This window comes from Muriventricola aceti (assembly GCF_025567565.1).
GTDB lineage: Bacteria > Bacillota > Clostridia > Oscillospirales > Oscillospiraceae > Lawsonibacter > Lawsonibacter aceti.
In genome coordinates, this window is the sequence record NZ_JAOQKF010000001.1 from 242,565 (window position 1) to 299,975 (window position 57,411).

Annotated in this window: 57 protein-coding genes and 2 pseudogenes (1 of these 59 cut by a window edge); 34 read left to right on the top strand and 25 right to left on the bottom strand. The window is 49.2% G+C overall.

Annotated features, from left to right (window positions below):
• The 4 genes from OCV64_RS01290 to OCV64_RS01305 form a co-directional block, all read right to left on the bottom strand.
• On the bottom strand, positions 1 to 794 hold a 794-nt coding region (locus OCV64_RS01290), incomplete at its 3' end, for a hydroxyacid dehydrogenase (protein ID WP_262669043.1).
• Between the two features lie 11 nt (positions 795 to 805).
• A complete protein-coding gene (locus tag OCV64_RS01295; protein WP_240288744.1) occupies positions 806 to 1,657 on the bottom strand; it encodes a DUF6282 family protein in 852 nt (283 codons plus the stop codon).
• Positions 1,658 to 1,672: 15 nt separating this feature from the next.
• Positions 1,673 to 2,926: an SLC13 family permease gene (locus tag OCV64_RS01300; RefSeq protein ID WP_240288746.1), complete on the bottom strand. Its 1,254-nt coding sequence runs from the start codon at positions 2,924 to 2,926 to the stop codon at positions 1,673 to 1,675.
• Between the two features lie 43 nt (positions 2,927 to 2,969).
• Complete coding sequence (locus OCV64_RS01305; RefSeq protein WP_147572873.1) at positions 2,970 to 3,671, bottom strand: RraA family protein; 702 nt, start codon at positions 3,669 to 3,671, stop codon at positions 2,970 to 2,972.
• Positions 3,672 to 3,801: 130 nt separating this feature from the next.
• Between OCV64_RS01305 and OCV64_RS01310 the strand changes: the two genes are divergently transcribed.
• Positions 3,802 to 4,770, top strand: a complete 969-nt coding sequence (locus tag OCV64_RS01310; RefSeq protein WP_147572874.1) for a LysR family transcriptional regulator — start codon at positions 3,802 to 3,804, stop codon at positions 4,768 to 4,770.
• A 72-nt stretch (positions 4,771 to 4,842) separates the two neighbouring features.
• Here the strand turns inward: OCV64_RS01310 and OCV64_RS01315 are convergent, their stop codons facing one another.
• The 9 genes from OCV64_RS01315 to OCV64_RS01355 form a co-directional block, all read right to left on the bottom strand.
• On the bottom strand, positions 4,843 to 5,448 hold the full coding sequence (locus OCV64_RS01315) for a cytidylate kinase-like family protein (protein WP_186852378.1): 606 nt from the start codon (positions 5,446 to 5,448) through the stop codon (positions 4,843 to 4,845).
• A 543-nt stretch (positions 5,449 to 5,991) separates the two neighbouring features.
• On the bottom strand, positions 5,992 to 7,959 hold the full coding sequence (locus OCV64_RS01320; protein WP_186852379.1) for a TRAP transporter permease: 1,968 nt from the start codon (positions 7,957 to 7,959) through the stop codon (positions 5,992 to 5,994).
• Positions 7,960 to 8,095: 136 nt separating this feature from the next.
• The gene (locus tag OCV64_RS01325) at positions 8,096 to 9,127 is read right to left on the bottom strand and encodes a TAXI family TRAP transporter solute-binding subunit (protein ID WP_240288752.1); all 1,032 of its coding nucleotides are present in this window, start codon (positions 9,125 to 9,127) and stop codon (positions 8,096 to 8,098) included.
• Positions 9,128 to 9,610: 483 nt separating this feature from the next.
• Positions 9,611 to 10,006 (bottom strand): acetyl-CoA hydrolase/transferase C-terminal domain-containing protein, encoded by a 396-nt coding sequence (locus tag OCV64_RS01330; RefSeq protein ID WP_262669158.1) that lies wholly within the window; start codon positions 10,004 to 10,006, stop codon positions 9,611 to 9,613.
• Between the two features lie 59 nt (positions 10,007 to 10,065).
• A complete protein-coding gene (locus OCV64_RS01335) occupies positions 10,066 to 10,281 on the bottom strand; it encodes a hypothetical protein (protein WP_262669161.1) in 216 nt (71 codons plus the stop codon).
• Positions 10,197 to 10,826, bottom strand: a complete 630-nt coding sequence (locus OCV64_RS01340; protein ID WP_243200929.1) for a hypothetical protein — start codon at positions 10,824 to 10,826, stop codon at positions 10,197 to 10,199. The genes OCV64_RS01335 and OCV64_RS01340 overlap by 85 nt, the downstream gene beginning before the upstream one ends.
• Before the next feature lie 91 nt (positions 10,827 to 10,917).
• Complete coding sequence (locus tag OCV64_RS01345) at positions 10,918 to 12,288, bottom strand: aldehyde dehydrogenase family protein (protein WP_147572880.1); 1,371 nt, start codon at positions 12,286 to 12,288, stop codon at positions 10,918 to 10,920.
• 81 nt (positions 12,289 to 12,369) lie between these two features.
• The gene (locus OCV64_RS01350; RefSeq protein WP_262669045.1) at positions 12,370 to 12,843 is read right to left on the bottom strand and encodes an RpiB/LacA/LacB family sugar-phosphate isomerase; all 474 of its coding nucleotides are present in this window, start codon (positions 12,841 to 12,843) and stop codon (positions 12,370 to 12,372) included.
• Between the two features lie 256 nt (positions 12,844 to 13,099).
• A complete protein-coding gene (locus tag OCV64_RS01355; RefSeq protein WP_147572884.1) occupies positions 13,100 to 13,873 on the bottom strand; it encodes a DeoR/GlpR family DNA-binding transcription regulator in 774 nt (257 codons plus the stop codon).
• Positions 13,874 to 14,202: 329 nt separating this feature from the next.
• Between OCV64_RS01355 and OCV64_RS01360 the strand changes: the two genes are divergently transcribed.
• The 18 genes and pseudogenes from OCV64_RS01360 (at position 14,203) to OCV64_RS01450 (ending at position 33,687) form a co-directional block, all read left to right on the top strand.
• Positions 14,203 to 15,036, top strand: coding sequence for a transketolase (locus OCV64_RS01360; protein WP_262669046.1), 834 nt, complete (start codon positions 14,203 to 14,205; stop codon positions 15,034 to 15,036).
• A gap of 43 nt (positions 15,037 to 15,079) precedes the next feature.
• Positions 15,080 to 16,051, top strand: a complete 972-nt coding sequence (locus OCV64_RS01365; protein ID WP_186852383.1) for a transketolase family protein — start codon at positions 15,080 to 15,082, stop codon at positions 16,049 to 16,051.
• A 21-nt stretch (positions 16,052 to 16,072) separates the two neighbouring features.
• The gene (locus OCV64_RS01370; RefSeq protein WP_186852384.1) at positions 16,073 to 16,555 is read left to right on the top strand and encodes an RpiB/LacA/LacB family sugar-phosphate isomerase; all 483 of its coding nucleotides are present in this window, start codon (positions 16,073 to 16,075) and stop codon (positions 16,553 to 16,555) included.
• Positions 16,556 to 16,596: 41 nt separating this feature from the next.
• Entirely contained in the window at positions 16,597 to 17,646 is a 1,050-nt protein-coding gene (locus tag OCV64_RS01375) for a TRAP transporter substrate-binding protein (protein ID WP_186852385.1), read from the top strand.
• An 88-nt stretch (positions 17,647 to 17,734) separates the two neighbouring features.
• On the top strand, positions 17,735 to 18,277 hold the full coding sequence (locus OCV64_RS01380) for a TRAP transporter small permease (RefSeq protein WP_186852386.1): 543 nt from the start codon (positions 17,735 to 17,737) through the stop codon (positions 18,275 to 18,277).
• Between the two features lie 72 nt (positions 18,278 to 18,349).
• Positions 18,350 to 19,572 (top strand): annotated as a pseudogene (locus tag OCV64_RS01390) (TRAP transporter large permease).
• A 24-nt stretch (positions 19,573 to 19,596) separates the two neighbouring features.
• Positions 19,597 to 20,631 (top strand): NAD(P)-dependent alcohol dehydrogenase, encoded by a 1,035-nt coding sequence (locus OCV64_RS01395; RefSeq protein WP_186852388.1) that lies wholly within the window; start codon positions 19,597 to 19,599, stop codon positions 20,629 to 20,631.
• Between the two features lie 98 nt (positions 20,632 to 20,729).
• A complete protein-coding gene (locus OCV64_RS01400; RefSeq protein ID WP_262669051.1) occupies positions 20,730 to 21,656 on the top strand; it encodes a shikimate dehydrogenase family protein in 927 nt (308 codons plus the stop codon).
• Positions 21,653 to 22,465, top strand: a complete 813-nt coding sequence (locus OCV64_RS01405; protein WP_262669052.1) for a sugar phosphate isomerase/epimerase family protein — start codon at positions 21,653 to 21,655, stop codon at positions 22,463 to 22,465. The genes OCV64_RS01400 and OCV64_RS01405 overlap by 4 nt, the downstream gene beginning before the upstream one ends.
• A 16-nt stretch (positions 22,466 to 22,481) precedes the next feature.
• On the top strand, positions 22,482 to 23,549 hold the full coding sequence (locus OCV64_RS01410; protein ID WP_262669053.1) for a zinc-dependent alcohol dehydrogenase: 1,068 nt from the start codon (positions 22,482 to 22,484) through the stop codon (positions 23,547 to 23,549).
• Between the two features lie 17 nt (positions 23,550 to 23,566).
• Positions 23,567 to 24,001 (top strand): D-ribose pyranase, encoded by a 435-nt coding sequence (gene rbsD / locus OCV64_RS01415; RefSeq protein ID WP_147572906.1) that lies wholly within the window; start codon positions 23,567 to 23,569, stop codon positions 23,999 to 24,001.
• A gap of 2,104 nt (positions 24,002 to 26,105) precedes the next feature.
• Positions 26,106 to 28,334, top strand: coding sequence for a BglG family transcription antiterminator (locus OCV64_RS01420; protein ID WP_262669054.1), 2,229 nt, complete (start codon positions 26,106 to 26,108; stop codon positions 28,332 to 28,334).
• A complete protein-coding gene (locus OCV64_RS01425) occupies positions 28,321 to 28,803 on the top strand; it encodes a PTS sugar transporter subunit IIA (RefSeq protein WP_147572910.1) in 483 nt (160 codons plus the stop codon). The genes OCV64_RS01420 and OCV64_RS01425 overlap by 14 nt, the downstream gene beginning before the upstream one ends.
• 22 nt (positions 28,804 to 28,825) lie before the next feature.
• A complete protein-coding gene (locus OCV64_RS01430) occupies positions 28,826 to 29,134 on the top strand; it encodes a PTS sugar transporter subunit IIB (RefSeq protein ID WP_262669057.1) in 309 nt (102 codons plus the stop codon).
• A 63-nt stretch (positions 29,135 to 29,197) separates the two neighbouring features.
• Positions 29,198 to 30,463, top strand: a complete 1,266-nt coding sequence (locus tag OCV64_RS01435) for a PTS galactitol transporter subunit IIC (RefSeq protein WP_262669059.1) — start codon at positions 29,198 to 29,200, stop codon at positions 30,461 to 30,463.
• 96 nt (positions 30,464 to 30,559) lie between these two features.
• A complete protein-coding gene (locus OCV64_RS01440; protein WP_262669062.1) occupies positions 30,560 to 31,432 on the top strand; it encodes a Cof-type HAD-IIB family hydrolase in 873 nt (290 codons plus the stop codon).
• 236 nt (positions 31,433 to 31,668) lie between these two features.
• A complete protein-coding gene (gene ptsP, locus OCV64_RS01445; RefSeq protein WP_262669063.1) occupies positions 31,669 to 33,396 on the top strand; it encodes a phosphoenolpyruvate--protein phosphotransferase in 1,728 nt (575 codons plus the stop codon).
• A gap of 15 nt (positions 33,397 to 33,411) precedes the next feature.
• Positions 33,412 to 33,687, top strand: a complete 276-nt coding sequence (locus tag OCV64_RS01450) for an HPr family phosphocarrier protein (protein ID WP_147572919.1) — start codon at positions 33,412 to 33,414, stop codon at positions 33,685 to 33,687.
• Between the two features lie 1,156 nt (positions 33,688 to 34,843).
• On the opposite strand, the gene cas2e is transcribed toward OCV64_RS01450, so the two are convergent.
• From cas2e to OCV64_RS01470, 4 genes are all read right to left on the bottom strand, one after another.
• On the bottom strand, positions 34,844 to 35,188 hold the full coding sequence (gene cas2e / locus OCV64_RS01455) for a type I-E CRISPR-associated endoribonuclease Cas2e (protein WP_186852398.1): 345 nt from the start codon (positions 35,186 to 35,188) through the stop codon (positions 34,844 to 34,846).
• A complete protein-coding gene (cas1e, locus tag OCV64_RS01460) occupies positions 35,185 to 36,117 on the bottom strand; it encodes a type I-E CRISPR-associated endonuclease Cas1e (protein ID WP_262669066.1) in 933 nt (310 codons plus the stop codon). Before cas1e ends, cas2e begins: the two co-directional genes overlap by 4 nt.
• Before the next feature lie 363 nt (positions 36,118 to 36,480).
• The gene (locus OCV64_RS01465) at positions 36,481 to 36,762 is read right to left on the bottom strand and encodes a hypothetical protein (protein ID WP_186852400.1); all 282 of its coding nucleotides are present in this window, start codon (positions 36,760 to 36,762) and stop codon (positions 36,481 to 36,483) included.
• Positions 36,763 to 37,786: 1,024 nt separating this feature from the next.
• Positions 37,787 to 38,743 carry a LysR family transcriptional regulator gene (locus OCV64_RS01470; RefSeq protein WP_186852401.1) on the bottom strand — a complete coding sequence of 319 codons (957 nt, stop codon included), beginning with the start codon at positions 38,741 to 38,743 and terminating at the stop codon, positions 37,787 to 37,789.
• 342 nt (positions 38,744 to 39,085) lie between these two features.
• Between OCV64_RS01470 and OCV64_RS01475 the strand changes: the two genes are divergently transcribed.
• From OCV64_RS01475 to OCV64_RS01530, 12 genes are all read left to right on the top strand, one after another.
• Positions 39,086 to 39,478, top strand: coding sequence for a Rossmann-fold NAD(P)-binding domain-containing protein (locus tag OCV64_RS01475; protein WP_262669069.1), 393 nt, complete (start codon positions 39,086 to 39,088; stop codon positions 39,476 to 39,478).
• Between the two features lie 17 nt (positions 39,479 to 39,495).
• Complete coding sequence (locus OCV64_RS01480) at positions 39,496 to 40,053, top strand: 2-hydroxyacid dehydrogenase (RefSeq protein ID WP_186852403.1); 558 nt, start codon at positions 39,496 to 39,498, stop codon at positions 40,051 to 40,053.
• A gap of 118 nt (positions 40,054 to 40,171) precedes the next feature.
• Entirely contained in the window at positions 40,172 to 40,777 is a 606-nt protein-coding gene (locus OCV64_RS01485) for an RraA family protein (RefSeq protein ID WP_317246384.1), read from the top strand.
• 28 nt (positions 40,778 to 40,805) lie between these two features.
• Positions 40,806 to 41,378: an HD domain-containing protein gene (locus tag OCV64_RS01490; protein WP_262669072.1), complete on the top strand. Its 573-nt coding sequence runs from the start codon at positions 40,806 to 40,808 to the stop codon at positions 41,376 to 41,378.
• Positions 41,378 to 42,424, top strand: a complete 1,047-nt coding sequence (locus OCV64_RS01495) for an Ldh family oxidoreductase (RefSeq protein ID WP_262669074.1) — start codon at positions 41,378 to 41,380, stop codon at positions 42,422 to 42,424. The genes OCV64_RS01490 and OCV64_RS01495 overlap by 1 nt, the downstream gene beginning before the upstream one ends.
• Positions 42,425 to 42,435: 11 nt before the next feature.
• Positions 42,436 to 43,572, top strand: coding sequence for an amidohydrolase family protein (locus tag OCV64_RS01500; RefSeq protein WP_262669075.1), 1,137 nt, complete (start codon positions 42,436 to 42,438; stop codon positions 43,570 to 43,572).
• A 183-nt stretch (positions 43,573 to 43,755) separates the two neighbouring features.
• Positions 43,756 to 44,670 carry a TRAP transporter substrate-binding protein gene (locus tag OCV64_RS01505; RefSeq protein WP_262669077.1) on the top strand — a complete coding sequence of 305 codons (915 nt, stop codon included), beginning with the start codon at positions 43,756 to 43,758 and terminating at the stop codon, positions 44,668 to 44,670.
• Between the two features lie 122 nt (positions 44,671 to 44,792).
• Positions 44,793 to 45,290 (top strand): TRAP transporter small permease, encoded by a 498-nt coding sequence (locus tag OCV64_RS01510; protein WP_262669078.1) that lies wholly within the window; start codon positions 44,793 to 44,795, stop codon positions 45,288 to 45,290.
• On the top strand, positions 45,287 to 46,567 hold the full coding sequence (locus tag OCV64_RS01515; RefSeq protein ID WP_262669080.1) for a TRAP transporter large permease: 1,281 nt from the start codon (positions 45,287 to 45,289) through the stop codon (positions 46,565 to 46,567). The genes OCV64_RS01510 and OCV64_RS01515 overlap by 4 nt, the downstream gene beginning before the upstream one ends.
• Before the next feature lie 750 nt (positions 46,568 to 47,317).
• Complete coding sequence (locus OCV64_RS01520; RefSeq protein ID WP_186852410.1) at positions 47,318 to 47,533, top strand: hypothetical protein; 216 nt, start codon at positions 47,318 to 47,320, stop codon at positions 47,531 to 47,533.
• 1 nt (position 47,534) lies between these two features.
• On the top strand, positions 47,535 to 48,200 hold the full coding sequence (locus tag OCV64_RS01525; RefSeq protein ID WP_207721907.1) for a biotin-independent malonate decarboxylase subunit beta: 666 nt from the start codon (positions 47,535 to 47,537) through the stop codon (positions 48,198 to 48,200).
• 156 nt (positions 48,201 to 48,356) lie between these two features.
• Positions 48,357 to 48,494: a hypothetical protein gene (locus OCV64_RS01530; RefSeq protein ID WP_262669082.1), complete on the top strand. Its 138-nt coding sequence runs from the start codon at positions 48,357 to 48,359 to the stop codon at positions 48,492 to 48,494.
• A 493-nt stretch (positions 48,495 to 48,987) separates the two neighbouring features.
• On the opposite strand, the pseudogene OCV64_RS16105 reads toward OCV64_RS01530, so the two are convergent.
• The 8 genes and pseudogenes from OCV64_RS16105 to OCV64_RS01555 all read right to left on the bottom strand — a co-directional run bounded on the left by OCV64_RS16105 (position 48,988) and on the right by OCV64_RS01555 (position 55,005).
• Positions 48,988 to 49,554: pseudogene (locus OCV64_RS16105) on the bottom strand (ISL3 family transposase).
• Positions 49,541 to 49,723 carry a helix-turn-helix domain-containing protein gene (locus OCV64_RS16110; RefSeq protein ID WP_394803812.1) on the bottom strand — a complete coding sequence of 61 codons (183 nt, stop codon included), beginning with the start codon at positions 49,721 to 49,723 and terminating at the stop codon, positions 49,541 to 49,543. The pseudogene OCV64_RS16105 and the gene OCV64_RS16110 overlap by 14 nt, the downstream one beginning before the upstream one ends.
• Positions 49,701 to 49,901 carry a transposase family protein gene (locus OCV64_RS16115; protein WP_394803813.1) on the bottom strand — a complete coding sequence of 67 codons (201 nt, stop codon included), beginning with the start codon at positions 49,899 to 49,901 and terminating at the stop codon, positions 49,701 to 49,703. The genes OCV64_RS16110 and OCV64_RS16115 overlap by 23 nt, the downstream gene beginning before the upstream one ends.
• Before the next feature lie 156 nt (positions 49,902 to 50,057).
• A complete protein-coding gene (locus OCV64_RS01535; RefSeq protein ID WP_262669084.1) occupies positions 50,058 to 50,396 on the bottom strand; it encodes a hypothetical protein in 339 nt (112 codons plus the stop codon).
• A gap of 46 nt (positions 50,397 to 50,442) precedes the next feature.
• Positions 50,443 to 51,585, bottom strand: a complete 1,143-nt coding sequence (locus OCV64_RS01540; protein WP_186852416.1) for an amidohydrolase family protein — start codon at positions 51,583 to 51,585, stop codon at positions 50,443 to 50,445.
• A gap of 10 nt (positions 51,586 to 51,595) precedes the next feature.
• Entirely contained in the window at positions 51,596 to 52,996 is a 1,401-nt protein-coding gene (locus OCV64_RS01545; RefSeq protein ID WP_262669087.1) for a sodium/glutamate symporter, read from the bottom strand.
• 30 nt (positions 52,997 to 53,026) lie between these two features.
• On the bottom strand, positions 53,027 to 53,989 hold the full coding sequence (locus tag OCV64_RS01550) for a 2-hydroxyacid dehydrogenase (RefSeq protein WP_262669089.1): 963 nt from the start codon (positions 53,987 to 53,989) through the stop codon (positions 53,027 to 53,029).
• Positions 53,990 to 54,003: 14 nt separating this feature from the next.
• Entirely contained in the window at positions 54,004 to 55,005 is a 1,002-nt protein-coding gene (locus tag OCV64_RS01555; protein WP_262669090.1) for a beta/alpha barrel domain-containing protein, read from the bottom strand.
• A gap of 166 nt (positions 55,006 to 55,171) precedes the next feature.
• Here OCV64_RS01555 and OCV64_RS01560 point away from each other — a divergent pair, with 166 nt between their 5' ends.
• The 3 genes from OCV64_RS01560 to OCV64_RS01570 form a co-directional block, all read left to right on the top strand.
• Positions 55,172 to 56,131 carry a LysR family transcriptional regulator gene (locus OCV64_RS01560; protein ID WP_262669091.1) on the top strand — a complete coding sequence of 320 codons (960 nt, stop codon included), beginning with the start codon at positions 55,172 to 55,174 and terminating at the stop codon, positions 56,129 to 56,131.
• Positions 56,132 to 56,959: 828 nt separating this feature from the next.
• Positions 56,960 to 57,220, top strand: a complete 261-nt coding sequence (locus tag OCV64_RS01565; protein WP_262669093.1) for a hypothetical protein — start codon at positions 56,960 to 56,962, stop codon at positions 57,218 to 57,220.
• A 92-nt stretch (positions 57,221 to 57,312) separates the two neighbouring features.
• Positions 57,313 to 57,411, top strand: partial view of a hypothetical protein gene (locus OCV64_RS01570; RefSeq protein WP_262669094.1) — the 5' portion only. 63 nt of this gene lie beyond the right edge of the window; only the first 99 of its 162 coding nucleotides appear in the window; its start codon is at positions 57,313 to 57,315; its stop codon lies beyond the right edge, outside the window.

The window sequence follows — 57,411 nt, forward strand, 5'->3', positions numbered from 1 at the left end:
TTTAAGTCGAAGGGCTCCTGCTCGACCACATCAAGGCCGGCTCCCGCGATCTTCTTCGCTTCAAGGGCTCGGATCAGCGCCGCCTCGTCTACGATCTTTCCTCGGGAAGTGTTGATGAGAAAGGCGCTCTCCTTCATCAGGTCAAACTCATGGTCACTGATGCTGTGAACAGTGTCCTTGGTAGCGGGTACATGGAGAGACACATAGTCGGCACAGCGGAACACCTCGTCCCGATCCTCTGTTAATTGAATGTAGTCCGGCAGCTCCCGGGCGAAGGGGTCATATGCCACTACCTTCATATCAAAGCCAAGCGCCGCTTTCTTCGCCACCAGTTTTCCGATGTTGCCCGTGCCGATCAAGCCCAAGGTCTTGCCCTCCAGCTCGGTCTTTGGGATTCCCATCTTGGCATAGCGGTAGTCGCTCTCGCAGCGGGCCATCACGGCCTTAAAATTCCGGGAGCAGTAGAGCATATAGAAAATCGCCAGCTCCGCCACCGAGATGGCGTTGGCCCCGCCGGCAGTGGTGACCAGCACCTTATTGCGGCGGGCAGCCTCCAAGTCAACTCCGTCATAGCCCGCCCCATGGCGGGCTATGATCTTCAGTTTGGGGGCGTTGTCCAGTATCTTCGCGGTAATCTTAGCGGTCCGGACAATCATGGCGTCACAGTCAGCCACATCCGCCAGCACATCCTCCTCCGCAAAGCCACGTCCATCCACTACTTCATAGCCGTGGTCACGGAGATAGGCATAGCCTTCGGGTAGAATCGGCTGGGGCAGTAAAACCTTATAACTCATTATTACACTCCTTAGTCTGCGGAGGACATCCCTTCCAGCAAACGCTCAGGCACTTGCCGCATCATGATCCCCAACTCCTTTGCGGTAAATCCCTGGGTCATCAGCACCCGGGCATATTCCTCCATACCCTCGTCAGAATAGAGGGAATTCAGCTGACCAAAATCTGTGGTCAGCAGCACATGTTCACATCCTACCGCCCTGATTTGCCGGGCGATCTCCTCGATAGGTGTCCTGTTGTGGTATGTGGTAAAAAAGCTGTGTTCCACATAGGCTCCCAACGCCACGGCCTCCTGCTGTTGTTGGATCGAATAGCAATCGGCCGGGTTATCCGCATGGGTCAAGACAACGGTGCAGCCTCGCTCTGCCGCAGCCCGGACTAGAGCCATACCCTCATCGGCCCCAATGTGACCAGTCCCCACCACCATTTGGTGTCGTGTGGCCACATCCAGCACTTCCAGCGCCTGGGGCAGGAGATTTCCCTTTTCATCGCAGACCGACAAAAACCGGGACAGGTCTGCACTGGGCTCGTTCCGATGCTGATATTGCTGGTATGACCGGGCCTCCAGGGTGGGAAACCAGACCAGCTTGCCGCCCGCCTGGGCGGAACGCTCCACCGCATCGGGATTTACACCCCCAACAGAACGGTTCAACGTCACGCCGCCCGCAACTCTCAGCTGAGGAAATTGCTCTTGAAGGAGTTTCGCCCGGACGGCAGTATCGAAATAGTGATTCTTGATCGCGCACCCGGCCATCCCCCGATGGACCAGCCGCCGGGCCAGCTCCAGATCTCCGCATTTCCGTTGAACTACATCAGGAGCCGTATGGATATGCAGGTCATATGCGCCCTTTAGGAGGTCTTCCATCGTGCACCTCTTTCTTTAGTAAGGCAGGAAAATCGGAACCAGCGCAACCACCACCACATAGGTGACCAACAGCATAGGCAGACCAATCTTGCAGAAGTCCACAAACTTGTAGTGGGTCCAGCCGACCGTCATCATGTTCTGGGGCGCAGCAAAGGGGGTGGCATAGGAAGCGGCACCCGCCAAAGTGATAGTCATGGCCACAGGATATGGGCTGACACCGATCTGCTCGGCAATGGAGATGCCGATAGGCAGGAACAGCATAATAGAGGGAATGTTGGACATGAACTGGGTCAGGATGGCGGCGGCAAAGAAGATCACAGTCGTAACCATAAAGGGACTGGGATCTTCGCCCAGGATCTTCAAGATTAGTTCCGCCACGGCATCACCCGCGCCGCTGTTCTTGAATCCGGTTGAAATTGCGGTAAGAGAACCAACCAGCAACATGCAGTTCCAGTCAATAGCCCGTATAGCCTCCTGGACAGTCATACACTTGGTACCCACAATGATCAGAGCACCAATCACAGCTGCCACATGCATAGGCATGTTCTTGGGGCTGGCCGCGATCACCACCAGCACGCACAGCAGTGTAATCACAGAAATAGCGGCCTTTCTCTTGTCCAAGGGCTTTTTATCGGTCTTGGCAAACTCAGGAACATAGCCGGTGTCGGGGATCAGCTTGCGCCCTATAAAGGTGAAGTACAGGGTACCCAGGATGCAGATACCGATGCCGAAGGGAGTGATGCTGAAGAATCCGAAGGGAGTAATGCCCAATTCACTCATTACACTGTTGGCCGTGGCGTTGGAGCCGACACCCACCAGGGTCACAAAGCCTCCAAACTGAGCGCCGAACAGCAGGGAGAGCAGAGCCTTGGAGGGACCAACTCCGGCGGCGATGCACATGGCGGTAACCAGGGGAGCCATTGCAGTCATCACACCAATATTGCTGCATACAGAGCTGAGGGCGCAGGACACGATCAATGTGGCAAGAATGATATTCCTTTCACTTTTACCCGTTACACGAACCATCTTTTCACCAATCAAATCGGTGATGCCGGCGTGGAACAGGGACGATCCAATCACCATCATACCAGCCAAAAGAACGATAGTTGTGCTGTTATAGCCGGTAAAGATATCATCAATGGTAATTAGACCAGTGTAGGCGAACGCGATAGACGCGCCAATGGCAGTGACGATGATGGGAATCGGCTCCCAGATAAAGAGGACGACAGTGATTGCCAGAATGATCAGTGCGATCGTAATTGGACTCATGGTTCTCTCTCCTTATGTCGTTGTATTGGCGGGAAATATGTGTTCAGGGCCGGTATACGTCGTCGATGATTTCAAACCCCTTTTCTTCCAGTGTCTTTTCCACCCAGGCCCGGTTTGCGGTACCCTCTCTGGCCGCAATCAGCTTCTTTTCATCCGCGGCCTGGAATTTCTTGGCCTCCTCCAGAATCACGGGAGCGTCTTTTCTGGGGATCACGATCACTCCGTCAGGATCAGCCAGGATAATATCCCCAGGGTTAACACTGACACCGCCGCAGGAGATGGGCACGTTGATCTCGCCGGGACCCTCTTTATAGGGGCCGCCAGGGGTAGTTCCGGTGCAGTAGACCGGGAAATCCCAGTGTCCAATCTCGTCGATGTCACGAATGGGGCCGTCCAGAACGATACCGGCGATTTTTTTGGTATACTTCAGGTAAGCCATCATCACCTCGCCCATCAGAGCTCTGGTATCGTCCTCCTCGTTGGACACCACCAGCACATCCCCCTCCTGACACAGGTTCAGCGCCGCGTGGAGAGCCAGATTGTCCCCCGCCCGGCCCTTGACGGTATAGGCCGGACCCACCATCATCTGGTCCTTTGGCTGACTCACCAGCTTGATACGGGGGTTCATGGCACAGCTGCGGCCCATGACATCGGCGGTGTTGGATGCGGGAATGCTCTTAAACTGCGCCATGATCTCGGGGTCCGGCATCTCGCGCTTGAGGTAGATCCTCTTGCCAACAGACATAATCAATTCCTCCTCTGCTTTCCTTGTTTTTTGCGTTGCGGATTTTGTAGTTTCATAGTAATATAGTGGTATGCAAAAATCAAACGGAGTTTTTTTGAGTTTTTAACAAAAAAATTTTGTGGAGGTATGTATGGATTTGACCAGTCTATATTACTTCTCCGAGTTGGCAAAGGACCTGCATATGACTCGCACCGCCAACCGCCTCTTTATCTCCCAGCAGACGTTAAGCAACCACATCCAACGTCTGGAGGACTACTATGGCGTTCGGCTGCTTCACCGCAAGCCGTCCCTCTCCCTGACTACGGCAGGGGAGTTTGTGCTGGCCTTTGCGGAGGTGATGATGAAGGAACAGACCAATCTGAAGGACATTCTGTCCGATATCGAGCAGCAGGAGCGGGGCGTCCTCCGTTTCGGCGCCAGCGCCTTGCGCTTAAATATGTGTTTGCCCGCTGTCCTGCCCCAGTTCTCTGCCCGCTATCCCAATGTGGACATCCACATTACCGACACCATCACACCCCGTCTGGAGCCGCTGGTATTAGACCGGTCCCTCGACTTTGCTATCACCCTCAATGGGGAGGAGCACCCCAAGTTGGTCACCCACCACCTGATGGACGACCAGGTCTATCTCTGTGTCGCGGACTCCCTGCTTCAGTCCTACTATGGAGAACAGGCCCCGATGCTGAAACGGAAGGCCCTCTCCGGCGCCCATGTGGAGGACTTCTCCAAGCTCCCCTTCTGCATTTTTGACAACCGTATGGGACGCCAGATCAACCAGTGTTTTGAAAGCGCCAATTTGATTCCCCGCGCCTATATCACCAGCACCTATACCCAGGCCGGCATCACCGCCTGTTTCCAGGGACTGGCCGCCTGCTTCTGCTCCCAGGCGAACCTGGTCAGCCAGCGGGACAACATCCCTTCGGATATCAACATTTTTCCCCTGCTTTACCGGAATGAGCCCCTGTCCCAGCGGCTCTCTCTCATCCGCATGAAGGACCGCTATCTGTCCCACTATTCCAAATTCTTTTTGGAGCAGCTTTTCGACTATTTCAGCGACGTGGAGCGCACCCGCATGGAGCGTCTGGGACAGATCTCCGACTGATGTTTCCGTCCGTCTGGCAGCAAAAGCGCCGGCTGGAAAGAGTATCTTTCCGTCCGGCGCTTTTCTATTCTATTATCTGGACCGGACCAGTTCCACGATCATGGAAACACACTTTTCAACGCCAATGACACCGCTGTCCAGAGAGAGGTGGTAGTTCTGGCAGCGCCCCCACTCCCTGCCGGTGAAGTGCTTATAGTTGACCTTTCGCCTTGTGTCCTTGTCGCGCAGCCGCTCCTCCGGCTTCTTCTCGCTCTCACCGTACAGACGGACGATCCGGTCTGCCCGGAAGGCAGGAGCGGCGTGGACAAAGATATGGAAGGCGTCTGGGTTATCCTTCAAAATATAGTCGGCGCAGCGGCCTACGATCACACAGGAACCTTTTTCCACTAGATCCAGAATGACCTGGCGCTGCATACACCATAGGAAGTCGGAGGCGTTCATGCCGCCCATGACATCAGCCCGCCCACTGAAGGCGGCGAAATAGGCCAGAATGGACTTTCCAGGCGCGTACTCCCCCGCATTCTCTACATACTCTGGCGCGAAGCCGGTCTTCTCCGCCACTTGTTTGATGAGTTCCTTGTCGTAGTAGGGGATCTCCAGAGCCTCGGCCACTGATTTTCCGATACTTCTGCCCCCGCTGCCAAACTCCCGGCTAATGGTAATGATTGTCTTGCTCATATTCGTTCCTCCTCATTTAGCTCTCGATAGATTTTTCGGATGACCGGCGCCACAATCAAAAAAGTCAACAGGTTTAACCCCGGCATAGAATTCAGGACTCTATCCAGATCCTAAAAGCATCGGCAGCGGCAGGTAGGAGCACACGCAGAGCACAGCCGCGTTCCCAGTGCCCCGATGAGCCCCCTCGGCGCGTCCCGCTCCTATGCTGATGCTGGAAAAGCAGCCGTCCTGATTATCACTTCCGCCACCTGTGCCACCATGGTGATCGGACAGGCCACCATATTGGCAGCAAAAATCTGCTTTATCATATTATACAACGCCGCGGCCAATAAGGAAATAGTACGTGGTATCGCATATTTTCCCATCAGGACGCCCAGCCCCTCCCGCCTTTTTCAATTCCTCGGGATTTTGGAATTTTTATCTTCAAGCAAGCTGTTCCAAATTTAAACACTTTATGGCAAGTGGGCAAAAAAGGGCTCGGGACTGTCATCAACAGTTCCGAGCCTCTCACATATGTTATAAAGAATTCCTATGTATGTCAGGCTACACAGATTGCTTTATCTTCTTCCATTTTCTCATGTTAATCAAGATCAGGAGAAGCGCAATAGCAAGACCGATCAGGTCTGTCACTGTTCCAGGAATGAACATTAACAGACCACCTACGATAAAGGCTGTCCGTTCCAGGATATTCAGTTTCCACAGCAACCAGCCTTGGAAGGCCGCGGAAATCACAGCCGTACCAACAATGGCTGAAACCGCCACCGAAATAATATCCACCACGTTGCCTTGCATCATCATTGCCTCATTATAGCAGAAGGCGAATGGCACCATGAATCCGGCAAAGCCCAGTTTGCATGCCTCGATTGCCGTTGTCATGGGGCTTGTCTTTGCGATACCAGCGCCAGCATAGGCTGCCAGGGCTACAGGAGGTGTAATGGCAGACAGGCAGGCAAAATAAAACACGAACAGGTGGGCGGTCAGCGCAGGCAGACCTAGCTTGATCAGGGAGGGAGCCAGGATAGAGGCGGCAATGACATAGGCCGCTGTGGTGGGCAGGCCCATGCCCAGGATAACACAAGTGATAGCAGTAAAGAGCAGTGAAGGGAACAGCAAGCCGTGGGCCGCTTGGATCATCATGTCACCGAAGATGACTCCGATACCGGTGAGAGACACCATGCCTACCACAAATCCGGCGCAGGCACAACCGATAACAATGGACATGGAACTAAAGGCAGATTTTGCCATGGCAGGCAAAATGCTTTTTAGGGTGAATCGCTTTTTCTTGTCAAAAAGCATGATAACAGGCACTGCGCAGGTCGCCCACAGGGCGGAGTACAGCGGGGAATACTGGGCCACCAACAGGCAATACAGCAGGATCGCAATAATCAGCAGATAGATCCAGCCGGTCTTCATCACGTCCCGGGATTTGGGCACATCCTTGGGATCCATTAACTTGATGTCCGCCAACTCAGACTGGCTGACAACCGCCACTCCGCAGCCCCAATAGTATAACAGGGCAGGAATGACGGCGGCAATACAGATCGTAATATACTGGTTTTCAGTAAATGCCGCCATTAGGAAGGCACCGGAGCCCATAACTGGAGGAAGTATCTGGCCGCCAGTGGAGGCCACCGCCTCCACACCGCCAGCAAAAGCGGGCTTGTAGCCGCGGGACTTCATCAGCGGAATGGTAAAGGTGCCCGTGCCCACCACGTTGGCTACGGCGGAACCGTTAATGGAGCCCATCAGTCCGGAAGCCACCACTGCAGAGAGGGCAGGGCCGCTCTTGATTTTTCCGGTCAGGGAGATAGCGATGTTATTGATGAAATCGGAACAGCCGGAGGATTCCAGAAATGCGCCAAACATTACAAACATGAAAATGACGGTGGCCGACACACTCATTGTCGTACCAAATAAGCCGTCCAAGTCGGTGGCCAGGAAGGAACAAATACGCTCCAGTGAGTAGCCCCGGTGAGCAATAGCCCAAGGCAGATGGGGCCCAGCCAAGGCGTAGGCCACAAAAATCAGAGCTAACACAGGCATAATGTAGCCCAGCACACGCCGGGCACACTCCAGAACTACCAGACCCAGAACCGCACCAGCAAAGACGGCCATCCATGTTGTCTGGCTCAGGCGTTCGGTCATGTGATGCACCTCATCCTGGGCCATCCACCAAGCCAGCCAAGTGAGGGCGATCAAGGCAATATCCACCACCCGGCAAAATATCCGGAAGCCTTTATTCCCGGCAAACTTGTCCTTGAAGACGTGCTTATAAAGGGGCTGCGTCAGCAACACTAAGGTAAGGGCAAAGCTGAGATGGACACCTCGCTGTGTCACAAAATCAAACAGGCCGAAGAACCCGGTGTAGATATGAAAAATCGTCATGGCGATCGCCACAATGGTAGCAATCTTGATAAATTTGTCCTTTCTCCCATCTTCTACGGCTTTGGCCGCGGCCAGTTCGCTGTCCAACGAGGTTATGTCGATCTCCTTGTACTCTTTTTCTGCCATAAAATTGAATCCTTTCCTTACTACAGATTCACACAGTATCGTGTCCTACATAAAGAGAGGCCGGAGCCGAGGGCTCCTCAGTTCCGGCCGCTAGCGCATTGATATTGAAACTACCAAACCTTGTAGCTCAGGGCGCTCAAATCAGGCCCTGCTCGGCATAATACTTCTCAGCGCCTGGGTGCAGGGGAATAGGCATGTTGGTACACAGGAAGGAGGGATCGGTCATTTCGCTGAGGATAGCGTTGCCGGCCGCCAAATCGGCAGAGTTCTCGTTCATGGTCTTGCACATATCATAGACCAGGCTCTCGTCCAAATCCGCGCTCACGATGACCAGGCACTTCACACCGAAAGTCAAGGTATCATAGTCCTGACCAGTGTAGGTGCCCGCGGGAATGGTGGACTGAATGTATGCCTCGTTTCCAGCCAGAATGTCGTCGATCTCTTCCTGGGTATAGTTCAGGACCACAATGTCCTTAGTGGCAGCCAAGTTGAGCTGTCCGCCAATGGGCAGCCCAGCAAAGCCAAAGGCCGCATCAATGATGCCGTCGCCCACAGAATCGGCACCATCACCCAGCCCAAGGTTCTCCAGGCTGGTATTCTCGGCGCTGATGCCCATAACCTCGAAGGCATCCAAGCAGGAGTTCTCAGTAGCGGAAGCGGCGGGGCCAACAGCAACACGCTTGCCCAGCAGATCATGGACATACTCCAGACCGGACTCCTTCAGCGCTACGCCACTGGAAACAGAGGTGTAAACCGCACCGATAACCCGGACATTCTCCAGTGCGGATGTAAAGGGTTCGACTCCATTGTAACCATTCAGCACCACGTCGGCGGTAGCCACGGCTACATCCACTTCGCCGCTGGCCACATCCTGAACGTTTTGGAAGGATCCAGTAGAGGTTTGGGTATTGCACTTCACACCCTGAACGCTGTTGGTCCATAACTGTGAGAGCGCCGCGCCAGCCGGATATAGGGAACCGCCAGTATCACCAGTTCCAAAAGTCATCATCACATTTCCACGGGAGGGGCTGTTCGAACCGCTTGCGGCACCACTACTGTTGTCCCTGCCGCCCTGAGAGGTGCTGGGCTTTCCGCCGCAGCCAGCCAGCATAGCCAGCATCATCGCCGCAGACAGCAAAATCCCGATCGCTTGTTTTGTTCTTTTCATTTTTTCGCTCCCTTTCTTCGATATTGAACCATTTCATTGGTTCTCAAACCATTTGCTGTGTACGGTCGTACACAGCAAATCCCCCGGGGGATTTGCTTTCCATTTTTTCCCTCATTGGGTGAGTGTATTATATCACGGCTCATCTTTCTGCGCAATATCTCTTCTTTATTTCGCGAAATATTTGTGAGATATTACAATTTTCTGGATTTTTCTTAAACTTTTGTAATTTAGCCTACTTTTGCTCCAACTTTTTCATTTCAAATTCCGCTGTGTTTGATATGCGCTCGGTGAAGCAGGTAGTAAAGTAGTAAAAGTGAGGAGGCAGAACTCTAAAATTTCCGTAACAATCGGGATACAGAACACCTTTCACAGTCAGCAATTCAACCACTTTTTAAATATTTTATCGCTGTAGAGGCGCGCCGGATAGGGAAGCACTGTCCCCATCCGGCACTTTTTTATAAAGGCTTCTCCTCTCCACGCTCTCTACTGGAAGTGCTCTTGAGCGTATTGCGCCCAGCTGTCCCGAAAATCAGGATGGGCTATTGCGATCATAGCCTCTGCCCTCTCTCGAAGCGTTTGTCCAGATATCCTCGCTATCCCATACTCGGTTGCTGCATATTGGACCATCGTCCGGGGCACAGAAACAGCGCTTCCACTGAAAAAGTATGGGACAATATTCGATTTTAGTGTTCCGTCTTTGTATCTATGAACAGCATTTAAGCAGATAAAACCTTTTCCTCCTCTGGAGCGGTAGGCTCCCTCTAAGAAGTCCATCTGTCCTCCAATGCCTGAGAGCCGACGGGTGCCAGCAGATTCTGCATTTTCTTGTCCCATAAGATCCAGTTCTACTCCGCCATTGATACTGATCACATTGCTCATCCGGCCGATGCGCTCCACCTCTTTTCTTGCATTGGTCAGTTTACCTGCCTTCCACAGCTCTAAAAAGGCGTCGCTGATCGTTCCTGTGTGGCAGCCCAGGTCCTTCCGATCTGACCAAGCTGGCAGCTTGACCACAGTAAAGGGCACGCTCCCCACCCCTGGGGCAGCACCGCTCCATCGGGGATTTCCTTCACCACCAGCTTGGCGATCTCAAGGTCCGCTCCACTGGGCTCCCGATAGCTGCGTTGAGGCAGAGATTCATGCTCCCCCTCCACAATATAGTCCGCCTCGCTAACATGTACCCTATGAAATCCATCCCATGTAGCCGGGGAAGTCTCTCGTTTATCTCGAAAACTACCGTCCGCACGCATTTCAAAATGGTCCGCCATGTGTAATTGGAAATGCCCAAACCATAGTATCCCCGGCTGTCTGGCAAAGAAACAGGCACAAAGGCCACATCACAGCGAATATGTCTGTCCCGATACTGATAAGGCAGGGAGCGGAGCATAACTGGTGTAAATTTTACCAATCCCCTAGTCTGAAGTCCCCGCTCATAGTCTTCAATGTGCCAACTATAATACGAAAGCGCCCGTTGCTCCGGGTCGCACTCCACTACCTCAATCCGCGGCCGTATCACCAGCCCTCCGCAGATCTTCACATCAGTCAGTTCCTCTCTGCGTTCTGCTAGCGCCCGGTCCATCAATTCTGAAAATCCCGCTCCAAATCCATAATCAACCCAGTCCCCTGGACGGACTGCCTTTGCCGCTACTTCTGGGGTAGTAAACTTACTTTTTAGACCGCTCCACATTTTTTCTTCCATTTGAAACCCAGGTTCTTTTTTCCAATATGAAAGTCCGGCTTCTTTAAGCCGGACTTTCACATTCAATCTGTCAAACAGGCCCTTGTCTGTATTACTCAGCCCAAATCTCTTTATCCGTCGGGATATACATCTCAGGCACCTTATAAGAAATACGGCTCACGTTCATCAGGTGTGTGTACCACAGATTTTCACTGATGACGTTATTCCCCCATGTACCACAGCCTAGGGTGGTGGTGGGATTTAACCCGTTATCCATAGCTCCGCCCAATGCGGTACCGCCCACCTGGTTGACCGCATAGCGGGACACATTAACTACAAATGAGACTGCCTCGATATGTTCTTGGGTATTGGAGTGAATTACCACGCTGTGCCCCATCCCCTCTTCCGCCAGGTTGGCCCGAGCAATCTCCATAGCATCCTCCCAGGTGTCGTACAGGAAGAGAGCCAGCACGGGAAACAGCTTCTCCTTGGACAGCACCTCATCCCGAGCGTATCCGTGGGTGCAGCACACAATAACTTTGGCATCCTGGGGGACGTCCTTCAGCCCGGCCAGCTCTGCTATCTCCTGCACTGTCGTTCCGGTCCAAGCCTTGTTGAACACACCATCTGGGAAGGCGCTGTCCCGCACCTTGTCCGCCTCCCCCTGGGTCCCGATGTAATAGGCTCCGTTAGCCTTAACTGCCGCAATCATCTCTCCCGCCTTGTCTCGGGGGCAGATGATATTTTGCTCACAGGTACACAGCACTCCGTTGTCAAAAGTACGGCCCGCAATAACCATCTTGGCCACTTCATCATAGTCCACATCCCGGTCCACCAGCACCTGGACGTTGCCCTGGCCCACGCCATACACAGGTTTTCCAGAGGAGTAGGCCGTCTTGACCAGTGCTGGACCGCCGGTACAGACACACAAATCAGCAGACTTCATCAGTCCAGCAGACAGCTCCATGGTAGGCTCCGCAATAATCTGAATCAGATTATTGGGCATCCCCAGTTGGTCTAGTGCCTCGTTCATCAATTCCACTGTTCTTACCCCTACCTTTTTCGCCCGTGGATGGGGACAAATGATCACTGCGTTTCCACACTTCAGGGCGCACATAGAGTTGTGCATGGGATTGATCACTGGGTTGGTGGTGGCAGTGATGCAGCCTACCACGCCAATTGGCTTGGCCACCTTGACGATCCCGTTCTTCTCGTCCCGCTCGATAATACCGCGGCTCTTCTTTCCCTTCATCCGCCACCAGGTGCTTTTGGCCTTGTTCCGGCACTTAGCGATTTTACTATCTACCCTTCCCATTCGGGTCTCCTCCACTGCCAGGTTTGCCAGTTCCTCCGCATGGTCATAGACGGACTTTCCAATAGCCCTCACCGCTTCATCCACTTTTTCCTGGGTATAGGTTTCAAACTCCTTTTGTGCCGTACGGGCCTTTCCAATCAGTTCCTCCAGATATTCCTGTGTATTCATAATAAAATCTCCTTTGATATAAAACTCGATTACTACGTGAAATACAGACGGATTGGTCTCCCTGAACACAGCTTCTTATGTTCATGTCCGGAACTGTTTATCCTCGATGTTACGAACTGCATCCAGAAATGCTTCCAAGCGTTTACCGCGCACTTCATCCGCATCCGCCTTCCATTTTGTGTTCAAAAACGTATCCACGATTTGAATAGCAAGACCAGGCCCAATGATATTGCCGCCCAAAGCCAAACAGTTGCAATTATTAATCTCACGGCAGTTGTAGGCGGCATATATGCTCTCCACCACAGCACAGTAGACACCGCGGTGCTTATTGGCAACAATACTGACTCCCATTCCAGTTCCGCATAGTACAATGCCCACATCCGCTTTGCCACTTTGAATATCAGAAGCTACCACATCCCCGACCGAAGGATACAGGACACGTTCTCCCTCCCTGCTTCCTTTGTCGGTCACGTCATATCCGCAGGTTTCTAAGTGCTTTTTAATTGTTTCTTTTAATTCTGCTCCTCCTGGGTCTGCCGCAATAGTAATTTTCATATTCAGTCACCATCTCTCATATTTTTTATCTTTTATTATCCAAAAGATAATATTTATTTTTATTTTAATATCATTTATTTTTCGTTTATTGTAATCTAGCCTAAAATATTTGTCAATATAAAATAATGGATTTTTTATGAGTTTCTTATTCTCATAAAGAAATAGTATTTTTCAGAACTCTATACAAAGCAAAAAAGTGTTGCGTGAAATCGCCGTCTTCGCGATTTCACGCAACACTTTCTTAATATATTCTCTTTTAACCTTGTTCGGGCAACGCCACAATTACCTGAACACCAATTTCATCTAAATGCCGTTTCAAAATGGGGTCTTCAATTGGCCGGGCTACAATAATTGTGTCTATTTCTTCAAAGGATGCAAATAAAACCATTCCAGTTGATGCAAATTTACTGTTATCAATTACCAATACACGTTTTTTCGCACATTGGATCATCTTTCGCTTTACTCCCGCCTGGAGGGGTGAAATAACTGTCAGCCCGTCACATCCACGAATCCCTGTAGCACCTAAAAATAGGATTGAAGCAGAAATTCGATCTAAGAACAATTCTACATCCGGACCAACTAGAGCCAGGTTATCATACTCAAACAACCCGCCAGTAAGCAAAATATTCTGTTTGGGTGCCTCCAGCGCAGAAACAATCGACAAAGAATTCGTTATCAGAGTAATATCTGACCGTTTTCCAACTTCAATCGCTACTGCGTGCACGGTCGTGCCGGAGTCCAGCATGACAGAATCTCCCGATTGCACCATTTGCGCCGCCACACGAGCCATTGCCTGTTTCTCTTCCGCAAACAAAGTATTTCTAGTCAAGAATCCGGGTACCGCCGGCGTTTTTACAAGATGTACCGCACCATGGGTACGGCTAATACTTCCGCTGTTTTCCAGAAAAGTCAAGTCCCGGCGAATGGTCGCTGGCGTAACGTCAAACTGGTCAATAATTTCATTTACATCACAGTCTTGCTTGGTCTGCAAATAATTGATAATTGTATTGCGTCTTTCTGATGCAGTCAAGGAATCACCAGCTTTCCTCTATTTTTTATAAATTTAAATTTATTATGGTACATTTATTACTTAATGTCAACTATGTTACAGCACTTTTTATATTTTTAAAATTCCGTTTATTTAATTTAAACTTTTTTTCGTCAAAACAACCAATAAAAGAAAAACAAGTTGTATATTTTTAATAAATATTTTACCTCTCACAAAAAATATGTTGACTTTCTTGTTTCAAAAAAATATATTATGATACATAAAAGAACATAATATAACCAGAAATAAAAAATACCGAACGCTCAAATGATTCAAAAAGCAATCTATTAAGGATGGTGTATAACTGAGCTATGATGACACAGGAACAGAAAACAAAGTTAACTGGATTTGCGGCTGAAATTAGAAGCGAGTGTATCAAGATGATCTCCAAAATCGGCGTCGGTCATGTAGGGGGTTGTCTGTCCATCGCAGATGTACTGGCTTGTCTATATGGCGGCGCAATGAAAATTGATCCCCAAAATCCAAAATGGGAGGACCGCGACCGTTTTATTCTTTCCAAAGGCCATGCCGGTCCTGCTATGTATGCAGCCCTTGGTCTAAAGGGATATTTTCCAATGGCTATGTTAGACACTCTGAACCAGCCCCCTACAAATCTTCCCAGTCATACAGATATGAACCGTACCCCTGGTGTAGATATGACTACTGGTTCCTTGGGCCAAGGAATTTCCTCCGCAGTTGGTATTGCACTGGGATGTCATTTAAAAGGGAACAATAACTACACTTATGTAATCATAGGAGATGGCGAGAGTCAAGAGGGTCAGGTCTGGGAGGCTGCCATGTTCGCTGGCGCCAAGCATCTCCACAGGTTAATTGCCTTTGTGGACTACAACAGAAAGCAGATTGATGGCACGGTGGAACAAGTGGGAGGCCCTCCCAATTTTGAGTTAAAATTTAAAGCCAGCAACTGGAATGTTATTGACGTGCCGGACGGGAATAATGTGGAGCAGATCTGGGCCGCAATTGAACTAGCCAAGGCAGAACAGTCCAAACCTTCCGCTATCATTCTACATACAGTAAAGGGCAAAGGCTGGTCCTATGCTGAGACACTGGAGAACAACCATAACTTCAAGGTCAATGCAGAGCAGGCGGCAGAGGCCTGTGCGGAATTTTTCCTTCAAAAATAAAGGGTTCCGGGTAATTCAAGATAAAGAATAAGGTGATTTTGCTATGATTGGAAGCTTAGCCCAAAATAGAAAGGACATTAAAGATCCAGAGATGCGCACTATCTATGCGCAGTCCATTGAAAGGATGATTCTGGAAGGTAAACAAATTGTCGCTCTGGACGCAGACCTTATGCGAGCCATCGGCACTTACGGGCTCTGGAACAAATATCCAGAGCAGATCATTGAGTGTGGCATTGCCGAAGCCAACATGGTAGGTGTCGCTGCCGGCTTGTCAAGCGAGGGCTTTATTCCTTTTGTCCATACTTTTGGATGTTTTTCTGCCCGCCGTGCCTTAGACCAGATTTTTATGAGTTGTGCTTACGCCAAACAAAACGTTAAGATCCTAGGCAGCGATCCCGGTGTAGTCGCCGCCCTCAATGGCGGCACCCATACCCCTAACGAAGATATCGCTGCCCTACGGGCCATTCCAGAGATGACCATCGTAGACATATGCGATACGGTGATGGCCGCCAAGCTATTACCTCAAATCGCTGACACTCACGGCACATTTTTTATTCGATATCCACGTACTAGCATTCCCCGTGTATATGATGAGAGCATGGAGTTTCAGCTCGGCAAATCTGTTCAACTGCGCGACGGAAAAGACCTAACGATTATTGCTTCTGGTATTGAGGTATCCGAGGCACTTGACGCTGCCGAGGTATTAGCCCAGGAGGGCATCGAAGCCCGAGTCATCGATATGTTCACCATCAAGCCCCTAGACACCGATGCGGTGGAGGCCGCAGCCAAGGAAACGGGTGCCATCGTCACTGCTGAAAACCATAATGTGAACGGAGGGCTCGGCTCTGCTGTCGCAGAGTATCTGGTAGAGCACTGTCTGGTACCGATGGAGCGTGTGGCCAATATGGACCGTTTTGGGGATGTGGGAAGCCTGCGCTACCTGATGGATGAGTACGGACTAAGCTTCCGCTTCATTGTAGAAAAAGCAAAACAGGTCCTCAAGCGGAAATATTAAAGGCAAGAGGTGTCATTGGAGATGGATAAAACAATCATTATTGGCGCTGACCGTTTGGCTGTACCGCTAAAGGATGCTCTAAAACATCGACTTGAGGAAGTCCATGGCTATCAAGTTACCGACGTGGGGATGCAGGAGGGCGGCGCCTTTATTTCCTATATTGACACGGCGTGTAAGGCTGCCCGTGAAATCCAGCAGGGGCACTTTAACCGAGGGATCCTCCTGTGTGGCACTGGGGCTGGAATGAGCGTAGTCGCAAACAAGTTTAAGGGCATCTATGCGGTGCTCTGCCATAACACGTATGAGGCACGTATGTGCCAGACAATCAACAACGCTAACATCATGTGCCTGGGTGGCGGAGTTCTTACTCCCGCAATTGCGGAAGAAATGCTGGATCTTTTTCTCGAAACACCCTTTAAGGTCGGTTTTCCCGCAGACCGACATGAATTTTTAGAGTTTGCCCAGCAGGAGATTGCTCGTATTGAGGAAGAGAATTTTAAATGAGCGCAAAAAATAAACCATTATTTTTTAGGAGGGTTTTGACAATGAAAAAACTATTCGCTTTTTCCCTTGCACTGGCAATGGCCATCTCTTTAACTGCCTGTAGCAACGACAGTTCCAGTAGTGGCACCAACGGAGCTGACAGCAGCAACACCGCTGAGAAGAGTGTCACACTTCACATGGGCGGCGGTTTGACTACTACTAGTCCCCAGTATCCGGCTCTACAGGCCTTTGCTGAAGCGGTTGAGGAGGAGTCTGGCGGTACTATTAAGATTTCTCTGGATCTGTCCGGAGCATTGGGGTCCGACCGTGAGATTATCGAGGGTGTTATGAATGGTTCTGTCGAAATGATGCATATGGCTGATATCAGCATTGGCAGCGTTATTACTGAGCTTGGCTTTGTAAATCTGCCCTACCTGTTCCCCACCCGTGAATCCGCAGAAGATCATTATCTTTATGGTGAACTGGGCAATATTTATCGCAGCGTGATGGCTGAAAATGGCATGACCATTCTGGGCCAACTGCTTGAGGGCGACTTCCGTTGGATTTCCAACTCGAAACACGAGATACAGGCTCCCAGTGACCTATCCGGCCTCAAAATCCGTGTAGTAGACTCCCCTATGTATGTTTCTTTCTTCGAGAATCTGGGCTGTAATCCTGTGGCCATGTCTGTTTCCGAAGTGGCCGCTGCCCTCCAGCAAAATGTTATTGATGGTCAGGACAACGGCCCCCTGAACACTTATTTTTACGGGTTCTATGATTTCCAGAGCTATATGACCAAAACAAACCACGCCTATGCCGCCAATATGCTGTGCATTAATACGGATGTCTATGAGTCCTTGTCTGAAAATCAGCAGACGATTTTGAGCGAACAGGCCGAGATTTATACCGCTTTAGCCTATGAGTATCAGGTAGCCGCAATTGATGGCTTCTGTGAGGAGATGGAAAAGGCCGGGATGCATATCGTTGAAACTACCGAGGAACTAAGTACCTTTATGAAGGAAGCATCTACTAAGGTATGGGCTGACGAAAGCATCACTGGAATGTTCAACCAGGATGCTATGGCTTATATTAACGAAAACCTCGCTGGCTAAACTGGAATCGCACCTTTTGGGTTACCGGCCGTGGCAGGTGGGGCAGAGCGTCACCTGTCACGGCAAAACAGAACAAGGAGAGGCATCTATGAATGTACTGCAACTCATCAGCAAGCGGCTCTACCAGGGAGAGCGGGTTATTGCCATAGTTACCTTTATCTCCATGATGCTCATCATGTTTATCCAGGTTTTTTTCCGTTATGTAGTCCAATCCTCTCTGGCCTGGTCCGAAGAAGCTATGCGATATCTTTTTGTCATTACCAGCTACTTTGGTGCGGCCTGTGCTACTTATGAACACAAGCATGTTGTCATCGATTTTCTCGGTACTATTTGTGGAAAGTTCGTCAAGGGCGAGAAGCGGCAGGAGGCAATTTTTTCCGCTGTGGATGTTCTTGTAAGCATAGTGTGTTGTGGATTCTTTATTTATATGAGCAGCGTGATGTTCACCTATTCCCTGGACCTGCAGGCGAAGAATCACCTTTCTACCGCTATGCTTATTCCCCTATGCTATGTCGGCTACGCGGTAGTGGCTGCCATGGTACTATGTGCAGTCCACTACTTTATAGAAATTTTCACCTCCGCAGGTATTTTTTCAAAGGACCTGAAGGAAATGAAGGAGGGAAAGCAGTAAATGCATTGGCTCGTTGTGTTTCTTGGGCTGTTCATGCTGTTTGCCATTTTCCGTATTCCAGTAGCTGTCAGTATGAGCTTAGCTACTCTCATTACCATGGCTGGTGCCGGTGTCAATTTTGGAATTATTGGCACATCTGTTTTTAATAGTCTGAACTCGTTTACCTTCCTGGCCATCCCAGCCTTTATCATCGCCGGTGATATAATGGTATCTCAAACTCTCTGCTCAATTGGGTGGACTCCATGGTGGGCCGCCTGCGGGGCTCCACAGGAGCTACCGCCGTGGTTTGTTCCCTGTTGTTTGGCACTCTGACTGGCTCCTCCCTGGCTACCTGTACCGCTATTGGCACTATGATGATTCCTGAGATGGAAAAGCGGGGCTATTCCCGGCCCTACTCCGGCGCATTGATTGCCGCCTCTGGATTTTTAGGTATCCTGATTCCTCCTAGTATCCCTGGCATTATGTTTGCCATGATGTCTGGCTCCAACCTGATGGCTGTCTGGTGTGTCACCATCGTACCGGGCGTTCTGGTAGGTGCTGGATACATCGTCATCAACTACTTTCGTATGGGGCGGAAAGAGGCCAAATGTACTGAGCCTTTCAATTTTGGCCCCTATGTCAAGAATATTGGAATCAATACCTGGCGGGCCATCCCCGCGATTCTGATGCCTTTGATCATCTTTGTAGGTATCTATGGCGGCATCTTTACTCCCACCGAGGCCGGTGGTGTGGCCGTATTCTATGGGTTGCTGGTCGGCTGGGCATTCCTTCCACTGGCACAAAAACGCTGGCCTGAGAAAAAGTTGCTGACTGTAATCAGCGATTCCTCCGTCTCCACCGCTAGTATTACTTTGATCATCGGCCTGTCCGCAATTACTGGGCGGATGGTCACCCTGACAGGGATCCCACAGGAAGTAACCGATGCTCTGATGTCGGTTACGGACTCCAAATACATATTTCTGCTGCTGGTAAATCTGATGCTGCTGGTAGCCGGTATGTTTATGGAAACCAACAGCGCTATTCTTTTGCTGGGTCCCATTTTGTTGCCTGTGGCTAACGCTTATGGTGTGGAAACCATCCACTTTGCTGCTATCATGCTGCTGAATATGGAAATCGGTATGATTACTCCACCTATGGCTGGCAATCTGTTCGTTTCCGCCCGTTTGGCAAATTGTAGCATTGATAAGCTCTTGAAGGACCTAGCCCCCTTCTTCCTATGGGCGTTGACCGTATTGATGTTCACCACCTATGTGCCTCAGGCCATCACCTGGCTGCCTGCCGCGCTTGGGATCTGAACCACATGGTAAGGAGTCTTTTTGATGGAAAATAGAGAAGCTCTACTGTTGGAACCAGGAAAAATTCAAGTATTCCCCTGCGAAATGCCGGTCATTCAAGACGATGAAGTCTTAGTTAAGATGGAATACTGCGGTGTATGCGGTTCCGATGTGCATTATTTCCGCTTTGGTGGGATTGGTCGCCGTAAGGTCACCTTTCCCTATGTCCTGGGACATGAATGTACCGGCGAGGTGTTAGAGATTGGCTCTAAGGTCACCAATGTGACCGTAGGTGACAAGGTCGTCATGGAGCCAGGTCTGGGCTGTGGACATTGCGAATACTGCATGACCGGGCGGTATAACCTATGCGAGGACATGAAATTCATGGCCACTCCGCCCTATAACGGAGCCTTTAAGAAATACATGGCCTATCCTGCCCGTGGCTGCTTCAAGTTGCCTGAGAGCGTCTCCACCTTGGAGGGTGCCATGATTGAGCCGCTGGCCGTGGGAATGCACGCTGCCCGCCGGGGCGAGGTAGACAACTCTAAGGTAGTCCTAATCACCGGCATGGGCTGCATAGGTCTAATGACTCTGCTGTCCTGTAAAGCAATGAATGCGCAGAAAATCATTGTCACGGATATATTTCAGAACCGATTAGAGAAGGCCCTTGAGTTGGGTGCCGACTACGCCATCAACGTAGCCGAAACTGATATGCTTGAAAAGCTTAAGGAACTGACCGACGAGAAGGGGGCGGACGTCGTCTTTGAAACAGCCGGACGGGCCCAGACAGCTGCGCAGAACGTCTTTGCAGTTCGGAGAGGCGGCGTAATTGTCCAGGTCGGTACCATTGCAGATCCAGTTCCCTACCAATTTAATGAGCTCGGAAAAATCGAGGCAGACATTCGCTCGGTCTTCCGCTATCGCAATATCTTCCCCCTAGCCATTAAGCTAATCGAAAAGGGTGATATCGACCTCAAGGCAGTAGATCCTGATATTTTCGACTTTGAGGATGTAGACAAGGCCTTTGACACGGCTATCAACAGGGGCAACGAAGTCGTCAAGTGTATCCTAAAATTCTGATCTAGAAACTTCGTGTTTCTGGTCAGGAAGGAAGAAGCCTCCTGAGATCTAAACAGGTCCAGGAGGCTTCCCACTATTTGGAAAAGGAGTCAACACAAATGCGAGTCAAATACGATGTAGATACTCAGCTATTGTTTCAAATCGGCGATCCTTTGGACCACGCCTGTGCCTGCACCATCCATAACCGGATGTACGAGTTGGCTAATCTAAATGCAGTGAACTTGAATGTGGTGGTCAAAAAAGGAGAATTACCGGCGTTCATTCAGTCCTGTAAGCAATTGGGTGTTAAGGGGTTTGATATCACTATGCCCCACAAAAGTGACATTATTCCCCTCTGCGACGAAGTAGAGCCATTTAGCCGGGAGTTCAGCTGCGTGAATCATGTAAAGATTCGAGATGGGAAACTGATCGGTGTGGGGCTAGATGGTCTTGGTATGGTCATGGCTATCGAAGACTCCGGCTTTCCTATTTATGGCTCTAAAGTCCTGATGCTGGGCGCTGGAGCGGTCTCCGGTCCTATCGCAGCAGAGTTATGCCAGCGGGGTGCATCCTCTGTGGTCATTCTGAACCGCACTGTATCTAAGGCGGAAAAAATTACCATATCTTTAAAAAAATATTTCCCTACACTTCAGGCTACAGCAATGTCCATGACGCTGGAGAATCTGTGTTCCTGTGCTCCAGAAGCTGACCTAGTAGTTCAGTGTACTAGTTTGGGCATGAGCGGACACCAGGGTGATTATGAAGACTTAACCTTTATAGATCTTCTCCCCAAGGATGCCTGTGTAGCAGACGTTATTTTTAATCCAGAGCGCACCTCCATCTTAGCCCGTGCAGAGGCCAGAGGGCTGCGTGTTCTCAACGGTATGGGCATGCTGGTAAATCAGGAAAAGGCCATGATGAAATTCCATTTTGGTGTGGATTTGGGGCCGGAGTTTGCTCTCGAAGGAGAGGAAACCCTCCTAATGGCTTTGGTGATGCGACAGCTACGTACTCGACGCCTAACACGGAAGGGAGCAAGCAAATGAGCAAAAAATGCGGAATTTGTGAGTGGTCATTTGCCGTAACAGGTCCTTCCGCTATTGAGTACGCTGGGGTAATTGGCTTTGATGGTATCCAGATAGGCGATCTTGGTGGAGCAAGGAACTGTTTTCCACTGAATGATCCCCACATCCAACAGACCTATCTGGAAGCATCAAGTCGCTTCCAGGTCCAACTACAATCCATGCACCTGTTCACGTTAGTTCGGGAAGGTGGGCTCCAGAAACCGGTGGATAGTGAGGCGGGCAAGCATGCGCTATATAGTATCCGTAAGGGATTGGAGGCCTGCCAGGCCATGAATATCCCCGCGTTACTGGTGACCTCCTATGATTCTTGTAGTATTATCAATAGCTATGATATAGAATGTACTGCGAAGCTGCTAAAACAAGCGGCCCATATATCGGAGGACTGTGGCATCCAACTAGTCTACGAAAGCATCCTCCAGGAGCATTATATCAAGGAAATTTTAAACTATGTGGGTTCTGGGATCAAACTGTGCTACGATATTCTGAATCCCATCAAATTTCTGAAAGGCGATCCCGCGGAAGAAATCAGGCATTTTGGGACACAGTGGATCGACCACGTCCATTTAAAAGACTGTCCAAAGGAAATGACTGGCTTTTGCCAGCTTGGCAAGGGCTATGGCCGTTTTAAAGATAGTATTGCCGCACTGCATGAAATTGGATACGACGGCTGGTACATCACGGAAAATTTCTATCACCTTCCCCCCATGGGTAACACCGGGAGTGTGTTCCAGACAGCGAAGCGTGACCTGGATACTATGCGTAAACTCTAACAAGGGGAGGTGTCAAATGGAAACTATAATGAAAGCTCTTGTTAAGACTGAAAAAGGTCCAGGGCACCTCACGCTCATGGAACGCCCTGTCCCTCAAATTGGGGACGATGATCTGTTAGTCCAAGTAAAGGCGGCTGGAATCTGCGGCTCTGACATACGGATGAAGAATCTGGGGAACTCAGAAAATTTGCGGCCTCCTGTGATTCTGGGTCATGAGTTTTCCGGGGTAATCGCCGCAGTGGGCAAACACATCAAAGGCTTTGAGATCGGTCAGAGAGTAGTATCCGACAACAGTGGTGACCTGTGTGGTAAATGCGATATGTGTGCCAAAGGCAATTACTTAATGTGTGCCCACAGAGTAGGTCTAGGTTCCGGCATGGACGGAGGTTTCGCCCCTTACGTCAAAATATCCGGGCACCTGTTATCCGTTAATCCTCAGTCACTTTACACTATTCCAAACAATGTTTCCTTTGCGGAAGCAAGTCTCATGGACCCCATCTGCAATGCCTATAAGGCCGTCGTAGAAGAAAGCAGTTTAATACCAGGTCAGGATATACTGATCTTCGGGTTAGGGACGATTGGCCTCCTTGCGATAAAGATTGCCCATCTGATGGGTGCCGGACGTATTATCGCAGTCAACCGCTCTCGCAATGAAGATCGTATCCAAATTGCCCGAAAGTTCGGTGCTACCCATGTGATTTGCTCTAAGGAGGAGGACGTATTCCAACGGGTGTCTTACATTACAAACGGTGAAATGGTTCCGGTATTGATTGATTGTGCTGGTCAAAATCAGATTCTTGAGGTAGCGCTCGCCCTGCTACAAAAGGGCGGTGAATTTATCAAAGTCGGTTATGATGCTGGGCCAGTAGGCGTTTCTCTAGACCGTTATGTCAATAAGGGAATCCGAATTCAGGGTCATTTTGCTTATGACTATCAAGGCTGGAAAAACTGCCTGAAACTCATGGAACTACGCAAATTAGATGTACGTGATGTTATTACCCATCGGCTCCCTTTGGAGCAGTGGGAGGAGGGGTTTCGCCTAGTGGAAAGTCGTAAGGGCATTAAAGTCATTTTTGAATTTTAAAAAGGAGAGATTCCATTATGAAAAAGTCCGGAATTTTAAATGCGCAGCTTCTCTCCGAGCTGACAAAGCTGCGTCATGGGGATAAACTACTTATCTGTGACGCTGGCTTTCCAATTCCTGTCGGGGGTAATGTAGTGGATATCTCCTTGGTAGGAGGGATCCCTGATCTTCCACAGACATTGAAAGCAGTTCTCAATGAAATGGTTTTTGAGAGCTACGTTATTATGAACACCTTGGCTGAAAAAAACCCAGAATATTATCAGTTGATAACTCAGCTTTTTCAAGCACAAACACATGTTGAGGTACCAATGGAAGAATTTATTATTTTAGCCCAGGATGTAAAGCTATTCATTCGGACAGGAGAATTGCGGTCCGCCTCTAATCTGATGCTTGCCTCAGCCTCCGGAACACCGCAAGCAGTGGCACTATATGATATATCTATAAAAGAGTAGGCTACTTCTTTTATTTTAGGAGTCTATCTCTTTTCCAAATGGCTATTCATATGGCTGATATGCATAAACAGAGCCAAGGAAAGGAAGGCCATTCTTAAAGAGTATCTGCAAGGACAGCCTTGCGGATACTCTTTTATGTTTTAACTTCTGACTTTATCCCGATTAACCGAACAGAATTTTCGTTTTCTTTTCCCCGGTGCTGCAATAAATCCTCATTCGAAGGTCAGTCAAACATAATCCGTGTACTGAAAAAGGAATAATTGTCATCAAATATCTTAAAAGAGCAAAACGATGTCCAATATGGAGACTACAGGGCCGATATCCCGTAAATGGATACCAGCCCTGCGTTTCAACTGACCGAATCGTTTATTTGCGAAAAGACGATCCTACCTAGTATTTTGAATACTACCACAACTTATACTAGTTAGGTGCGATTATTCCGTGCCAAAACTTACAGACTTCTCCATAAAGTTCCTTAAGGCAACTATACGGCAACGGGTCGTTTACAGTACTCTGGCATAAATCCATGCCGTTCTTCAGAACCAGAATTCCATCGCAAAACCATTTTACATGATTTGGATTTTGGGTGCAAGCAATAATTATTTGTTCTCTTTCTACCAATTGGAGGAGGATTTCATAAACCAACAATTGATTCTGAAAATTCAGTGTCGATGTACGACTTATAGCATACATTTCAGCAATCTATAAATGCGCTGGGGGCTGGGAGATTTCAGTCTCCACAATTTGCTTCGAGCAAATTATTTTATCGCAAATACATAACACATTTTCTTTTGTCAAGATTCTATATCCCAGAATCCGACGGTTTTATACTTTATACTGAAACGAGAGAGGGTTCGACTTACTCAAAATCCATTTTTCACTTCTTACGCCCGCTTCTACAGGAAGAGAAAATTTTCAAGCCCTTGATATATGCCGTTTTCTGGCTTTTTAGGTTTGTCAACTTACCATGTCCTGCGTTAATAAAAAAGAGCCGGCGGTGCTTTTGCGTCGTACAAGTGAGCCTTCCGCGCGGGACGAATTCACTTCATCCCAGCATCTTAAAATTCTCAGGTATCCATAAAAATAACCACACTTATCAGTGTGGTTATTTTTATGGAGGGTAGTTGCAAAAAAGATGCAGGGCCGGCTGGACACTCACGCGGCGGGTGCGGGGTAGAGGCGGTAGATTATTGCATATTCAATGACCAAGGTTTACTCTGTCCCCCAGGCGCCAAGTGTAATTAAAAATCAGGGACACTGATAATCTGTAAGCAACAAACAAAGGGCGGTTTATAATCTCCCCACCGATCAAGTACATAGCCATATGGAAATATCATAGCAGTCTTTCTTTGCTAACACATGAACAAAAGCAGATTTAATAGAGAAAAAATCTCCTTAAATCTGCTTACCGCAATCTGTAGATATACAATTATAGCCAATTTTAAGTTACTATTTTTCTACAATGGCGAAGGTGAAGAAATTCGAACTCTTGCGCCGGAGAAGCCGACCTACTGGATTTCGAATCCGCCCCCTTTAACCACTTGGTTATGCCTCCATATATTGAAAATCAATTGTCCGATCAACAAGCGGCATATTCACTTTTCGAAAAACTGTAAGTATTCTGTTAGCGTTTTGCATTATCCCTTGTTGTGCCAATTCTTGGTCTTGCATGGAGTGCTGAATGGGGAACCAAATTTGCGCCCGACAAGCAGGGTGTGAGAAGTAAAAATGAGCGATGTAGAACAGCATATATACGAGGAAAGCCTCTGACATTATCTGGAAATCCCCATACTGGATCTGATGCGGCCGGAGGAAAGCCAGCTGGTCGAACGCTGAGGCCAGATACACGGGGCATATGTGTCCGGATCTAATCAGAGAGCAGCCGTATTCAAAACACCCCTTGGTTCTTCGTTTCCCATACTCGGCGTTATGTCGCCCGCCTTCCGATGTTTTTGTATATATCGCATAATATATTAGTGTAAAAATCGTATTTTATTTACCAAATATTCAATTTTTCATTTTCATTTTTACAGAAAATTTATGATGATTATATTGTAGAAATCTGATTGACTGGATTAGAATAGCATCCATAAGGAGCGATTCCATGGAACTAAATCATACCTGCGTTTCTTTATTGAAGATCCTATACAACTGCCAGGACTATGTCCCTATCAACAAACTGGCCGAACAAATGGGAAAAACGGAGCGTTCTGTCCGATATGACCTAGATCTTTTGGACAAATTTTTTCAACAAAATAGTCTTCCTCCGTTAAGCCGCAGATTTGGTGCTGGCATCTATTTAGAGCATACACCAGGACTAGAAGTTCTATTGCAGGGCTTTCTCTCCACAACCACCCCATATCAGTATAAATATAGCACTCAGGAGCGGTGTCTGTATATTAAGATGGCCCTTCTTACCGGCATTGTGCCCTATATCAGTGTGCCGGAACTGGCGAAAAGGCTGATCGTCTCATATCCAACGGTAATCGGTGATTTGGAAGTTGTAGAGCGGCAACTGGAGGCACAAAGCATCTCTCTGGTCCGGCGTACCCGTGTAGGCCTGCGGGCAGAGGGCGATGAGGAAACTATCCTAGGCGTATGCCTTCAGACGCTCAATGATCACATTTCCCTGGCGGAATTTGATCGATATTTGTACAGCAAGCCTCTGGAACGAAAGATTTCCACTCTGCTGCTAGAGGACCTGTTCCGCAACCTGGACGTGAATCTTTTTCGAGATATTCCGAAGCATGCGGAAAGTATTCTCAACCGAATTTTCAGCGACGAGGCCTTTGGAAAACTGATTTTTTACCTTGCCCTGCTGACCCAGCGGGCCCGTAGCGGAACCATTACTCCGATCCGGATTGCTCATGGAAAAGACACCCTGATGATGACGCAGGAGTATAAGGCGGCGGGGATGATGATGGAACTTCTGTCCCAACAGTATGAGGTCAGCTTTCCAGCCGGAGTGCAGTACTATCTCACCGCTCAGTTGCTGTGCTCCAAAAGCATCGTTAGCGGACAAGGGCGTCTGGGCCGAGATCAGACGCGATCCAGTCGGCTGGATCGTGTGACCGAGGAAGTGGTAGACAACATTCAACGCCTCTATCAAATCGATTTTGGTCCAACCAGGACAGAGTTGGTGGAGCACCTCAAAGCCCATCTCATCCCTACGATCTACCGCATCCGCTACCACCGGTCCATTGTAAATCCCCTTTATGAGGATCTGGTGGCCAAGCACGGGCAATTACTCCGCAATACCGCCGAAGCAGTAAAACCTCTGGAACAGTGCTGTGACGGTCCCATCAGCGACCAGGAGATTTCCTATATTGCCCTGTATTTTTTGGCTGCGATTAACCAGCGAGACCCTCAGGTGATTCGCCCAGCACGGGTCGTCATTGCCTGCGGATCCGGCTATGGCACGGCCCAGGTGGTGGTCTCTCAGATGAAAAGCCTATTCAATGTGGAGATTGCTGACATCCTGTCCGGTCGGGATGTCTGTGAGAAGATCAAACAGGGGTCACTACACTGCGACTATATTATTAGTACAGTGGATCTGCCCCAGCTCCCCAGCGAGCTTTACATTCGGGTAAACCCCATTTTCACGCGGCAGGACTATCGAAACATCCTGCAATTCATCGACGCGCGCCAGGCCAATCACTCCTCAGACCGGTACATGGAATTGACCGAACAGCTTGTGCGGATTGCCCAGGGTCATGGCGCTAACCGGAATATTGAACAGCTTCGGTATGATATTCTCTCTCTCCTGCTCCATGATACACGGATTCAGAAGCCGTTCCCCCAAAAGGACAGTATATGGGATCTGAAAGATCTGCTGTTGCCTGGGCTAATGCGCATAGATGTGCCCTGCCGGAACTGGCAGGAGGCAGTCTATCAGTCTACCCAGGCCTTGGAGCTGGAGGGATATGTGACTGAGGCGTACAAACATGCTATTGTTCGCAACCTGCAGGAGTTCGGGCCTGCTATGGTGATGTTTCCCGGTGTCCTTATCGCCCACGCCTCCCCGGCAGATGGCTGCAGGAAATTGGGCTTTGGGTTTATGAGTCTGCGCAGTCCTGTCTCCTTTGGGAATAAGAGCAACGACCCGGTCAAGCTGGTGTTTACCCTGTCTGTTGTGGACAGCTCCTCTCATATGGAAGCTATGATCCAACTATTCAACATGATTTCGGAAAAGCCGGTGCGGGAGACCCTTTTCCGGGCACGTACCAAACAAGATGTGCTTAGCATCCTTCAAAAAGAAGAGAAAAATGCCGGTGCTCCCATCGGTACAACAGAGGATTTTACGATAGGTGGTGTTGATCTTGGAAAAAGTTAACGGTATGATGCTTCATTCCTCCTGTGTCCAACTGGATGTAAAGGCCCAAGATTGGCAAGATGCTATTCGAAAGGCTTGCCGCCCTTTGATGAACGAGGGGTTTGTCACAGAGGGCTATGACGAGGATGTAATCGCGCGGGAACTGCAGTGGGCCACAGGGCTGCCAACCGAGCCGGTAGGAGTTGCCATTCCTCACTCTCTGACCCCACAGCATGTAATCACGGCGCAGATTGCGGCTTGCCGATTGTCCCAACCGGTAAAATTCGCTCAGAGCGGCGGTACAGCGGATGATGGGAAGGTGGATGTGTCCATTATCTTTGTCCTGGCTCTTAAGGATCCCAAGGAGCAGTTGAGTCTGCTGCAAAAGCTGATGGCTGCCATTTCCAATGAGGAGATGCTGGCTTCTCTGATGGGAACATCGGCTCCCCTGGAATTCAGCAATATATTTAACGGCGCTTCCGCCGAATAAATTCTGGAAAGGAATGATTCTTATGATCAATCGAAAAGTACGCATCCTGGTGGCCTGTGGAGCGGCTATCGCCCAGTCTAGTATGCTGCAGATGATGATCTCCAGCTACCTGGACAAGAAAAAAGTGAGCTATGACATTCAGAAGTGCACATTCTACGAATTACAGAACAAGATCCAGGCCTGGAACCCGGATTTTGTCTACACGGTCGGGCAGCCTCCCTTTCAGATGCGAGAAGGACTACACCATGACGGGATGAGCATCTTCACTGGAGTAGGCAGAGACAAGACTCTTGACGAATTGTATGACATGATCCAAAAGCTGGAGGCCTGATCTAAAGGCATTCAGGGGAGGAAAAAACAAAAAGAGCAGTGAAAGAATGGAGGGAACAGGTCAATGGAAGTCATCCAAAGTTTTATCAATTTTATGCAGAATCTTGGCGCAGCCTGTATGATGCCCATCTTTGTATTCATCATCGGACTTGTGGTTAGGGTTCCCATCAAACAGTTGTTGAAGGCCTCAGTCACAGTGGGCTGCGGGTTCATCGGCACATTTATGGTTATGGATCTGCTGGCCGAGTACATTGGGCCCATTTCCACAGGGCTTGTTGAAAAGTTCAATCTGAGCCTGGATGTCATCGATGTGGGGTGGCCCGTAACCGGTTCCTTTGCCTGGGCCGTGCCCATCGCGCCACTGATCTTTGTCGGCGTGTTTGCACTGAATATCATACTCATTGTCGCCGGCTTCACCCGTACTCTGGATGTGGACATTTGGAACTATTGGGGCTTTATGCTGGCCGGCGCCATGGTGTATTACAGTACCGACAGCGTGATTTTTGGCCTGCTGGCGTCTCTGATCACCGCGGCGGTGACCCTCCGGCTGGCTGACTACGCAGCCCCCATTACCCAGCACATCTATCCGGGCATTAGCTTTCCTCATACCTGCTCGATTTTCTGGATGCCTTATGCCAAATTTATGGATAAACTGTATGACCGGATCCCCGGCTTTAACAAGCTCGATGCCGATCCGGAGCACCTAAAGGAGAAAATCGGCTTCTTTGGAGACCCCATGTTCATCGGGCTGATAGTAGGTGCAGTGCTGTCCGTGCTGGCGGGCCAAGGCCCCTCAGAAATTCTGGCCAGCGCGTTGAATATTGCCGCAGTTCTCCTTCTTCTGCCCAAGATGGTGTCCCTGTTGATGGAGGGCTTGTCTACCATCGCCCAGTACACTCAGACCTGGGCCCAGAACATGAAGTTCCTCAAGGGCAAGGAGCTCTATATCGGAATTGACGGCGGCATCCTTATGGGCCGTCCCAGTGTCATCGTTGTCGGCGTCATTATGATCCCCATTATGCTTGTCCTGGCCGCTACTGTCCCGGGGAATCGGGTGTTGCCTATTGCCGACCTGGCGGTGCTCACCTCTTGGTTCTGCTGGTGCCCCGTGGCCGCCAAGGACAACATTTTCCGCGGAATCGTCAGCGCCATTATCCAGGGGATCGTGATTCTGCTGATTGCCACCGCTATGACCAACATCCATGATATCATGGCCGTCCAGTCCGGCTATGTCTATGCCGAGGGGATTACCCACACCTCCGCGCTGGTCATGGGCCAGGAGCTTCTGCCTGACCTACTATATAAGATCTTCAGCTTCTTTGGCAGCTGAACCAGCTTCACCCTGTACACATTGTCCCCGCCTATACCTCCATGCGGCGGTGTGGGCGGGGGCAAGTCTCATCAATAGAAAAGGAGTCTCCCGTGTATGGATCCAAGTGTGAAACCGGATAAGGTCCCTATAAAAAAGCTGCTGTTTGTCACCGATCTGGATAAGACCCTTTTGGATGACAATGCCCAGGTTCCCCGGGAATGTCTGGAAGCGGCGGCTCAGTTTGTGGAGCAGGGCGGGCTGTTTACCGTAGCCACCGGCCGCCCTACCAGAGGCGCTATGCTGTACCCGGAGCTAGTGGAGCTTGTAAATTTGCCCATCATCACCTACAATGGTGGATGTATTTATGATGTAAAGGCGGGACGGGTCCTATGGCGGCAGTTTCTCCCCGAATCTGTCCGACCTTCTCTGTCGGAAGCTTTGGAGCGTTTTCAACAGGTGGGATTTCTCATCTTTCGGGGGGAGGATGATTTTACATGTGCTGTCCGGGAAAACGCTTATACCAGAGAGATATCCTGGAATCGGGAACAATACCAAGCCCCTCTTCTCCCTATAGCCTCGGTTCCGGTTCCCTGGAACAAAATCGTAGCAGCTGGTCCTAAGGATCAGATCGCGCTCTGTGGGGAATTCCTCAAGGCCAATATCCCAGATCCGGTCACCTTGGTGATCAGTGAAGGACAATTTATCGAGCTCAACGGTCCCCGGGTTGGAAAGGGACTTGCACTGCGCCGTCTGGCAGAAATGTTCCATCTCTCCCAGGATAAAGTCGTAGCCATTGGGGACAGCATGAACGATATGGGTATGCTCCAATGGGCTGGTACAGGAGTAGCCGTAGCCAATGGGGAGCCTGAATTAAAGGCGGTCGCCGACCGCCTGGTTTGTTCCAACCAAGAACATGGGGTGAGACAATGTGTAGAGCAGATCCTCCTCCCCATGCTCCATCAGGCCGGCCCGGCTTCTGGCCTGTGATCTGTCGGGGAACCCCTAGACACGATGTCTTTTTCTCTGCCGGGTCTGTATCAAGCGCAAGGATCAGCAGGCTCTGAGATACCCATGGTGGATCATCCATGCTCCGGATCCCTACAGAGTGGATCGGTATGGGATGATTGGCTACCTGCATCAGATAAAGACTTACAGTCAGCTGTGGATCATAGGTATCTCCCAGCCTGTTGGTGATCCGTGACATAATACAAGGAGGTGGCAGTATGACATTAAAAGGGACCGCCGTTTCTCCTGGGGTCGTGGTGGGTAAGGTATATCGATATGAACGATTTGTTCCTACATTCTCCTCTGAGTCCCCAGAGAGTACGGCATCGGAGTTAGCCCACTATCTGGAGGCCTGCCGGCTTGCCCGGGAGGAGATGGATGGATTACGGGAGAGGTTTCAAAACAAGAATGAGCAGGACAAAGCGGATATCCTCTCCGCTCACCTGGAGATCCTGGGAGATGAGACCATCGATGAGGAGCTTCGGGGGTTGATAGAGTCAGGACACATGAACGGACAGCGAGCAATCCAAACGGTGTATGAACAATATGCTAATATGTTTGAAAAGTTACCCGATCCGACCATCAGGGAACGGGCGGCCGATCTGCGGGACATCGAGATCCGGCTGCTACGCTGCTGGGAGGGTCTTCCAGAGCAGGAGCTTTCAGTTCTCCCGCCGGATACCATCGTGGTGGCCTGGGATTTGGTGCCCTCAGACACAGCCACGCTGGACCGGGATAATGTGCGTGGCATTATTACCGAGGTTGGCGGCACTACCTCACACAGCGCAATTATCGCCCGTAACTATGAGATCCCCGCCGTGTTGGGCGTTACCGGTGCCATATCTCAGTTGCAAGACGGACAACCGATCATCCTGGATGCGGTGGATGGAGTGGTTCTCACTGAGCTCAACGATCAGCTTCTGGAGGTTTACCAGACCAAGGGAGCGGTGGAGCGGGAACAGCGCGCCCACACAAAACTCTTTATTGACTGTGAGCCTGTTACACCGGACGGAGTCCGGATCGAGGTGGAGCTGAATATTGCCGCCGCCGATCCGGATAACCTGGCCGGGGCCAAGTATACCGATGGTGTAGGGCTTTTTCGCACAGAGTTTCTCTATATGGGGCGCAATACGCTCCCCTCGGAAGAGGAGCAGTTTCAGGCCTATCGAAAGGTTCTGATCACCTTTCAGCGCCGTCCCGTGGTCCTGAGGACCATGGACATTGGAGGCGATAAGCCCTTAGAATGCCTGGATATGCCGGCGGAAAGCAATCCCTTCCTGGGCAATCGGGCCTTGAGGCTTTGCTTCCGGCATCCGGAGCTTCTACACACACAGCTCCGGGCTGCGCTGCGTGCCTCAGCCTATGGAAATTTGTGGCTCATGTTTCCTATGGTGGCCAGTATGGACGATATTTATATGGCAAAGGCTGCCCTGGAGCAGGTCAAGGCAGAGCTGAAGGCTGAGGGTCATCCCTTCCAGCCTGACTTCAAAACAGGGATCATGGTAGAGATCCCATCCATTGCTATATTGGCTGACCAGGCGGCGGCAGAGGTGGATTTCGCCAGTATTGGAACCAACGATCTGACCCAGTATCTGATGGCGGTAGATCGTGGAAATCCAGCGGTCAGCTCCTATTATCAGCCTTATCATCCGGCTATGTTCCGCCTGATCCGTCATGTGGTTTCTGCCTTTGCAAAGCAAGGCAAGCCGGTCAGTGTATGCGGGGAACTGGGCGGAGATTCACTGGCTGCGGCGGTTCTGATTGGAAGCGGTATCCGCCGACTGTCCATGAATATCTCCTCTGTCGCTTCTGTGAAAGAGATGATCCTTTCCACCGATTTGAAAAAAGCGGCCGCGCTGTCAGATGCCGTGTGTATGATGACCTCAGCTGAGGAAGTCAAGCGTTATCTCAAGAAAACTATATATTCTGAATATTCAGTAGAATGAATGAGGTGATCCGCAATGTATTGTGGCTCTGTTACTGTTCAAAATATTTCTGGACTCCATGCCCGCCCTGCCTCTGAATTTGTGGCTCGGGCGAAAGGCTTCCAGTCTAAGATCTCCATCCGCCGCATGGAGAGCGACAAACCAGTTGGAAACGCCAAATCAATCATCGTTTTGCTCTCCATGGGTATCTGTCAGGGAGAGTCTGTTGAAATCACGGCGGAAGGTCCCGACGAACAGGAGGCTGTGGCTGAACTGACCGCGCTGATCGAAAGCGGCTTTGGCGAGGACTGAAAGTCCAATCACGCTCCACTGGATGTGTGGAGGACATTGGAAAGGAGCTGCATGGACTGTACGCTATCTGGAATTGGAGGAGAGGCCGTCCGCAAACAGGGATCTGTTGCTTGCCGCTCCGGTAACGGTCTATCAATTGAGCGATAAGATTGAAACAGAAAGAAGCACCTGCATGACAGGTGCTTCTTTTCTGCCGTTCGTTAACAAAAAAGATGCAACTTTGCATCTGTTAGGACGTAACAATTTACATGGCTTGTAATTCTTTTTGTTGGTCAACCTCAGGACATCCCACCGAAAGGCCTACTCAAAATCAAAATTATGCGAAACTCTCAACTATTTCTGCCTCATACATAGCATACTCGCTTGAAGAAAATAGATGATTTTGTGGGTTTGTTAAAGTAATAATATTTACTCCGTCATTTTTTGCAGCTATGTCCCTTCCTTGAACTATCTTTCCAAATTAAGTTGCTTTCATAGCAACAATTGGAACATATTTCTTATTATCCAGGAGCTTATGCACGACCGCCTAGGTCATTTTAGGTTTTCAGGCAGTGAAGGAATGCTTTTTCAAAAAGTATATTAACAATTTTTCCTAAACTGAATCTAGCAGGATGATACTCAAATATTCCGCTAACAGCACCTGACTTTTTTCATGCGCAACAATTTCTTAGTCAATTAAAACATAGCCATGAGGAAGTTTTTTGGCTGCCTCACGCTTTAAAACATAAACAAAAGCAGGTTTAAGAGGGAATGAACTTCCTTAAATCTGCTTGCCAATACTGTAATATCTAATTATAGCCAATTATGAATTTCGATTTTGACGCAGGTTTTGCTGAAATGGTACTACTGGCCAGATTTGAACCGGGGCCTCATCCTTACCAACGCCGATTTGACATTTTCCCAATCTATTTTGCTTATCTTCAGCACTTTCCCATTTAATCAGTATACTTTCCATCACTCTTTGGCCATACCACTTCTGTATATTCCACCTCAGTCTATGGCTGGTTATGTGGTAAGCCGCAACTCACGCATTTGCCCGTTGCAGGTAAAACTCGTTCTCCGCTACTTCTTGACCATCCGGGTTAGGAAACAAAGCGAATTCTTTCCCCAAAGGCAGCTCAGGATTTGCAAGGTAACAAACAATGAAGCATGGGATTTATTCATCCAGTAAATTAAGCTTTATGAAAAATCCCGGAAGCTTTTCCTCGTCTTCGTCAATACCGTCCTGATTTGAAACTGTGACCAGTTGACTCCCCTCAAAATCTGTCACACGTCGTTTAGGGTCTCCCCGCATTCGCATTTCAAAGCCCTGCTCTGTCGGAGCGGAAAATGACATGACCGCGCCAGCCGCACGGTCCGTACCGCAAATCCGTTTCCACAACAGCTCTCGGATCCGTACATTCACACGACCAACAAATACTCCTGGTTTCAATTCCAGAAACCACCGTTTGAGCTCTCCACGAACGCTTTCCGGCGCGCCATCCATGACAATGACCGTCATTTCTCTACCTCACTACCCGCATAATTTCTTCCTCCGAATGCTGTGTCCATCTTGTCATCCCAGAGTGTTCCAACCCGCAAACCATTGTCCTGTTCCTCCTCAGTTTCTCCCTGTAGCATCCACGTCAGGTCACGGGCGACGCAGGACAAAATATGGGCGTTGGCAAAATACGTTTTGCATTTCATCCGAACCAGTTTCTTCTGGTCATTTCCAGACGTTAGTTCTCGGACCGCTTCAAAAGCTGCCGGGATCGTGGTTTCTACCTTATAGAAATCTGCCACATCATACACAAAAGAGAGCTGTTTCCTCGTATGGATAAAACCAAGCCCTGGTGAATATCCCAGCGACACCACCGCCGCATGGCACAAACCATACAGCAGTGCGTTGGCCTCAGACAACGCCTGATTGACCGGGTCGGCCCAATCCCAGTCCTCGGCCTTATAGGATCTCTTTTTCCATCGGACCCCTGTCGTTTTCGACACCAGCTCATAGGCTTTTCGAACCCTTATTCCCTCCATGCCGCGCAGCTGCTGGAGGGTCAGGCCATCGGTCTTCATATTGGGAAAGCGAATCTGATACATCCGCTTTGCGATTTCCAAATGCCGCTCCTGATCCATACAGGCCTTGGCCTGGATTAACAGATTTTTGGCACTTCTGGTTTCCCCAACACCAGAGGCATAAAATCGCTCTCCATGCTCCCCACACCAGATGGCCATACATCCGTTCTCGCAAATCGTACGGATTGCCGCATGGGTCACGCTGGTCCCCAGTCCCAGCAAAAGGCAGGTCATTGCCGCAATGGGGATGGGCGTCCTGCCCTCTTTCTGAATGGCAACGATAGCTGTGTCATTTTGCTCAATCACCGCATGTTCTAGGCACAAATAGTTGATACTGTCCCCCAACTCAGGAAGTTCCTGTAAATTTTTCATTCCGTGTTCCTCCTTTTCTCTTTGGAAATTTCCCCACGCACGCGGGGTTTACGGTTATGTTTGTATTCGGCCAGGCCCCGGCAGGCGGTTCATCCCCACACATGCGGGGTTTACGGATTAAACTACGGCCTATAAGGGACTATGCCCCTGATAAGGATATTGAGATGTTATCAAAGCCCATGCTTGGCCCTGCGGACTATCACAGATATAGTCTGTCACAGACTATAATGCAAGGAGGAAAATCGTTCCATTGTATCAAAATTCTGCGTCTGCGTGTTCATTCTGTGCGCTAATAGAATTTAGCGCCATATCTACTGTTTGGTGCGACAGCAAATCTAACATTGCTGTTGCTTTGTATTGGTTTTATCCACCCTTTATGGTATTTGGTGCAGACATAAAAGATGGCATGTTTTTGTTGTGCGCAGTGTTGAAGTTTACACCGTCCATGGTAATCAGTTTACGCCCCTTGCAAAGAAATTCCTCGTTGCCGCTTTCTATATCAGAAAAGCGGCGCAAAACAATCAGTTCCAAGTCGATAGCGGTGCGGCGCTCGGAGAAACTGGATACAGCTATATTTACTGCGTGATAATCGTACAATTCCTTACGTAAAATGTTTCCTCCTATAAGACAAATCATTTTAATCATTGTCACTCTGTCGAGTTTGCTTTTCTTGAGAAATAATTTCTTTTTTCGTTGGTATCGTGCTTCCGGTCCTCAATAGCCTTACGTATGGCGACATCAAACTCTGTCTTTGTTTTGTCAGCGATATTCGTTGTTTTTATCGTTGTTTCTCACATCATGTGTATTTGCCGGATTTCAAATGCAAAAAACGCATGACAAAAATTTCCACTGGCTTGAAAGTCTTTGTCATGCGCTTCTAAGGCACTCATCTACATGTCGGGAGAGCAACACGAATTGTAAAATCAGTTAAAAACGAAAAGTATCGTTAAAATGGACTACTACGGTCAGGTACAGGATAACGTAAGCCCACTAAAGCTGTCAATATGCATAACAATTGTTCAAAATAAGTTTACCAAAACTGAACAGTTCTCTTCCCCACCCGAACAGCATTGCTACAAGCAGGGCTCTTTTTCATATCAATAATCAGCTTGGCAAAAGTTTCGTGCCGCTGAATATAAGGCCATGCTGCTGATTTGTTCTGGACCGGGCACCAACAAATCTGTACATAACGAAGCCGAGCATACACTGGATGTCGTTCACCAGCAGATCTCATTTATGGACTGCTGTCTGAACCAGGCGCTTACACATGAGACGCCCGGGCACCCACTTTCGTCTGAATTTATGAACAATCTTTATGAACGCAGTTCAGGTAGCCACGAAACATTTTTCGGTCATACGGGGAAAACAAAGGTCAAATGTCAAGTCAATTTACCATTGGCGCACATAATTGTGACTATTCTGATGAGGTTACATATCTCGGCACCGCTTCATTTGTTCTTAGCAAAATAAAAAGGGCTCGATACACAAATCGCCAGAGCCAACGTACGGCATAACCAAGACGCAGCCAAAGACGCCATACAGGAAAGGAGATAGTAAAAGCACAGGTTCAGGCCCCTGACCCGTTCTCTGCGCTTTTTTATTTTCTTAATTACAGCATTGACTATTTTGAACTCATTTTCTCGGCAATTTTTTGCGTCAACCTATACCATTACCGAAAGGTGTTATTGGAGGCACAGATTTCATTTATTTTGTACGACATAATCTTAAAGAAATCCTGCAATATTTCTGTTTGTGCATAGCACGAAAGAGCAATTGCGGAGAAATCACATGTAAAAATAGGATTGCCGATTACAAAACAGGCAACATTTGAGGGCAAAGGTGAAAGTCGTTCACCTAATTCCGGAATGATTGAAAAAGACTGGTGCGCACTTGTCATATTGATTGCGGTTATAACATTTGTTGTTGTAATGATACCTTTTGGTGAAACCTTGTTGCGTTCGAGCTCTGTGCGGAAATGCTCTTCCATGCTTTGTCCCGGTTTATAGTTTATGACAGTTTCCCCATTTAAGTTTCGAATGTCAAAGTATTGATACCTACCATGAAGTGAGGGTTCTGGTTCGGACAAAGCTTTTCGAACTGCGGGATGTTCTTTATTACCAATAAGCAGATATTTTTCTTTATATATAGGATAGGCGTAGTATTTGCTATCAAGCTTAACTGGCGGAATACAAACGCAACAGTCAATTTCGTCCTTCTCCAAAAGGGCGAAGTAATCTTCTTCAAACCCAAAAATCTCCTTCACTTGAATATCATAGTTTGGCAGTTGCCTCAAAACCAGCGGTAAGAGTTTTGGCAAGAGTAAAGAATATCTCCAGACAGGAATGCCCACCCGCAGGCTCTGTGAATTATGAGAGAGCGCAAATAATTCTGCGTTAAGTTTTTTCTCCTCAAGCACCACGTTCTGTGCAAATTTGTAGTATTTTTCCCCTGCTGGGGTGAGGGTTAAAGGCAATGTGCGCGCAAAGAGACGAACCCCTAAATCTGCTTCTAAACATTTGAGATATTTACTTAAGGAGGGCTGCGCAATGAATAATGATTCAGCCGCCTTTGTAATATTTCGGTATTCAGCAATTGTCAAAAAATAGCGAAGCTTTTCGGTTAGCATAGAGATATCCCCTCATAGCAGTTGGTGCAAGCGCAAACTATAGCCGGTAGGCTATGTTTGTATAGAATAACATATCTTTCCGTTTTTTTCAATATATTGCTATAATTAAAGCACAAATAATCATTTGAAATATTTATGAGCTTCTAATATTTTAACCAAACGAACAACAAATTCGAGAGAAAGAATATATAAAGTTCTTTGAGCGCCTGTTTTGACGGCCACGATAGAAAAATACATAACCTTGCAAGGCTAAGAAAGGGATGGAGGCATTCTCCCTAACACCTAAAAGGTAATGGGTTTTCCGCCTCAATATTATTTGCAGTGGATAAAGACTACAGGAGTGTGTCCGCTTCAGAGTTGAATGGGGTACGAAAGGCATATGAATCAGCTGGAATTGAGCTGGAAGCGAAGCATTTTAACAGCGAGGCAGAAATCATTGCAGGGTGTCAGGATGCATTTGCGATTTTAGCGACCGGAAATTCCCCCATCACAAGAGATGTGATGGCACCCTTCTCGCCACTAAAATTTGTTCAACGATGTGGTGTTGGGGTCAATTCCATTGATTTGGATGCTACAACTGAATTAGGAAAGATAATTTTAAATCTACCCGGCTTCTGCACCAACGAACTGGCTAACTTAGTAATAGCCACAATCATGGGTTTAATTCACAACACAACTTGTTACGACCAAGAAATCAGAAAGGGAGCGTGTCCGAATGCCGGGAGATGTAAGTGAGATGACGTTGGGCTTGTATGGATTTCGGTGCAGCTGGACGCCATTTGCATGACATTTTCTACAACGGATTCGGGACAAAGGTGATAGTATCTGATCCATACGCATCAGACTCAGTCAAAAGCATATATCCAAATGTAAAATTTGTTTCGTTCGAAATCCTATTAGAAAGAAGCGACATTATCTTCATTCATGTTCCTCTTTCTCCTGAAACCAACCATCTTTTCAACAAAGAGGCATTCCGTAAGATGAAAAACACCGCAATGGTCATCAATACTGCCTGCATACCAATCATTAATCAAAAAGATCTGGTATGGGCACTGCAGGAAGGTGAGATTCTTTACGCAGGGTTAGATACCGTGGAGAAAAAACCTATTACTCCGAACAATCCGTTGCTTAAGATGGATAATGTCATCCTCAGTCCTCATATCGGATTTTATGGAATCGGTAGCAAAAAAACTCAAATCTGCATGGTCTGTAATCTGAGCCAAACCGTAGTTACTTCCGGTTCTTTTCAGGCTCGTTGTGTCGCAACCCCCTTCGTTTTGGACAAATTTCCTGAGCTAAAGCAGATTTGATTTAGGGTAGATAAATGTTTATGTTTCGGAGGTAAACATTATGAGCATTGGATGCAAGATTATTGCCGATTTCCAACGACCTGACCTCGCACTTGTTAAACGTTTCTGAGGTATGCCTGTGGCCAACATTGATGACAACATGGGCCGTATCGCAGCCATCCACGCCAGCATTCGTCCTTTGAATAAGACCCCGCTGTTGGGTGTAGCCTTTACCGTCAAAGTGCCCGAGGGTGACAACCTCATGTTCCACAAAGCTATGGACATGGCCAAACCCGGGGACGTGATCGTCATCGATGCAGGGGGCCACAGTAACCGTGCTATTTTCGGTGAGCTTATGGCCTATTACTGCAAGGCCCGGGGCGTGGTTGGTCTGGTGGTAGACGGAGCGATCCGCGATTATGATACGTTGAGTCAGATGGATATGCTTATTTACGCCAAGGGTGTCACTCCCAACGGCCCCTATAAGAATGGCCCCGGCGAAATCAATACACCCGTGGTTATCGGCGGCAAGACGGTCCGCCCCGGCGATGTTCTGGTAGGTAATCAAGACGGGCTTGTAGTAATCGACCCCGAAGTCGCAGAGGTCCTGATTTCCATGACACAGGCTACCATTGATAAAGAGGCCAAAATCATGGATGATATTCTTGCTAAGTGCGAATACATCCGGCCCTGGGTGGATGAAAAACTTAAGGAAATTGGTTGCGACATCATCAACCAAGAATAAAAAAGCAAAGACGTCTGGAGGGTTGCAAATGATCAGCAAAGAGTTTATTCGAAAAGAATTTCCGGAATTCGATTGGATCGAAGATGTAGAACTTCGAGACAAATGTGTGGCTGTGTTACAGGAAGGAATCGAGGCCGGAGGTTGGACTGAAGAAACAGTGTACCAGTGCCCCATTGCCGTTTCTGAAATGAGCGCTGATTGTCCCGTTCACAACTTGGACCACATTCATGATGTTACCAATATGTGCAAAGCAGTGTGCGATTGGCTGCTTCCCCGTTATAGCTTCATGCAGGTTGATTGGGACATAATTATTGCCGCAGCACTTCTGCACGATGTCGGTAAATTTACCGAGTATGGCGTAAATGATCAGGGCAAGCCTGTTTATACCGAAAAAGCAAAGTTGATGCGGCATCCTTTGGCGGGCGCTCTGTTGGCTTCCAAGCATGGTCTGCCGGACAAATTGGTGCAAATTATTGCAACTCACAGTTTTGAAGGTAATCGCTCCTATCAGTGCCCAGAGGCGCTTCTGATGAAAAGGATTGACACTGCTCAGTTTGGTATGGTCAATTACTTCTTCCCTGCAAAAAAGGCGGTGGAATGATGAGAGTCTCTGTAAAAACAATCCATCAATTCGGAATCGATGTCATGAAAGCTGCCGGTCTAGATGACTATGAGGCAGAACATCTTTCCCATAGCTTAATTTTTGCGGATCTCAGAGGTGTGGGAAGCCATGGTTTCAGCCGGTTATCGACCTATGCTAAACGTGTAGAGTGCGGTGTCATTGCAAACCATGTCAGGGTAGAGATTCTGAACGACAGCCCCAGCGCAATTGTGATAGACGGGAAAAATGGCATTGGTGCCTCAGTCGCAATGCAGGCAATGAATTTGTGTGTGGAACGGGCAAAAGTTTCTGGTTGTTGTTTTGCAACTGTGCGCAATGCGAACCATTTTGGTGTGGGAGCTTATTATTCGCGTGTTGCTATGGAGTCTGGATGTGCTAGCGTAATTGTGGCAAACGGCGAAGTTGGTGTAGTCCCTACTGGCGGCGCAACACCCATGCTGGGAACAAATCCCGTTACCGTAGGCCTGCCCACAGGAGATGGGTATCCGCCCATTATGTTAGATATGGCAACCAGTGCTGTAGCCAGGGGCAAGGTGGTGCTAGCGCAAAAAGAGGGGCGGAGCATCCCTCTTGGTTGGGGTGTTGATCGAAACGGCAACCCAACCACAAATCCGGAGGATATTTTGAACGGAGGTTCCATGTCACCGATGGCAGGTCCAAAAGGATATGGAATGGCGCTGATTATTGACATGCTCTGCAGCGCAATGGGTGGATCTCTGAACTGTCGAAACACCCCCAGTTTCTGGTACGATTTCGAACATCCTCAGAATATCGGCTATTTTATGGGCGCTTTTGATGTCAATCAATTTATGCCTTATGATACATACCTGAACCGGATCGATGACATTATTGATGAATTCAAAAATGCGCCGAAGGCTGAAGGAGTGAGTGAAATCATGATGCCGGGCGAAATTGAACATAATAAGTTCCACGCAAATTATCAGCCCGGTGTTGAATATGGAGATGTGGTTCTGGAGGAACTAAGGAGTATTGGAAAGCACTTCTCCGTTCCTTGTGGCTTTTAAAAAGAGGGCTTATGTACGATTTGGTCATAAAGAATGGCATATTGATGGACCCTCAAGGAGAAATAGAGGGTCCGGGAGATATTGCTGTTCAAGGTCGTAAAATTGTGGCAGTAGGTCAACTGCTATGTAACGAGGCAAAGCAGATTGTTGATGCGTCGGGATGTTATGTGACCCCAGGGCTAATCGATTTCCACTGTCATATTGCTCTTGGGGTCACAGACTTTGCGATGCCAGCGGATTTAGTTCAAATTCCTCATGGAGTTACGTCTTTGGTAGATGCAGGTTCCGTAGGTGCCGCAAACTTTGAAACCTTTTACCGGAACAATGTAGCCAACAGCCAGATGACAGTTAAAAGCTTTTTACATGTGAGCACAATGGGGCAGTTAACACATCGTTTCACGGAAAATATTGATCCTCAATTATTTGACCGCGAGCGCATCAAGATGTTGTGTGAACAGTATCCAGATCAAATTATTGGCTTGAAGCTCAGGCAGAGCAAGGATATCGTTGGTTCTTTTGGGTTGGAACCACTGAGGGAAACTGTGGCATTGGCAGACGAGATCGGTCTCCCCATTTCTGTCCATGCATCTGACTCTCCTGGCGAAGTACAGGAAACTTTGGAGCATTTGAGGCCCGGAGACATTTTCTGTCATATGTACCACCAAAAAGGCAAAACAATCTTGGACGAAAACGGTCGGGTTCTTTCCGAGGTTTGGACGGCCCGAGAAAGAGGTGTGTTATTTGACTTAGGGCACGGTGCCTTTAATTTCTCGGGGAAAGTGGCTGTGGCCGCCATCAAACAAGGCTTCTTGCCGGATATTATCAGCTCAGATTTGAGCTTATTGTCTTTGTATAAAGCGCCCACACATTCGTTTACTTACGTTCTGTCGGAGCTTTTGAACCTCGGGGTCAGCTTCCGGGAAATCATACGTCGTTGTACAGATATCCCGGGCAAACTGATGGGAATCGCACACAATGGTTTTCTTCGTGTCGGTCAGATTGCGGATATCGCGGTCTTTAAAATAGTCGAGCAGGATATTCATTATGTTGACCGATACAATAATGAGTACGCCGGTAACCAGCTGATTCAAACACAAATGACAATAAAAAACGGATCAGTTCTTTACCGAAACGAAACATTCCTGTAAGACAAAAAATAAATCGTAAGGAGACATGAAAAGATGAAAAAGGCAAGAAAAATTTTAAGCAGTTTGTTGGCTACCGCTTTGCTGTTCAGCTTGTCTGCCTGTGGTAATGGCTCATCTTCCACGCCTGTGTCTGATTCCTCGGTTTCCGGCAAAGGCGGGGGGCAAGAAGCAGGTTTCCCCTCTATGACCATCCAGATTGCTCATGTGAACCCCACCACCGATGATGACCAGTATCATAAGTTTGCCACTCTGTTCGCCGAAAAAGTAAGGGCCGCCACCGATGGCGCAGTGACCTTTGAAATCTGCGGTAACAGTGAACTCGGCGCTGAGGGCGATGTCATTACCGGCATGGGGCTGGGCACCCATCAGATGAGTGTTATGTCCAACCTGGCTTATGCCGCTGTAAACGGCCCCTCTAAGGTGAGTGAGATGCCCTTCATGTTCGCTGATTCCAAGCAGGCTGCCGCATTCTTTGACAGTGACATCATGAAGGAAGTCACTGACGGCATGTATGACAGCTTGGGAGTCAAGGTCCTGGGCTGGGCTGAGGGCGGCTTCCGAAACATTCTCTCCCAGAAGCCCATCCGCACCCCTGACGATATTAAGGGCATGAAGATCCGTGTACCTGAATCCGACACCTTTATGAAGACCTTTGAGGCCCTGGGTGCCAACCCCACCCCTATGGCCTTCTCCGAAGTGTTTACTGCCGTCCAGCAAAAGACCATCGACGGTCTGGAACTACCTGTGGCCAGCGCCTATACCGGCTCCTACTATGAGGTTTGTTCTCATTACAATCTGACTGGTCACTTCTATAATGGTCTGGCCATGTCTATCTCCACCAAGCTATGGGAGACCTTGTCCCCAGAGCTACAGGAAATTTTTGTGGAAGCCGCCGTCGAGGCAGGTACCGAGCAGCGCAAGTGGCTCGCCGGCAAGGAACAGGAAATGAAAGATGCTATGGCCGAGGCTGGCTGTACTATCGTGGACGATGTCGATGTTGTTGCTTTGCGTGATGCCGCCGCCAGTGTTTATGATTTCTACCGTAATGAGATTGGCGCCGATTTACAGAATCGTGCAATGGCATTTATTAACAGCTGATTAAGAACAACTGTTTTTTGATAGCTTAGGTTTATCCGGGGTATAGCACGGAAAGCTGTCTCTGCATAAGGATGACTCTCCACCTCCGGTAGGAAATATTTTGAAGCGAAGGAGCGCTGCGCATGAAGACATTGATTAAAGCTAAAAACATACTTTTGTTAGTCTATTCCTCTCTTGCCGCGGCGGCTATGCTCTTTTTGATTTATGCAACTTTTGTTCAGGTATTTACAAGGTATATTATGAACGCATCCGCAACGTGGACCGAAGAGAGTGCGCGTTTTGTCTTTGTTTGGTGTACCATGTTAGGTGCTGTTATAGCGCTGGACAAAGGGCTTCATGCTGGTGTTACATTTATTTCAGATAGAATTAAAGGAAAGGCACGCAAGATCTATGATGTGCTTTCTTACCTTGTTATCCTGACCGTAGCAATGATTATGTTAGTTCAAGGCTACGAGTTGACCATGGCCACCACCAAAATGCTTAGCCCCGCAATTCGTCTGCCATTGTCCTATCTGAATGCGTCAATAGCTATGAGCGGTTTTGGAATGATAGTTGTCGTTGTTTGCAAAATTTTAGAAGAGTTGACTGCGTCAAAAGAAAGGATGATGGATGAGATATGATTGGAGTTTTGGTATTCGGATCGCTTCTCATTGCAATGTTGGTCGGACTCCCAGTTGCTTTTTCCATCATCGTGGCCAGCCTTACCTACATAATCAGCAATGATGTGCCGCTGGTCATTCTGGCCCAGCAGTTGGTAGCCGGTGCCAACAGCTTCGTTCTGCTGGCCATTCCGCTGTTCACCTGTACTGGATATCTGATGGAACAGACCAGCTTGTCCCGCCGCCTGGTCGATTTCGTGGAATGTTTACTTGGCAATGTGACGGGAAGTATGGGTATGGTAACGATTGTTTCCTGTGCTATTTTTGCGGCACTTACCGGAAGCGGCCCGGCAACCGTAGCAGCTATCGGCGCAATTATGATGCCTTCCCTAACAAGAAGTGGATACTCAAAGCAGACATCGGCCGGTATGATTGCTTCTGGTGGTGCTCTTGGCCCTATTATCCCGCCCAGTGCGAACATGGTCGTTTATGGTGCGGCCATGGGTCTTTCAGTATCAAAAATGTTTATTGGTGGAGTGGTACCCGGCCTGTTTATTGCCGCAATGCTTTGTCTAGTTAATTTAGTAATCGCTAAGAAATGCGGCTACAAATCACCTGATGTGCGTTATAGCAAAAGGGAACGATTGAGCCGCATCTATAAGGCGCTACCCACCTTGGTGCTACCCGTCATGATTCTTGGCGGTATTTATGGTGGTATTGTTACTCCCTCCGAGGCCGCTGTGCTGAGCGTTGTGTATGCATCCATTTATGGCTTGGCGACTCGTGAGTTGACACCCAAGACGATTTGGACGGTCCTTAATAAGACTATACTTACTTCTGCCACCGTTATTTTCATCATTTGTGCAGCAAAGGTATTTGGCTGGGTTCTTTCTACCACGCGTCTGCCTGCCGTGATTGGTGGCGCAATCATGTCTGTAATCCCCAATAAATGGGTTTACACTGCCGTTTTGATGATTATTTTGTTTGTCGTCGGTTGCCTGATGGACACAATCCCCAGCATTCTGATTCTTGCGCCCATTCTGGTGCCCGTTGGCATCGAATTTGGTATGGACGAATTGCATCTAGGTGTGCTGTTCTGTATCACATTAACGGTCGGATTCGTAACTCCTCCTTTTGGTATCAATCTGTTTACCGCAGTTTCGACAACCGGCGAGTCATATGACTCTGTCGTCAAGGGCGTTTTGCCTTTCATGGTCGTCATGATGGTTTGTGTTTCTGTTTGTGCGTTCGTGCCGGGATTGATTACATGGCTACCAAGCCTTATGTATGGCTCGTGACATACCTAATCTTCACATGAGAACACTTAAAATCCGGTAATCGGCTGTCCTTAACAGATCTCAGCCTGCCTCCTACTTACCTGTGCGTCACACTAGCTATGATGATTAGTTGAGTCTGGCGCACAGGTTTTTTGTCTTTTCTTCTGAATCTGACAACTTCTGTAGCTCAGATTTTTTGATAGTCTTCTCCATTTCAGCTACAATTATTTTTTGAACTTTTTGTATTTTTACAGGAATCACGTCAACAAGCTCATACCCATAACGGTATAATGTAGGCGATGAAAATCAGCTCAAACGGAGGCAAAAATTATGCAAGACGATAAATTGTACAGTCCTAAGCTACCAACAAAACAGAGCAGTTCATCGATATATCTGAACTCAATGAATATGGCCGCCCAAAAGCGCACATATTCCTTAAATATTCGCTACACTTCAGCAGCGGGACACAGGAACCACTCCAGACGGTGACGATGACCAAAAAGCCTATTGTATCAATTGTTTGTCACGGTGCTCTTGCGAATATTACATTGGATTTTCGTTCCAAGGATGACGTAGACCTAGCAATGGTGCCTAAGCTTATAGAAGAGTATGAACACCCCATCAATTCCGTTCCACCCCCCCAATAAATTTAAGAATTGATAAAGGAGAGCGCAAGATGGCACTTCTGAATTTGAATTTTTCCTTTGACGGCACCCCTGGCGCCTCAATCTCTCAGGATTGGTTCCACAGTGGCATATAGCCTCTGACGGCATGGAGGTCCTACTCTTCCGTAGGGAACAGGCGGGAAAAGTCAACATTAAGGCCTATACCCTGGTAATCGGCTTCGACCGCATGTGGGCCAGGGTACTGGAGCGTTCCGTGGTCGACAGCGGTTGCGGCGACTTGGATCTGGAAATCAATGACAACAACGCTACACCTTTTATCGTCCAGCTCCGCCTGCGCCAGACCCTGCTGGATGCCCGATGAGGTGAGCAGGGATGAACTACACAAAGCTCAGGACAAGAGCTTTTTAGAGGCCACCGCTCAGGAGCGGGCCTACGGTCTGGTGAACGATGGTACTTTTACCGAACTAGTCGGTCCCCAGGACAAACTGACCAGCCCCCATCTGCCCACACTAGGTGAGGCGGTCTCCTTTGATGATGATGTGGTAACCAGCGTCGGTATGGTAGGCAACCGTCCGGTATTCGTCATCTCACAGGAGGGCCGCTTCATCGGCGGTGCAGTGGGAGAGGTCCACGGCGCAAAAATAGTGGGCATATTCAACCTGGCCCTGGCCGCCTACGAACAGGTGGCAATCAAGCACCCAGGTGATCTGGAGGAATACCGTCCTGCCATGATTATCTCCTTTGGGACGGGTGGCGTCCTCCTCCACGAAGCCAATGCTGGATGGCTTGCCCGCACCGAAGTAATGGATCAGATCCAGGCCTGCCATGGCAAAGCACCCGTTATTTCAGTCATCGGTAGCAAGGTGGGCTACTTTGGCGGCATAGGATTCGTGGCTACCGCCACTGACGCCATCATTATGAGCCCCCAAGGCCGCCTGGGTCCCACCGGTTCGGAGGTCATCGAGCGGAAAGGCAAGGAGAAATTTGACGCCTCCGACAAATCCCTCATCTCCCGCACCACCGGGTGAAAACACAAGTATATCATGGGCGACTGCAACGTCCTTAACAGGGACTAGGCAGGTGCCTTCCGCCAGAGCCTGGAAGGTCTGCTGGCCCAGAGCTATGAGCAGTTGTGCGCATGCCGCCGCATCGGCTCCTACCAGTTGGTAGAGGAGCAAATGTCTTTGGTTACCCAGGCGGCCCAGCTCGATACCAAAGACGTCTGGCAGTTCTATGGAAACTCTGACCCCGCCCTGCTGCCCGAATTGGAGACAGATGAATTTTTAAGAGCGGTACACTGTAGACCCAGGGAGGTACAGTAGGATGGATGTAAAAAATAGGGTATTTGACCAATCGTGTAGATTTGGCTTAAATCATCAGATGTGAACAAAAATTCACAAATGTGGGGAGGAGAAAATCGATAGAAAATTGAGCAAACCTAATGTCTTCAAATTCCCAAAATTGCGGCGAGGCCAGAGAAAAAAATAAATAGGTGTCAGGAAACGATACCATTATGTGGAACCACGTGAAATGAAGATAAAATGGCCGTACTTAAAAATCCATAAAACCTTCAAAATTCCCATGATTCTATAAAATTATCTTTGCTAGACTGGAACCCCGTAAATAAGCTTCTTCCGAAATATGATTGACCGACATCAGACACATGGCACGAAGGACCTCCTATGAGCAGCCATGGCCTTGCTTTTCAATCGTTTTTATGATGTTGTTTACGGATTCGGTATAGGTATTTGTACAGCAATAATCAAAGTACGATATACGATAGTATGTCGTACTTTCGCCGGACAAGCACTTTCTTTAAGTTGCTGAACTCCGGTACACTCGAACTAACGGTATCACACCATTTTCAAACAGGATCTCAGCTTGTACACGCCTTTCTGATTCGTAAATTTTTCGGAATTGTTCTTTTGCCCAGTAGACACGGCTCAGTGAAGGATATATGTCGAGCCACGCTGTTAACTGATGCTTCGCATCCGGCGATAAGGCTTCAAAGTCAGCCATGAATAAAGTACGCTCACGCTACAACCTTTTCTTGACTATCTTGTTATCGTGCAGTTTCTTCCGAGCGGCGTCCATGTGCTTATTTACGAGTTGAATGACATGGAATCTATTAATAACAACTGTTGCACATGGGAACATGTCTTTTACAGCTTTTGCGTATAACGGTGCAAAATCCATCGTGGCTACCCGGACAGCACTTGGATTTTCAAGGCTACGCAGGTAACAGTAAGCGGTTTCTGGTTTATTATTCGGTATCATATCAAGCAGTCTCTTATTTTCCTGGTCTGTAATAATTAGACGGAAATGCTTGTCAATATAAGCTTCGTCAATACCTATTACCCTTGGAGTACTATACATCGTCATACCGCGATGTTTTTCGCCCAGTCATCAAACGCCCTGGGACTGTTTTGTCTGAAATTCCATAATTATCTGCGATGCGGGTAAACGGTTCGCGCCGCAAAACTCTGCTGACGATTTTCGTACGCAGTCTTAAAGTCATACTGGTTTTATCAAGCGTCTTGTAACTCTGCATATAGGTCGCACCGCAAGACGGACACAAATATCTGGACACGAAGCTTTAAAGTAACCTGCATACCAGAATTCGGCAAATCACTTATGTACCGAGTTTTATAGCCATAGGCCGTCTGCAAGCCTACAACTCCACATTCGGGGCAGCGTTCAAGCTTTGCTACCGCCTCAATTTCGTACATCAAACATTTCCCATCTGCGGCTTATAAAGTCTAAGTGCATACAAATTCCACTAATCCGGTGGGAGCAAGAGGACCCATAAAAACACAATCTTTCGTGATAACCATTATAACATATCACACGGTATGTCGAAATAGGGTAAGAGCGATTTCTATTTGTTATCTGAAAATATACATGAAATGTCGCAACCCCGAAAAAGCACAAAGCCCCGGCGGAATAGCACCGCCGGAACCTTGATTTTTTCTGTCTGTGGCTTGTTCTGTGGTCAAAGCCCTGACCGCAAATTTTAAGAAAGCCAAAAAGTACAAAAAGCAAAGTAAAACCGCCCTTTTTAACCAAAAAGAACGGTTTTGTGGAGCTACTATCCGGATTTGAACCGGAGAGTTCATCCTTACCAACTGATTAGGAGTCTTCCAGTCCTTGATTTTCAACGCTTTCCGGACATTTTCGTTCCAAAAGGATAAGGCCTCCGGCACTCTTGTCTCCATTGTTTCCATCCGCTCGTTTTCCCGTGTGGGTCACGGTATAGGTCAAACTGATCGTCTAAAATTCTCCGTTTCGATAAACTATATCGCCCTCCCAGACCGTCAGCATAGGGACGAGCCGTTCATGCCCCATCACTTTACTGCTCCGCACATCTGAGAACACAAATTCGCCCAGTTCCCGCTTAAACACCGCAATATTTGCCCGGGCGCCAGGTCTCAAACATCCAATCTCGTCCTTCATGCCCATCTTTTCCGCCGGTGTGGCGGTGCAGCAGGTCAGCACGTCCGCAAAGCACATCCCAAGTGCCAGGAATCGGGACATCAGGTAGGGTAGAGAGATGGACGGCTCATAGTGGTATGTCTTTCGGGTAAAGTCCCCTGAAATAATATCCGGCTTGATGCCAGCGTCCAGGGCCGCAGCGGCGCAGTCGTGGCTAAAATGTCCTTTCCCGCAGGCCGATTCCAGTATGATCCCCTTTTGAACCGCCCGCTCCATTTCCCGGGAAACATTCCCGTCCTCCAGGATTCCCTTCTGGGGGGTGTACACATGGCAGAAGATGTCCCCCGGACGGAGAATGTCAATCAATTCCTTCAGTTCTCCCTGAAAGGCCGGTATGTGAACCGAGAGCGGCAGCCCGCATTTCTCGGCGATCTGTATTCCCCGGCGGAGGGCCGCAAAGCTGGTAGTCCCGCAGGCCTCCACAATTTCGCTGCTAATCCGTAGCTTCAGTCCAATAATCACCCCGGGGTAGTCCTGGCAAAGCCGGAGAATTTTCATCTCATTAAAGTATGCGGGATTTACATTCTCGCTGTGGTCCCCCAGACAACTCAGCCCCTCCGATACCAGGTTCAAGTACAGCCGCACGTTCCTCCGCTCCCGCTCCGACAAGCTACTGATAAAACTCTCTACGTTGGAGTCCCCAGCACTCCCGGCATCCACGGCGTTGGTCACTCCGTCCGGGAGGTAGTGGTAAAATTCCAGAGCAGTATTGGTGCCTCCACTGTAAAAGTGGGCGTGGAAATCTATCAGGCCGGGGGTGACCGTCAGTCCGTCCAAATCCAATATCTGTGCGGCTTCTTGGCATTCCAGCACTCCGACAGCAACGATTCTTCCGTCTTTAACGACAATATCTCCCCGTTTTCCCGTCAGGCCGTTTTTCGGATCCATCAGCTGACCGTTTTTTAAGATCAAATCTACCATAGTCTGCTCCTTATCTCAGGGCCTCTTCGTTCTGGACGGGCCGAGAACTGCTTCCGCTCAGGATGTCGCTGAACTTCCGCTCTGGATGCCAGAAGAACACCCGCGCAACCACCAGGAACACCACCAGCAACAGCACGCTGAACCCCAAAATGGTCATAGGCGATAGGGAAAATGCCAGTGCGGGCATCAGCATCACATAGGGCAGCGACCAGGGGTAGCACAGCGCCGCGGAGGCTGCGGCAGATTCCCGACCGGTGGTCTCAAACTTCGGATCCACAACTCGGAGCAGCATCAGTCCGGTGGCCAGCACGCCGCTCTCCAGGCCGTAGCTGGCAATAGCACGCTCGAACCAGTCGTCATCAAACACCTTCCAGGAGAAGTAGAAGTTAGTAATCAGGTTGAGCACAATGATGACCGCAATGGTGGTAATCATGGGGACAAAATACAGGGCAAACACCTTCACAGAGAGGGTTGCGATGGCGGAACAGACCAGGAAATCCAAAGCCACACCGGATATCCGGTTAATGGTGGCTCGGTCAATATAGTGGCTCAGGCCAGCTTTTTTCATGATGAAGGAGAGCACGGCGCCACTAATCATGGCGCAGGCAAAATCGGGAACGTTGCTAAGAATGGGGTGGATGGCGATTAGGCCCTTGGCCAGCAGCTTGGCCATAAGGAGAATGATTCCTACAAAGGATAGCTGGAGGGCCAGCGGATCCAGTGCGTCGTTGTAGGTGACTCCCATGCCGATGGACGTCCTCTCTCCCATGGGTACAATTCCCTCTTTAACGGACCGGGGTACGTCCTGAGGCTTGGACACCAGCTTGGCGTAGCCCCGGCGCACGCCAATGTTGATAATCACCATTCCGATGATGATGCCGGACAGCAAACCGGCAGTGGCCATGGTGTTGGCAACCGATACGCCGTCCGCCCAGCCAGCCGCCTCCAGGGCCGCCCCGGCGGCATTGGCCGTACCATGTCCGCCATGGAATCCATAGACTGGAGTCAGTCCGAAAGCCAGGGGGAGCTCTGTGTAAAACATCATCATAACCATCGCTACAATCAGGCCGGCCACCACCTGCACCTGGTGGACAATCCCGCCCACCGTTACTGCGGAGAGGGCCGTCCGCCCGAACTTTTTATTCTGGGTGGCTCCGAAGAAGGAGACACCCAGAACAATATTGACCAGCACGCCCGGCCACTTCCCAATGGTTCCGCCGATGGGCAGACTGACAGAGAAAAAGTGTCCCAGCACCTGAGGTCCAAGGAGCAGCCCGCAGAATCCACCCAGGAGGGAGGCGGGAATGTAGATATTCTGGAAGAATCTAATCTTTTTTCTCAAACAAATACCTAACAGCAAAAGAACACTCAAAATACCAAGATCGTACATAACGGTTGCAATCTCGTTCATTTTCGTCCCTCACTTCTTTCAATCTTGTCCTTATAAGTATGCTCGGTTCACCATATGCGCCGGCTCCCCTCCTTCCGCAAAGGCCCGGATGTCCTTGGCCAACATGGGAATGATGACGTCTCCGATGTCCGCCGTCCCCCCTCCGATATGGGGGGTGACGATGATGTTGGGCTCCAGGAGCAACTCATCCCCAGCAGGCAGGGGCTCCCGCTCCACGCCATCCAGGCCGGCGCCAGCCAGTTTGCCGCTGCGCACCGCTTTTGCCAGAGCCACGTCATCCACCAAACCGCCCCGGGCGGTGTTGATAATGATGGTGCCGTCCTTCATCCGTTCCATCTCCTTCTCTCCCAGCATATGGCGGGTGGAGTCCAGCAGGGGCACATGGAGGGTAATGATGTCGGATGTCTCGATGAGGGTGTCCTGGGAGACATAGGTCATCTGGAACTCCTCCTCCATCTCAGCAGGGAGGCGATAGGTATCAAAATACTGCACCGCAGCGCCGAAAGCCTGGACCTTCCGGGCCACCTGGCGACCGATGTTGCCGCCGCCTACAACGCCTACCAGCTTGTTATTCAGGCAGAAGGAGCTGTTGAGGTAGGTGTTCTTGCTCCACTCCCCCCGCTCCAGGCTCCGGGTGTGGCAGAGGAGCTTGCGCCCCACCGCCAGCATCAGCATGACCGCCAGCTCGGATACGGCTCCAGCATTGGCGCCGGGGGTGTTGGTCACCAAGATTCCCCGCTCTCCGGCAGTCTGGATATCCACCGAGTCAAAGCCCGCACCCCATCGCAGGATTATCTTCAGGTTGGGGTTACGGTCGATTACTTCCTTGGGCGCCTTGAATATCCGAAGGATCATGATCTCTGCGTCGGTCATGGCGTCGTAGTCCTGCTGCTTGTCCACCGCCCGCAGCTCAAACTGTTCCGGAGGCAGCATGGCCCGCAGCTTCTCATAAGTACCGGCGGGATACTGGCCCGCCAAAACGACCTTTAACATGTAGCTCCACCCCCTTACTTCAGCCCTGCGGCAGTCTTGGCGATGAGCTCGTCGGAGGGATTCTTCTGATCCACGGCGGATACCTCCACGATCAGCCGGTACAGGTTCACCTGGTACTCCTCTGCGGAGGCCTTGAACTTCTTCAGGAAGCTGGAGTGGCAGCCGGACAGGCCCAGCACCAGATCCAGAGGCGTGACGGGGTTGTGGTAGTTGTGGGCATCCATGGCGGGCTGGAGGCGCTTGTCGATGAAATCCAGCATACCATACAGGTCAATGTCCTTCATCTGTCCGTACCGGTGCATGATAGCCACGCACATCTCGGTGGCCAGATTGCCAGCGCTGCGGGCCATGCCCATGAGGCCACAGTCCAGAATGGCGGCACCGTTTTCATAGGCAGCCACCGCGTTGGCGGCGGACAGGCCCAGGTTGTTGTGGCAGTGGAAGGCTACGGGGATGGATACGGCCTGGGTGAGCTTTCTGGTATACTCCGCTACCTGGTCGGGGAGCATGGTGCCGGCGGAGTCCATGATGGTGATCTCGTCAAGTCCCGCCTGCTCCAGCTTCTTGCCCTCCTCGGCCAGCTGATTGGGGGTGAGCAAGTAGGCCTTCATGGCGGAGTAGAAGGCCTTCAGACCCGCCTTTTTGATGTCCTTGACCGCCTGGACAGCTATGTCGGCGTCTCCGGCATCGGCGCCCACCCGCAGGAAGGATAGGCCGCTCTCCTTGGCCAGAGCCACATTTTTCTCACGGTACCGCTTGGCATTGAGGAACATACCCAGCTGGGAGCCCCGGTCCAGATATTTCTGAGCAATGTCCAGATAGGTCCAATCCGTCTCAGCGCTGGTAAATCCGGCCACTTCATAAGCGCCGATGCCGCCGGCGTTGCCGAACTCAATGATGGGGACATGGCAGGCGGTCAGACCATCCAGTACCATGTCGGTGATTTCCGCAGAGAAACCCTTGCCCACCACATTGGCCCCGTCGCGCAGGGTACAGTCCATTAAACTCACGCTCATACTTTTACTCTCCTTTTCTGCCTACCAGCCTGTTCAATTGCATCATAGCATCTGGGCGTGATAAATGTCCAACAGCAGTTTTTTCACATTTCCACAATATAAATCTTGTGGTTCCCTTTCAAGCATGTTAAAATACCACAATAGTATTCTGCGTGGAGGTAGCACTTTGAATATAAAAAGCATTGAGTATTTTCTCATTACTGCAGAAGAGCTGAACTTTACCCGTGCGGCGGAACGGCTCTATATCAGCCAGCAGGCCCTCAGCAGCCATATCAAGCGACTGGAAGAGGAATATCATGTGCAGCTGTTTGCACGTAAGCCATCTCTCCATCTTACCCCGGAAGGGGAACAAATGGTCTTTTACGGAAAACAAATTTTAGACTCAGACAAAAAGATGCTGGCGGCTTTCTCCGACATCTCCACCAATTGCCGGGGGACTTTAAAAGTAGGAATTTCCAGATTGCGCAGCAAGGTCTTTTTCCCGGATATCTGGAAATATTATCATTCCTCCCATGAAAATATCTCCATCGAACTCATCAACGGCAACAGTGCCTATCTGGACGATCTCCTCCAGGCCGGCAAGCTGGATCTGTATTTGGGCATCAACATCCCTAACGCTCCCAACCAGCACCGGATTGTTCTGGCCCAGGAGGTCATCCACTGCTGCTTTTCCAAGGAACTGCTCATGCAATATTATCCCAATGTCTGGCAGAATATCGTCGCGGATTTCCAGCAAAACGGAGCATCGTTCAATCGCATTGCAGACTTGCCGTTCGGCACGGTTCGCCGGGGGAACAAATTACGGGATGAATTAGAGCTTTGTTTTTCCCGCAGTTGGAAACTAAACTTAATCTTTGAGTCGGAACAGCAGGATCTTATCTACCAATTTTCCAAAAATGGGGCCTTCTCCGGCCTACTGTCCCCGGCCACGTTTTACCAGTTCCGGGAAGAGCTACAAAATCTTGAGGGGGAATTTTTTATTTTTCCACTGCGCGATCACGTGCAAAAGAGCATATTCAGCCTGGTATACCGAAAGGACTATCCCTTACCGCGCTATGCCTCAGACTTTGTTCAGGTCGCCAGCATGGTGATTCGCAACTATTCCAAGTTTATTTATTCTAAATAATTGCATTAGCAGATTATTTAAAGAAACAGACCGGAAATAAGTCATCGGGAGCACAGCGGCACCCTTATGGACTACTGTGTGCCTTTTTCATGCATAAATAGATGACTCACTTTGCTCCCAAAAGGCGGACATTATTAAAAAACGGCTTCAATCATGAGTCTCTGCTTGTCAGTTTTCGATTACAATACAAGGAAAAGTCTTTTTCTTCTGCATTAACTCTCAAAGGATTTCTGCCCTGCCTGGCTGTATAAGGGGCTGTGTGCTACAAGCAGAGGCAATGTGGTATCCGTGTCATTCGACTCCGTTGTGCAGCTATGCGGTAAAATCGACCCACGCCAAGTGCAGCAATCAGGGGTGGGCGAGGAAATAATCTCAAATCCTGCACCGCAAAACAAAATAAAAGGCCATAGGTCATTTTGTTACGATTTATACATCCGAATATTTGTTCTATAATTGAGATAAGGTGAAAGCCAAAACTCGCAACTTTCCGGTGAGGTCCACACCCCAGTGGGACCTCAGACATTCATGAGCCTCGTAGGGCACAATGACCACCCTGAACGAAGGGAACTTCCATGAAGGTCTTCAGTATTTGGCGCTGTGCCGGCAGTGCGGATGTGTACTTTTCCGTTGAGAGCGGAAAGAACACGAATGAACGACACAGTCTTTGTGATCTACAATGGGGAGCCAGTATCAGTGCCAAAGGAGGTCGCACACTTCCTGGAGCAGGATTGAAAACGGCAGCAGGCACAGGATAAGCAGGACGACAGGCATCTGAGTAGAAGTGAGTTTGAAACGGTGCTGTTCTGTTCGGAATGTGTCAGGCATCCCGTGGAAGATGAAGCGCTCTGGAACCTCCGGCTTGAAAATCTGCGGAAAGCCGTCAAGGATCTGGGAGAACAAAGCTGCGAACTCATCGACCTTCGATATGGCAGGAAACTGATCATGGGGGAGATTGGCAAGGTCTACGGTATCTCAAAAGCGGCTGAAAATACTCCACGAAAAGTTGAGGAGTTCTGTCAGGTGACAGGGCCCCTCAACTTTTTTTATTTTTCTTGTTTACAAATCCGCTGCAAGCGTCCTTATCAGTAGAGGGTAAATTCTCAATCTCTGAAAATCTGGTTGTGGTTGAATGGCCGCAGCCAGAGTACCCCAGCAAAACCATAAAAAGGAGTGTATCGATCATGGATCAGATGCTTCAGTGCATGGAGGTGAACTTCCGTACCTGCTGTGATCTGCTGCAGTATCAGCAGATGAAGAAAGCCAGCGTGGTCAGAGACATG

Excerpts from the sequence above, each read along its gene's own strand:
- OCV64_RS01305 (WP_147572873.1), bottom strand. The coding sequence starts at position 3,671 with ATGTCTGTTGGCAAGAGGATCTACCTCAAGCGCGAGATGCCGGACCCC.
- OCV64_RS01500 (WP_262669075.1), top strand. The coding sequence starts at position 42,436 with ATGTACGATTTGGTCATAAAGAATGGCATATTGATGGACCCTCAAGGA.
- OCV64_RS01340 (WP_243200929.1), bottom strand. The coding sequence starts at position 10,826 with ATGGAAGAAAAAATGTGGAGCGGTCTAAAAAGTAAGTTTACTACCCCA.
- OCV64_RS01555 (WP_262669090.1), bottom strand. The coding sequence starts at position 55,005 with ATGAGCGTGAGTTTAATGGACTGTACCCTGCGCGACGGGGCCAATGTG.
- OCV64_RS01495 (WP_262669074.1), top strand. The coding sequence starts at position 41,378 with ATGAGAGTCTCTGTAAAAACAATCCATCAATTCGGAATCGATGTCATG.
- OCV64_RS01395 (WP_186852388.1), top strand. The coding sequence starts at position 19,597 with ATGGAAAATAGAGAAGCTCTACTGTTGGAACCAGGAAAAATTCAAGTA.
- OCV64_RS01365 (WP_186852383.1), top strand. The coding sequence starts at position 15,080 with ATGATTGGAAGCTTAGCCCAAAATAGAAAGGACATTAAAGATCCAGAG.
- OCV64_RS01330 (WP_262669158.1), bottom strand. The coding sequence starts at position 10,006 with ATGAGCAATGTGATCAGTATCAATGGCGGAGTAGAACTGGATCTTATG.
- OCV64_RS01325 (WP_240288752.1), bottom strand. The coding sequence starts at position 9,127 with ATGAAAAGAACAAAACAAGCGATCGGGATTTTGCTGTCTGCGGCGATG.
- OCV64_RS01480 (WP_186852403.1), top strand. The coding sequence starts at position 39,496 with ATGGATTTCGGTGCAGCTGGACGCCATTTGCATGACATTTTCTACAAC.
- OCV64_RS01420 (WP_262669054.1), top strand. The coding sequence starts at position 26,106 with ATGGAACTAAATCATACCTGCGTTTCTTTATTGAAGATCCTATACAAC.
- OCV64_RS16110 (WP_394803812.1), bottom strand. The coding sequence starts at position 49,723 with ATGCAGAGTTACAAGACGCTTGATAAAACCAGTATGACTTTAAGACTG.
- OCV64_RS01535 (WP_262669084.1), bottom strand. The coding sequence starts at position 50,396 with ATGGAAACAATGGAGACAAGAGTGCCGGAGGCCTTATCCTTTTGGAAC.
- OCV64_RS01360 (WP_262669046.1), top strand. The coding sequence starts at position 14,203 with ATGATGACACAGGAACAGAAAACAAAGTTAACTGGATTTGCGGCTGAA.
- ptsP (WP_262669063.1), top strand. The coding sequence starts at position 31,669 with ATGACATTAAAAGGGACCGCCGTTTCTCCTGGGGTCGTGGTGGGTAAG.
- OCV64_RS01405 (WP_262669052.1), top strand. The coding sequence starts at position 21,653 with ATGAGCAAAAAATGCGGAATTTGTGAGTGGTCATTTGCCGTAACAGGT.
- OCV64_RS01295 (WP_240288744.1), bottom strand. The coding sequence starts at position 1,657 with ATGGAAGACCTCCTAAAGGGCGCATATGACCTGCATATCCATACGGCT.
- OCV64_RS01515 (WP_262669080.1), top strand. The coding sequence starts at position 45,287 with ATGATTGGAGTTTTGGTATTCGGATCGCTTCTCATTGCAATGTTGGTC.
- OCV64_RS01520 (WP_186852410.1), top strand. The coding sequence starts at position 47,318 with ATGGAGGTCCTACTCTTCCGTAGGGAACAGGCGGGAAAAGTCAACATT.
- OCV64_RS01510 (WP_262669078.1), top strand. The coding sequence starts at position 44,793 with ATGAAGACATTGATTAAAGCTAAAAACATACTTTTGTTAGTCTATTCC.
- OCV64_RS01470 (WP_186852401.1), bottom strand. The coding sequence starts at position 38,743 with ATGCTAACCGAAAAGCTTCGCTATTTTTTGACAATTGCTGAATACCGA.
- OCV64_RS01465 (WP_186852400.1), bottom strand. The coding sequence starts at position 36,762 with ATGATTAAAATGATTTGTCTTATAGGAGGAAACATTTTACGTAAGGAA.
- OCV64_RS01410 (WP_262669053.1), top strand. The coding sequence starts at position 22,482 with ATGGAAACTATAATGAAAGCTCTTGTTAAGACTGAAAAAGGTCCAGGG.
- OCV64_RS01380 (WP_186852386.1), top strand. The coding sequence starts at position 17,735 with ATGAATGTACTGCAACTCATCAGCAAGCGGCTCTACCAGGGAGAGCGG.
- cas2e (WP_186852398.1), bottom strand. The coding sequence starts at position 35,188 with ATGACGGTCATTGTCATGGATGGCGCGCCGGAAAGCGTTCGTGGAGAG.
- OCV64_RS01370 (WP_186852384.1), top strand. The coding sequence starts at position 16,073 with ATGGATAAAACAATCATTATTGGCGCTGACCGTTTGGCTGTACCGCTA.
- OCV64_RS01505 (WP_262669077.1), top strand. The coding sequence starts at position 43,756 with ATGACCATCCAGATTGCTCATGTGAACCCCACCACCGATGATGACCAG.
- OCV64_RS01435 (WP_262669059.1), top strand. The coding sequence starts at position 29,198 with ATGGAAGTCATCCAAAGTTTTATCAATTTTATGCAGAATCTTGGCGCA.
- OCV64_RS01375 (WP_186852385.1), top strand. The coding sequence starts at position 16,597 with ATGAAAAAACTATTCGCTTTTTCCCTTGCACTGGCAATGGCCATCTCT.
- OCV64_RS01310 (WP_147572874.1), top strand. The coding sequence starts at position 3,802 with ATGGATTTGACCAGTCTATATTACTTCTCCGAGTTGGCAAAGGACCTG.
- OCV64_RS01545 (WP_262669087.1), bottom strand. The coding sequence starts at position 52,996 with ATGAACGAGATTGCAACCGTTATGTACGATCTTGGTATTTTGAGTGTT.
- OCV64_RS01540 (WP_186852416.1), bottom strand. The coding sequence starts at position 51,585 with ATGGTAGATTTGATCTTAAAAAACGGTCAGCTGATGGATCCGAAAAAC.
- OCV64_RS01490 (WP_262669072.1), top strand. The coding sequence starts at position 40,806 with ATGATCAGCAAAGAGTTTATTCGAAAAGAATTTCCGGAATTCGATTGG.
- OCV64_RS16115 (WP_394803813.1), bottom strand. The coding sequence starts at position 49,901 with ATGTACGAAATTGAGGCGGTAGCAAAGCTTGAACGCTGCCCCGAATGT.
- OCV64_RS01350 (WP_262669045.1), bottom strand. The coding sequence starts at position 12,843 with ATGAAAATTACTATTGCGGCAGACCCAGGAGGAGCAGAATTAAAAGAA.
- rbsD (WP_147572906.1), top strand. The coding sequence starts at position 23,567 with ATGAAAAAGTCCGGAATTTTAAATGCGCAGCTTCTCTCCGAGCTGACA.
- cas1e (WP_262669066.1), bottom strand. The coding sequence starts at position 36,117 with ATGAAAAATTTACAGGAACTTCCTGAGTTGGGGGACAGTATCAACTAT.
- OCV64_RS01450 (WP_147572919.1), top strand. The coding sequence starts at position 33,412 with ATGTATTGTGGCTCTGTTACTGTTCAAAATATTTCTGGACTCCATGCC.
- OCV64_RS01430 (WP_262669057.1), top strand. The coding sequence starts at position 28,826 with ATGATCAATCGAAAAGTACGCATCCTGGTGGCCTGTGGAGCGGCTATC.
- OCV64_RS01345 (WP_147572880.1), bottom strand. The coding sequence starts at position 12,288 with ATGAATACACAGGAATATCTGGAGGAACTGATTGGAAAGGCCCGTACG.
- OCV64_RS01300 (WP_240288746.1), bottom strand. The coding sequence starts at position 2,926 with ATGAGTCCAATTACGATCGCACTGATCATTCTGGCAATCACTGTCGTC.
- OCV64_RS01400 (WP_262669051.1), top strand. The coding sequence starts at position 20,730 with ATGCGAGTCAAATACGATGTAGATACTCAGCTATTGTTTCAAATCGGC.
- OCV64_RS01440 (WP_262669062.1), top strand. The coding sequence starts at position 30,560 with ATGGATCCAAGTGTGAAACCGGATAAGGTCCCTATAAAAAAGCTGCTG.
- OCV64_RS01550 (WP_262669089.1), bottom strand. The coding sequence starts at position 53,989 with ATGTTAAAGGTCGTTTTGGCGGGCCAGTATCCCGCCGGTACTTATGAG.
- OCV64_RS01320 (WP_186852379.1), bottom strand. The coding sequence starts at position 7,959 with ATGGCAGAAAAAGAGTACAAGGAGATCGACATAACCTCGTTGGACAGC.
- OCV64_RS01315 (WP_186852378.1), bottom strand. The coding sequence starts at position 5,448 with ATGAGCAAGACAATCATTACCATTAGCCGGGAGTTTGGCAGCGGGGGC.